The 56,735-nt window shown below is 67.4% G+C and carries 50 protein-coding genes and 2 tRNA genes (1 of these 52 cut by a window edge); 29 read left to right on the top strand and 23 right to left on the bottom strand.

Annotation, left to right across the window (positions count from 1 at the left end; translation table 11 throughout):
- Positions 1-222 carry the beginning of an SDR family NAD(P)-dependent oxidoreductase gene (locus EV666_RS02670; RefSeq protein ID WP_132002504.1) on the bottom strand. Its footprint begins 573 nt before the window's first position, so the window shows 222 of its 795 coding nt (coding positions 1-222); the start codon lies at positions 220-222; its stop codon lies beyond the left edge, outside the window.
- A 421-nt stretch (positions 223-643) separates the two neighbouring features.
- Between EV666_RS02670 and EV666_RS02665 the strand changes: the two genes are divergently transcribed.
- The 4 genes from EV666_RS02665 (at position 644) to EV666_RS02650 (ending at position 4,362) form a co-directional block, all read left to right on the top strand.
- Complete coding sequence (locus EV666_RS02665) at positions 644-1,609, top strand: ABC transporter substrate-binding protein (protein ID WP_132002870.1); 966 nt, start codon at positions 644-646, stop codon at positions 1,607-1,609.
- Positions 1,610-1,723: 114 nt separating this feature from the next.
- Positions 1,724-2,476, top strand: coding sequence for an ABC transporter permease (locus EV666_RS02660; protein WP_245514164.1), 753 nt, complete (start codon positions 1,724-1,726; stop codon positions 2,474-2,476).
- Positions 2,464-3,216, top strand: a complete 753-nt coding sequence (locus EV666_RS02655; protein WP_132002501.1) for an ABC transporter ATP-binding protein — start codon at positions 2,464-2,466, stop codon at positions 3,214-3,216. The genes EV666_RS02660 and EV666_RS02655 overlap by 13 nt, the downstream gene beginning before the upstream one ends.
- 81 nt (positions 3,217-3,297) lie before the next feature.
- Entirely contained in the window at positions 3,298-4,362 is a 1,065-nt protein-coding gene (locus EV666_RS02650) for an ABC transporter substrate-binding protein (RefSeq protein WP_132002498.1), read from the top strand.
- 157 nt (positions 4,363-4,519) lie between these two features.
- Here the strand turns inward: EV666_RS02650 and EV666_RS02645 are convergent, their stop codons facing one another.
- Positions 4,520-4,708, bottom strand: a complete 189-nt coding sequence (locus EV666_RS02645) for a hypothetical protein (RefSeq protein WP_132002495.1) — start codon at positions 4,706-4,708, stop codon at positions 4,520-4,522.
- Between the two features lie 852 nt (positions 4,709-5,560).
- Positions 5,561-5,770 (bottom strand): hypothetical protein, encoded by a 210-nt coding sequence (locus EV666_RS02640; RefSeq protein WP_132002492.1) that lies wholly within the window; start codon positions 5,768-5,770, stop codon positions 5,561-5,563.
- A 618-nt stretch (positions 5,771-6,388) separates the two neighbouring features.
- Between EV666_RS02640 and EV666_RS02635 the strand changes: the two genes are divergently transcribed.
- Together EV666_RS02635 and EV666_RS02630 are read left to right on the top strand one after the other, a co-directional pair.
- Positions 6,389-7,540 carry an acyl-CoA dehydrogenase family protein gene (locus EV666_RS02635; protein ID WP_132002489.1) on the top strand — a complete coding sequence of 384 codons (1,152 nt, stop codon included), beginning with the start codon at positions 6,389-6,391 and terminating at the stop codon, positions 7,538-7,540.
- A 202-nt stretch (positions 7,541-7,742) separates the two neighbouring features.
- Positions 7,743-8,993, top strand: a complete 1,251-nt coding sequence (locus tag EV666_RS02630) for an ABC transporter substrate-binding protein (RefSeq protein ID WP_132002486.1) — start codon at positions 7,743-7,745, stop codon at positions 8,991-8,993.
- A 45-nt stretch (positions 8,994-9,038) separates the two neighbouring features.
- Here EV666_RS02630 and EV666_RS02625 read toward each other — a convergent pair whose 3' ends face one another.
- From EV666_RS02625 to epmA, 4 genes are all read right to left on the bottom strand, one after another.
- Entirely contained in the window at positions 9,039-9,944 is a 906-nt protein-coding gene (locus EV666_RS02625; RefSeq protein ID WP_132002483.1) for a prephenate dehydrogenase, read from the bottom strand.
- 278 nt (positions 9,945-10,222) lie between these two features.
- A complete protein-coding gene (locus EV666_RS02620; protein WP_132002480.1) occupies positions 10,223-10,777 on the bottom strand; it encodes a carboxymuconolactone decarboxylase family protein in 555 nt (184 codons plus the stop codon).
- A gap of 113 nt (positions 10,778-10,890) precedes the next feature.
- On the bottom strand, positions 10,891-11,955 hold the full coding sequence (locus EV666_RS02615) for a lysine-2,3-aminomutase-like protein (RefSeq protein WP_132002477.1): 1,065 nt from the start codon (positions 11,953-11,955) through the stop codon (positions 10,891-10,893).
- A gap of 2 nt (positions 11,956-11,957) precedes the next feature.
- A complete protein-coding gene (gene epmA / locus EV666_RS02610) occupies positions 11,958-13,037 on the bottom strand; it encodes an EF-P lysine aminoacylase EpmA (protein ID WP_132002474.1) in 1,080 nt (359 codons plus the stop codon).
- 336 nt (positions 13,038-13,373) lie between these two features.
- Between epmA and efp the strand changes: the two genes are divergently transcribed.
- Positions 13,374-13,940, top strand: coding sequence for an elongation factor P (gene efp / locus EV666_RS02605; protein ID WP_132002471.1), 567 nt, complete (start codon positions 13,374-13,376; stop codon positions 13,938-13,940).
- A gap of 824 nt (positions 13,941-14,764) precedes the next feature.
- Here the strand turns inward: efp and EV666_RS02600 are convergent.
- Entirely contained in the window at positions 14,765-16,237 is a 1,473-nt protein-coding gene (locus EV666_RS02600; protein ID WP_132002468.1) for a glycoside hydrolase family 15 protein, read from the bottom strand.
- The gene (locus EV666_RS02595; protein ID WP_132002465.1) at positions 16,218-18,425 is read right to left on the bottom strand and encodes a glycoside hydrolase family 3 N-terminal domain-containing protein; all 2,208 of its coding nucleotides are present in this window, start codon (positions 18,423-18,425) and stop codon (positions 16,218-16,220) included. Before EV666_RS02595 ends, EV666_RS02600 begins: the two co-directional genes overlap by 20 nt.
- Positions 18,426-18,846: 421 nt before the next feature.
- Between EV666_RS02595 and EV666_RS02590 the strand changes: the two genes are divergently transcribed.
- Both EV666_RS02590 and EV666_RS02585 read left to right on the top strand, forming a co-directional pair.
- The gene (locus EV666_RS02590) at positions 18,847-20,697 is read left to right on the top strand and encodes an ABC transporter ATP-binding protein/permease (protein ID WP_165909872.1); all 1,851 of its coding nucleotides are present in this window, start codon (positions 18,847-18,849) and stop codon (positions 20,695-20,697) included.
- Entirely contained in the window at positions 20,698-21,969 is a 1,272-nt protein-coding gene (locus EV666_RS02585) for a glucoamylase family protein (RefSeq protein WP_245514163.1), read from the top strand.
- Positions 21,970-22,100: 131 nt separating this feature from the next.
- On the opposite strand, the gene EV666_RS02580 is transcribed toward EV666_RS02585, so the two are convergent.
- From EV666_RS02580 to EV666_RS02570, 3 genes are all read right to left on the bottom strand, one after another.
- The gene (locus EV666_RS02580; protein ID WP_207906310.1) at positions 22,101-25,481 is read right to left on the bottom strand and encodes a cellobiose phosphorylase; all 3,381 of its coding nucleotides are present in this window, start codon (positions 25,479-25,481) and stop codon (positions 22,101-22,103) included.
- A gap of 238 nt (positions 25,482-25,719) precedes the next feature.
- Positions 25,720-28,443 carry a bifunctional acetate--CoA ligase family protein/GNAT family N-acetyltransferase gene (locus tag EV666_RS02575; protein WP_132002459.1) on the bottom strand — a complete coding sequence of 908 codons (2,724 nt, stop codon included), beginning with the start codon at positions 28,441-28,443 and terminating at the stop codon, positions 25,720-25,722.
- A gap of 389 nt (positions 28,444-28,832) precedes the next feature.
- Positions 28,833-29,327, bottom strand: coding sequence for a YaiI/YqxD family protein (locus tag EV666_RS02570; protein WP_132002861.1), 495 nt, complete (start codon positions 29,325-29,327; stop codon positions 28,833-28,835).
- A 150-nt stretch (positions 29,328-29,477) separates the two neighbouring features.
- Here EV666_RS02570 and EV666_RS02565 point away from each other — a divergent pair, with 150 nt between their 5' ends.
- On the top strand, positions 29,478-30,629 hold the full coding sequence (locus tag EV666_RS02565) for an alkene reductase (protein ID WP_245514162.1): 1,152 nt from the start codon (positions 29,478-29,480) through the stop codon (positions 30,627-30,629).
- 271 nt (positions 30,630-30,900) lie between these two features.
- On the top strand, positions 30,901-31,275 hold the full coding sequence (locus tag EV666_RS02560; protein ID WP_132002456.1) for a hypothetical protein: 375 nt from the start codon (positions 30,901-30,903) through the stop codon (positions 31,273-31,275).
- 114 nt (positions 31,276-31,389) lie between these two features.
- On the opposite strand, the gene EV666_RS02555 is transcribed toward EV666_RS02560, so the two are convergent.
- Positions 31,390-32,427: a phosphotransferase family protein gene (locus EV666_RS02555; RefSeq protein WP_132002453.1), complete on the bottom strand. Its 1,038-nt coding sequence runs from the start codon at positions 32,425-32,427 to the stop codon at positions 31,390-31,392.
- Between the two features lie 498 nt (positions 32,428-32,925).
- Entirely contained in the window at positions 32,926-33,321 is a 396-nt protein-coding gene (locus EV666_RS02550) for a YgiW/YdeI family stress tolerance OB fold protein (RefSeq protein WP_207906309.1), read from the bottom strand.
- Between EV666_RS02550 and EV666_RS02545 the strand changes: the two genes are divergently transcribed.
- Positions 33,320-33,688: a hypothetical protein gene (locus EV666_RS02545; protein WP_132002450.1), complete on the top strand. Its 369-nt coding sequence runs from the start codon at positions 33,320-33,322 to the stop codon at positions 33,686-33,688. The two genes, EV666_RS02550 and EV666_RS02545, sit on opposite strands and share 2 nt — an antisense overlap.
- Complete coding sequence (locus EV666_RS02540; protein ID WP_132002447.1) at positions 33,685-33,891, top strand: hypothetical protein; 207 nt, start codon at positions 33,685-33,687, stop codon at positions 33,889-33,891. The genes EV666_RS02545 and EV666_RS02540 overlap by 4 nt, the downstream gene beginning before the upstream one ends.
- Before the next feature lie 287 nt (positions 33,892-34,178).
- Here EV666_RS02540 and EV666_RS02535 read toward each other — a convergent pair whose 3' ends face one another.
- Entirely contained in the window at positions 34,179-34,481 is a 303-nt protein-coding gene (locus EV666_RS02535; protein ID WP_132002444.1) for a c-type cytochrome, read from the bottom strand.
- Between the two features lie 386 nt (positions 34,482-34,867).
- On the opposite strand from EV666_RS02535, the gene EV666_RS02530 reads away from it, so the two are divergent.
- Entirely contained in the window at positions 34,868-35,749 is an 882-nt protein-coding gene (locus tag EV666_RS02530; RefSeq protein ID WP_132002441.1) for a hypothetical protein, read from the top strand.
- Positions 35,750-36,009: 260 nt separating this feature from the next.
- On the opposite strand, the gene EV666_RS02525 is transcribed toward EV666_RS02530, so the two are convergent.
- A tRNA-Gln gene (locus tag EV666_RS02525) sits at positions 36,010-36,084 on the bottom strand.
- Between the two features lie 192 nt (positions 36,085-36,276).
- A complete protein-coding gene (locus EV666_RS02520; RefSeq protein WP_132002438.1) occupies positions 36,277-36,501 on the bottom strand; it encodes a hypothetical protein in 225 nt (74 codons plus the stop codon).
- A gap of 494 nt (positions 36,502-36,995) precedes the next feature.
- On the opposite strand from EV666_RS02520, the gene EV666_RS02515 reads away from it, so the two are divergent.
- Positions 36,996-37,072 (top strand) — tRNA-Pro (locus tag EV666_RS02515).
- Positions 37,073-37,723: 651 nt separating this feature from the next.
- A complete protein-coding gene (locus EV666_RS02510; protein ID WP_132002435.1) occupies positions 37,724-37,951 on the top strand; it encodes a con-10 family general stress protein in 228 nt (75 codons plus the stop codon).
- Between the two features lie 343 nt (positions 37,952-38,294).
- On the opposite strand, the gene EV666_RS02505 is transcribed toward EV666_RS02510, so the two are convergent.
- Positions 38,295-39,257, bottom strand: coding sequence for an SDR family NAD(P)-dependent oxidoreductase (locus EV666_RS02505; protein ID WP_132002432.1), 963 nt, complete (start codon positions 39,255-39,257; stop codon positions 38,295-38,297).
- Between the two features lie 198 nt (positions 39,258-39,455).
- On the opposite strand from EV666_RS02505, the gene EV666_RS02500 reads away from it, so the two are divergent.
- The 6 genes from EV666_RS02500 to EV666_RS02475 all read left to right on the top strand — a co-directional run bounded on the left by EV666_RS02500 (position 39,456) and on the right by EV666_RS02475 (position 45,241).
- On the top strand, positions 39,456-40,856 hold the full coding sequence (locus EV666_RS02500; RefSeq protein WP_132002429.1) for an amidase: 1,401 nt from the start codon (positions 39,456-39,458) through the stop codon (positions 40,854-40,856).
- A 136-nt stretch (positions 40,857-40,992) separates the two neighbouring features.
- Positions 40,993-41,235 carry a hypothetical protein gene (locus EV666_RS02495; protein WP_132002426.1) on the top strand — a complete coding sequence of 81 codons (243 nt, stop codon included), beginning with the start codon at positions 40,993-40,995 and terminating at the stop codon, positions 41,233-41,235.
- Between the two features lie 224 nt (positions 41,236-41,459).
- Complete coding sequence (locus EV666_RS02490) at positions 41,460-41,918, top strand: MarR family winged helix-turn-helix transcriptional regulator (RefSeq protein WP_132002423.1); 459 nt, start codon at positions 41,460-41,462, stop codon at positions 41,916-41,918.
- Positions 41,908-44,064: an FUSC family protein gene (locus EV666_RS02485; protein ID WP_342635641.1), complete on the top strand. Its 2,157-nt coding sequence runs from the start codon at positions 41,908-41,910 to the stop codon at positions 44,062-44,064. Before EV666_RS02490 ends, EV666_RS02485 begins: the two co-directional genes overlap by 11 nt.
- Positions 44,061-44,270, top strand: coding sequence for a DUF1656 domain-containing protein (locus EV666_RS02480; RefSeq protein WP_132002420.1), 210 nt, complete (start codon positions 44,061-44,063; stop codon positions 44,268-44,270). The genes EV666_RS02485 and EV666_RS02480 overlap by 4 nt, the downstream gene beginning before the upstream one ends.
- Positions 44,267-45,241: an efflux RND transporter periplasmic adaptor subunit gene (locus EV666_RS02475; protein WP_132002417.1), complete on the top strand. Its 975-nt coding sequence runs from the start codon at positions 44,267-44,269 to the stop codon at positions 45,239-45,241. The genes EV666_RS02480 and EV666_RS02475 overlap by 4 nt, the downstream gene beginning before the upstream one ends.
- Before the next feature lie 132 nt (positions 45,242-45,373).
- Here EV666_RS02475 and EV666_RS02470 read toward each other — a convergent pair whose 3' ends face one another.
- Complete coding sequence (locus EV666_RS02470) at positions 45,374-45,580, bottom strand: CsbD family protein (RefSeq protein ID WP_132002414.1); 207 nt, start codon at positions 45,578-45,580, stop codon at positions 45,374-45,376.
- Positions 45,581-45,679: 99 nt separating this feature from the next.
- Positions 45,680-46,189 carry an MgtC/SapB family protein gene (locus EV666_RS02465; RefSeq protein WP_165909871.1) on the bottom strand — a complete coding sequence of 170 codons (510 nt, stop codon included), beginning with the start codon at positions 46,187-46,189 and terminating at the stop codon, positions 45,680-45,682.
- A 299-nt stretch (positions 46,190-46,488) separates the two neighbouring features.
- Here EV666_RS02465 and EV666_RS02460 point away from each other — a divergent pair, with 299 nt between their 5' ends.
- Positions 46,489-47,673 carry an ABC transporter substrate-binding protein gene (locus EV666_RS02460; RefSeq protein ID WP_165909870.1) on the top strand — a complete coding sequence of 395 codons (1,185 nt, stop codon included), beginning with the start codon at positions 46,489-46,491 and terminating at the stop codon, positions 47,671-47,673.
- A gap of 29 nt (positions 47,674-47,702) precedes the next feature.
- On the opposite strand, the gene EV666_RS02455 is transcribed toward EV666_RS02460, so the two are convergent.
- Complete coding sequence (locus EV666_RS02455; protein ID WP_132002405.1) at positions 47,703-48,581, bottom strand: LysR family transcriptional regulator; 879 nt, start codon at positions 48,579-48,581, stop codon at positions 47,703-47,705.
- Positions 48,582-48,816: 235 nt separating this feature from the next.
- Between EV666_RS02455 and EV666_RS02450 the strand changes: the two genes are divergently transcribed.
- The 4 genes from EV666_RS02450 to EV666_RS02435 all read left to right on the top strand — a co-directional run bounded on the left by EV666_RS02450 (position 48,817) and on the right by EV666_RS02435 (position 52,377).
- Positions 48,817-49,407, top strand: coding sequence for an ankyrin repeat domain-containing protein (locus tag EV666_RS02450; protein ID WP_245514185.1), 591 nt, complete (start codon positions 48,817-48,819; stop codon positions 49,405-49,407).
- 14 nt (positions 49,408-49,421) lie between these two features.
- Positions 49,422-49,925, top strand: a complete 504-nt coding sequence (locus EV666_RS02445; protein WP_132002399.1) for a nucleoside deaminase — start codon at positions 49,422-49,424, stop codon at positions 49,923-49,925.
- Entirely contained in the window at positions 49,922-51,202 is a 1,281-nt protein-coding gene (locus EV666_RS02440; RefSeq protein ID WP_245514161.1) for a cyanate transporter, read from the top strand. Before EV666_RS02445 ends, EV666_RS02440 begins: the two co-directional genes overlap by 4 nt.
- A 134-nt stretch (positions 51,203-51,336) precedes the next feature.
- Positions 51,337-52,377: an amidohydrolase family protein gene (locus EV666_RS02435; RefSeq protein WP_132002396.1), complete on the top strand. Its 1,041-nt coding sequence runs from the start codon at positions 51,337-51,339 to the stop codon at positions 52,375-52,377.
- 345 nt (positions 52,378-52,722) lie between these two features.
- Here EV666_RS02435 and EV666_RS02430 read toward each other — a convergent pair whose 3' ends face one another.
- The gene (locus tag EV666_RS02430) at positions 52,723-53,100 is read right to left on the bottom strand and encodes a DUF488 domain-containing protein (RefSeq protein ID WP_132002393.1); all 378 of its coding nucleotides are present in this window, start codon (positions 53,098-53,100) and stop codon (positions 52,723-52,725) included.
- A gap of 181 nt (positions 53,101-53,281) precedes the next feature.
- On the opposite strand from EV666_RS02430, the gene EV666_RS02425 reads away from it, so the two are divergent.
- On the top strand, positions 53,282-54,169 hold the full coding sequence (locus tag EV666_RS02425; protein WP_165909869.1) for a cation diffusion facilitator family transporter: 888 nt from the start codon (positions 53,282-53,284) through the stop codon (positions 54,167-54,169).
- Between the two features lie 141 nt (positions 54,170-54,310).
- On the opposite strand, the gene EV666_RS02420 is transcribed toward EV666_RS02425, so the two are convergent.
- Positions 54,311-55,084: an META domain-containing protein gene (locus tag EV666_RS02420; protein ID WP_165909868.1), complete on the bottom strand. Its 774-nt coding sequence runs from the start codon at positions 55,082-55,084 to the stop codon at positions 54,311-54,313.
- A 494-nt stretch (positions 55,085-55,578) separates the two neighbouring features.
- On the opposite strand from EV666_RS02420, the gene EV666_RS02415 reads away from it, so the two are divergent.
- Positions 55,579-56,595: an NAD-dependent epimerase gene (locus EV666_RS02415; protein ID WP_132002384.1), complete on the top strand. Its 1,017-nt coding sequence runs from the start codon at positions 55,579-55,581 to the stop codon at positions 56,593-56,595.
- Positions 56,596-56,735 lie beyond the last annotated feature (140 nt).

The raw sequence follows: 56,735 nt of genomic DNA, 5'->3' as shown, positions 1-56,735 counted from the left end.
GATGAAGTCGACAACCTCATTTTCGGAGCCGCCGTCGGCGGAAAGGGCAAGAATCTCGAAACCTTCCTTGCGGGCCAGCTCAGCCGTTTCGCTCACTCCGGCGGCGTTGCGGTCCACCGCCACCACCTGCGCGCCTTCACTGGCGAACAGGCGGGCGCTGGCCCGGCCGATGCCGCTGCCGGCGCCGGTGACAATGGCGCGTTTGCCCTCAAGACGTCCCATGAATGTTCTCCCTGTGCTTCTGCTGCTTTGCCGGCCGACCTTCTGGAACGCTCTTCCCCGCGACCGCCACGCCGCGCATGAAACATGCGCGGGCTGAAAATTGTTATTACATTTTGCAGCGGACGCACGCCCGACTTTCTGACCACGCGGGGAAACCGTACGTCCACGACGGCGGGACCGGTTGTCTCGCCAGCGGTGGCGTGAATAGCCACGCATTATTCACATCAACGATTGTGATTTATATATTTCCCCTTACACGGACGCTAAAATATGCTAGCCCGGTGCATCCCATGGAGGAACGGTCGCCATGCCACAGGCTTCGCAGCATTTTACTTCAATCGGTCACCGGCTGGCCGGCTTTTTCCGGGCCGGGGCTGCGGTCGGGCGCGGCGTGGCCATCGCTGCGGCGCTGACGCCGGTCATGCTCGCCTCCGCCCAGGCTGAGACGCCGGTGCGCATTGGCTATATCCCGATTATCGGCGCCGCGCCGGTCGTCGTCGCCGACAAGGAAGGCTGGCTGAAGGCCGATGGCGTCAAGCCGACCTTCACCGTGTTCGAGTCCGGCCCGAACATGATCCAGGCCCTCGCCTCCGGCACCATCGACGTCTATGTCGCCGGCATCGCGCCGCTGGCCGTCGCCCGGTCCAAGGGCATCGACGTCAAGGTTGTCGCCGCCACGGCCATTGAGGAAATGACGGTGATGGCCGGGCCGAAGCTGGCCCCGTATTTCGAGGGCGGCAAGCCTGCCGCGGAAGCCTTCAGGGCGTTCCGTGCAAAAGAAGGCAAGCCGGCCCGCCTCGCCACCCAGCCGCCGGGCTCGGTGCCGGACACCACCCTGCGCCACTGGCTTGACCGGGTGAACAAGGTGGACAAGGCCGATTACCAGATCGTGCCCATGGGCATCGACGCCACCCAGCAGGCGCTGCTGGCCGGCGCGGTCGACGGCGCCACCGTGCGCGAACCTGCCGACTCGATCATCGCCGCCCGCAATCCGGCCATCAAGATCGTCGCGCTCGGTGGCGACATGTTCCCCACCCAGCCCGGCACGGTCATCGCCGTTTCCGGCGCCTTCCTGAAGGCGCACCCGGAGGCGGTGCAGTCGCTGGTCAACGCCAGCGTGCGGGCGATCAAATTCATCAAGGACGAGCCGGCGAAGGCGTCGCCGCACATCGGCCAGGTGCTCGGCAAGGGTCTGATACCGGACGCGGTCGTGCAGAAAGCGCTGGCCTCCCCGGCCACGAAGCTGGAGGCCGATCCGAAGATCATCATCGAGCCGACGGCGAAGATGCAGGCCTACCAGGTGGAGCTGGGCACGGTGCCGGAAGCCGCAGCCCTGGACGGCCTGTTCGACCCCTCCTTCTATGAGAAGGCAAAAGCTGGCAAATAACATCGGCAGGCGCGGCCGCCGCGCCCCGAAAGCCCGGTCTCCTGCCCGGGCGTATCCCGCCAGCTGGTCCCGGCGCGGACGCCAGTCCGTTCCTGTGGACCTGGAGTGATATCGTTGAAAAATTCCAGGCCATACATCCTCGGTCTTGCCGGGCTGGTCGCCTTTCTGGGGCTGTGGGAGCTTGCGCCGCGCCTCGGCCTCGTCAATCCGATGCTGCTGCCGGCGCCCAGCGCCATTCCGGCGGCGTTGCGCGGCGAGATCGCCTCCGGCATGTGGCAGGAAGCCATGGCCAGTTCCATCGGCCATTACCTGATGGGTCTTGCCATCGGCTCCGCCTGCGGCGTGGCGCTCGGCGTCGCCACCGGCATGTTCCGCGTGGCCGAGGAGTCCGTGGCCTGGGTGGTGCGGCTGCTGCGGCCGATTCCAGGTCTCGCCTGGGTGCCGTTCGCCATCATCTGGTTTGGCGTCAACGCCCCGGCGGCGATCTTCATTATCGCCATGGGCGTGTTCTGGATCGTCTATTTCGCCACCTTCGGCGCCGTGCGCTCGGTGGATCGCGACCTGCTGGAAGTGGCCGACGCCTTCGGCTTCCGCTCCGCCTGGTCCCGCCTCGTCAAGATCATCCTGCCCGCCGCCATTCCCGGCATTTTCGTCGGCCTGCGCACCGCCCTCGGCCAGGCCTGGATGGCCGTGGTCGCGGCGGAAATTTTCGGCGTCTTCGGCCTCGGCCAGCGCATGATGCAGGCCTCCAGCCTGCTCGCCACCGATATCGTGGTGGTCTACATGCTGACCATGGCCGTGCTCTATGGCCTGATCGACACCGGCTTCATGCGTCTCCAGAACTGGCTGCTGCGATGGAAACCATAATCGACATCCGCGGCCTCGGCCTGACATTCGAGCAGAACGGCCGCAAGACGGAAGTGCTGCGCGGGCTCGACCTGCAGGTGCGCCGGGGCGAGTTTGTCGCCATCGTCGGCCCCTCCGGCGTCGGCAAATCGACCCTGCTGCGCGTCATGATCGGCCTCGCCAAGGCCAGCAGCGGTTCGGTGAAGCTCAACACGCGGCCAGGCCCCGTGCCGGCGGCGCTGGTGTTCCAGGACGCGCGGCTGCTGCCGTGGCGCAAGGTGGTCAGCAATGTCGCCTTCGGTCTGGAGCATCCCGGCGTCTCGCGGGCCGAGCGGCGCAAACGCGCCCATGAGGCGCTGGAATTCGTCGGCCTCGACAATCTGGCCGAACGCTGGCCGCACCAGCTGTCCGGCGGTCAGCGCCAGCGCGTCGCCCTCGCCCGCGCGCTGGCGGCCGGCTCGGACATCCTGCTGATGGATGAGCCATTCTCCGCCCTCGACGCCATCACCCGCGAGAATTTGCAGAACGAACTGCTGCGGGTGTGGCAGGCGACCGAGCGCACCATCCTGTTCGTCACCCACGACATGGACGAGGCGGTCTATCTGGCCGACCGGGTCATCGCCATTGTCGGCGCGCCCGGTGAGGTGCGCTCGTCGATCGAGGTGACGGCGCCGCGCCCGCGCCGCCGCAGCGATCCGGAATTGCAGGCGATCATCCGCCGGCTGCGCTCCGACCTGGCGGCGGATTCCGCCGCGTTGTGACCAGGGGCGCGCCGGCGACGGCGGCCGCGAATTGCCATGTGTCCCTTGCGGGCCATTTATCCCTGAGGGAAAGGAGACATCATGTCTGAAGGCGCCAGAATTTCCGCCCTCCGCTTTTCCCGCCGCCAGGCGCTTGGCGCCCTGGCCGGCGCCGCCGCCCTGCCGTTCGCGGCCCCGGCCCGCGCCGCCGCGCCTGTCCCGGTGCGGGTCGGCTATGTGCCGGTGATCGGCGCCTCCGCCTTTTATGTGCTCGACAGGGCCGGCTGGGCCAAAGACGCGGGGCTGGCCATCACCGCCACCAAATTCGATTCTGGTCCCGCCGCCATTTCAGCCCTCGCCTCCGGCACGCTCGACGTGCTGGCGATTGGCGTCGCGCCGGTGGCCGTCGCCTTCTCGCGCGGCATCGACGTGCGGATCATCGCCGCCGGCGGCATCGGCGGCTCCCTGTTCCTCGCCGGCGGCCCGCTGGCGAAGGCTTTCGCGGACGCCCAGGGCAATCCGGCTCAGGCTTTCGCGGCTTTCCGCAAGGCCAACGGCAAACCGGCCCGCATCGGCGCGCTGCCGCCCGGCGCCGTGCCAACCACCGCCTTCCGCTACTGGCTGAAGCAGAACCGGGTCGACCCGACCGATCTCGAGATCATCACCATGGGCATCGAGGCGACGCAGCAGGCGTTGCTGGCCAACGCCATTGACGGCGGCCAGGTGCTGGAGCCGGCGGCAACCATCGTGCAGCAGCGCATCCCCGCCGCCCGGGTCATCGCCACGGCGCCACAGATGCTGCCAAACGCGCCGGGTGTGGTCTACGCCGCCACCGGCGCCTTCATGCGCGCCCAGCCAGCAGCGGTCGATGCGCTCCTGAAGCTGGCGATCCGCGCCACGGAACTGGTGCGCAACCGGCCAGCCGAGGCGGCCCCTTATGTGCAACAGGTCCTTGGCTCTGGCCTGGTGAGCACCACCGTGCTGGAAAAAGCCCTTGCTTCCCCCGCCGTGTCCTTCGTCGTCGATCCCCACGACATCGTGCCGACCACGCGCGAGATGCTCGATTTTCAGGTCGAACTCGGCGACTTCAAAAGCGCGCCGAAAACCGATGGCCTGTTTGATTTCGGCCCGTGGGAGCGCGTGCAGGGCGGCGCCGGGAAAAAATAGCGCCCCCCCGAGCCGCCGCCTCGCCCAGCCGGACATGACGTGCAGCGGCGCCGCAGCCTTTGCGACGCCGCTGCGCCCCGCCGCCCGCACCCGCAGGGACGGACGACGACCAATCGCGCGGCCCCGCAACGCGCGGAGCCGCCTGGCATTCAGCGCGTCACTCCGCAGGCGCCGTTGCCCCAAGCGCGCATGCGGCCTGTTCCCAGAAATTACTCACATTATGGCAACGCACGGCGCATTGGGCCTGGTTGCCGCCAGTGAACGCGCAGGCCTGGGCGCCGGCCCAGGGCGAGAAGGCGAGGGTCATCGCAAGCGCGGCCACGCCTGCGCGGATCAGCTTGTTCATGTGTTTCTCCATCTGCGAGGGGACTACCTGCCTGACTTCAACGCCCGGATTTATGCGCAGCCGGCGGCCTGGCGCTGATGATGCAGGTCGTGTGCATCCAGCCGGGCTCGATATGACTGCACGCCGCCGCGCAATCGCCGGACATGCCAGAGACGGCGCAGGCCTGCGCAGGCGCTGTCGCGAAGACGAAGCTGGTCATCGCCAGAATTGCCGAAAGAATAGCGGGGAATTTCATCAAACCCTCCCATAATTAACTTTATGCGGAAATGCGTGTACCTCTTCGCACTTGTTTTAATTGCCCCAACAACTGAACTTTGACGATCGCTAAATGTGGACGCGGCCTGCGTCGTGACCTGCCGAACGCGCCAGGCGTCGTCTACGCCACCGGCGCCTTCATGCGCGCCCAGCCAGAAGCGGTCGATGCGTTCCTGAAGCTGGCGATCGCGACAGGAAACGGGTCCGCAACCGGCCCGCCCCGCCGGGACCGGCCTTTATGTGCAGCAGGTTCCTGGCTCCGGTGAGCGCCGCCGTGCTGGAAAAAGCCTTTTGCATCCCCAGCCGCATCCTTCGTCGTCGATCCCCACGACATCGCGCCGGCGACGCTTGAGACGCCCGATTTTCAGGTCGAACCGGGGAAACTTCAAAGGCGCGCCAAAAGCCGGCGGCCTGGCTGATTTCGGCCCATGGGAGCGCGCGGAAGGTGGAGAAAAAACAGAAAAATAACAGCGGCGACCTGCCGGCCGCCTGCCACCCGCGCCGGCCCGGCTGGTGTGGATGCGGAGCGGCGCACGGCTTGCGGCGTCGCTCCGCGGAGTAATATCAGATCAGCATCAACGGATATTGCGTCAGGAGTCAGCGCATTGCCTCCGGATCTGGCCGGGGAGCTGGCGCGGCCCCCAGCGAGCAAAGCATCTGCTCCCAGAAGTTCCTGACCTTATAGCAAGCTTCAATGCATTCGATGTTACTGCCGCCGCGGATCATGCAGGCCTGGGCGCTGGTCCAGGGAGCCGCGACGCACCCCATTGTCAGCACGACCATCGTCGCGCGCATCAGCTTCTTCATGTGTCTCTCCATAAAATATCGCCGGGGAGTCGTATCGCCAGCGCAAGGCGGCGCGCCACGTGGCCGCGCCTTCTGGACATCGGGGGGAACAGATCGCCGGCTTCAGCGCGCCGGCGCATCTGCGGCAGGCGGCGTGGCGCCAAGGATGCAGAGCGTATGCCGCCAGCCAGGCGCGATCGTGCTGCACGCCTCATCGCAATCGCCGGATACGGCGGAAAGCGCGCAGGCGCGCGCGGGCGCCGTGGCGGCGACAGCGCAGAAAGTCACAAGGAGCACCACAAAGGCATTCAAAATTCTCATCACAACCTCATGTAATTTTGAAAACAACCCATAAGAAAATATGAAATTTTCTTATGGACCCGCCTTTGGTCCCGAAACGAATTTATGCCTACCACCGGCTTCGAACTGCGCGCTTTCGTCCAGGTTCACCATATGGCAGGCCGCCGGCGGTGGCCGGACCGGCGCGCTCCGCCCGCGGGCGTTTGCGAAAGCCCCGGCCGTCAGAAAACCCGTTTGCCGATGCCCCGGAATGCGCTATCTGGACGGGATGCGAAAATGGCTTTCGCAACCTGTGCGAAGCCACCGACCAGATCCGCCGCGCGACGAAGAGGGGACATTATGGCGCTCGAACCGGAAACCTTCAGGCAACTGCTTGACACTGTTGAGCGTTTCGTCCGCGAGCGCCTGATCCCCAACGAAGAGCGCGTCGCCGAAACCGACGAGATTCCCGAAGACATCCTCGCCGAAATGCGTGAGCTTGGCCTCTATGGCCTGTCCGCGCCGGAAGAGTTCGGCGGGCTTGGCCTGACCATGGCCGAGGAAGCCGAGGTGGTTTACCTGCTTGGCCACGCCTCGCCGGCGTTCCGCTCGGCCATCGGCACCAATGTGGGCATTGGCTCGCAGGGCATCGTGCTCGACGGCACCGAGGAGCAGAAGAAAGAGTGGCTGCCCAGGATCGCCAGCGGCGAGGTCGTGGCCTCCTTCGCCCTCACCGAGCCAGAGGCCGGTTCGGACTCCGCCTCGGTGCGCACGCTCGCCCGCAAGGATGGCGATCATTACGTCGTCAACGGCTCCAAGCGCTTCATCACCAATGCGGCCCGCGCCGGCATGTTCACGCTGATGGCCCGCACCGGCGGCCCCGGCGCCGGCGGCATCTCGGCCTTCATCGTTCCGGCTGACCTGCCTGGCATCAAGATCGGCAAGTCCGAGAAGAAGATGGGCCAGCAGGGCGCCCACATCCATGATGTGATCTTCGAGGACTGCCGCGTGCCGGCCGCCAACATCATCGGCGGCAAGGAAGGCCAGGGTTTCAAGACCGCCATGAAAACCCTTGAGAAGGGCCGCCTGCACATCGCCGCCCTGTGCTGCGGCGTCGCCAGCCGCCTGATCGAGGAGAGCGTCCGCTACGCCTCCGAGCGCAAGCAGTTCGGCCAGGCCATCGGCGAATTCCAGCTGATCCAGGCCATGCTCGCCGACAGCAAGGCCGAAGCCTACGCCGCCCTGTGCATGGTGCGCGACGCAGCGAGGAAGCGCGACGCCGGCGAGCCGGTCGCCACCGAGGCTTCGTGCTGCAAGCTGTTCGCCTCGGAAATGGTCGGCCGCGTCGCCGATCGCGCCGTGCAGATCCATGGCGGCTCCGGCTACATCCGCGACTACGCGGTGGAGCGTTTCTATCGCGATGTCCGCATCTTCCGCCTCTATGAGGGCACCAGCCAGGTGCAGCAGCTCATCATTGCCCGCAACCTGCTGAAGGAAGCGGCGAACGCCTGATCCGCACGCTGGCCACCAGTAACCAGCCGGGCCGTCCACCAGGACGACCCGGCTTTTTCTTTGCCCGCGCGGCCTGCCCCGGCGCGGCCCTCAAATTTGTTATAACAAATTCATTGCCGCTGCTGGCCACCGCCACCTATCCTGCCTGTCGAGACGACGAATCCGGGCCCCGGATCAAAGAGCGTCCATCCAGGAGGAACAGATGAACAAGGACACGTTCGCCACACCGTCCCGCCGCGACATGCTGCGCCTTGGCGGGCTCACCGCCCTGGGCGGCGTCGCCGCCGCCGCGGGCATTGGCGGCCTGGCCGCCCCCGCCCTCGCCCAAAAGGGCCAGTATGATACGGGCGCCGATGACAGGGAGGTGCGGATCGGCCAGACCCTGCCCTTCAGCGGCCCCGCCTCCTACATCGGCGTCTCCGGCCGCGTCCAGCTTGCCTACTTCGAACGGCTCAACAAAAAGGGCGGCGTGAATGGCCGCCAGGTGCGGCTGATCGCCCTCGACGACGCCTACAGCCCGCCCAAGACGGTGGAGGCGACGCGGCGGCTGATCGAGAGCGAGCACGTGCTGGGCACTTTCGGCTCCATCGGCACCGCCTGCCAGGCCGCCGTGCAGCGCTACATGAACAGCCGCAAGATCCCGCAACTGATGATCGGCACTGGCGCCGCCCGCTTCAACAACCCCAGGGAATTCCCGTGGACGACGCCTGGCAGCGCCCTTTACTCCACGGAGGCGCGGGTGCTGGCGCGCCACCTGCTGGCCACCAAGCCCGACGCCAGGATCGCCATTCTCCACCAGGTAGACGAGCTGGGGCGGGATTACCTGACCGCCTTCAGGGAGGAGCTGGGCGACAGGGCGAAAACCATGATCGTGGCGGAAGCCAGCTATGAAGTCGCCGACCCCACCGCCGACTCCCAGGTGCTGAAGCTGGCGAGCACGAACGCCAGCGTATTTCTCAATCTCACCGTCGGGAAATTCGTCTCGCAGTCGCTGCGCAAGGTGCAGGAAACCGGCTGGCGGCCGGACCAGTACCTGCTCAGCGGCTCGGCAACGATCTCGCTGCTCAAGCCCGCCGGAAAGGGCGGCGAAGGCGCGCTGGCGCTGCGCTCGGTGCGCAGCATTTCCAGCCCACGCTGGAAGAACGACCCGGCGGTGATCGACTATTTCAGCCTGCTGGACGCCCATCTGCCCAATCTGGACCGGACCGACAACCTTGGCTTCGCCGGCTATTCCATGGCCAACGTGCTGCACCAGATGCTGGAGCGGTGCGGCGACAACCTCACCCGGGATAACCTGCTGAAGGTGGCCACCAACCTCACCGACATGACCGCGCCCATCAACCTGCCCGGCGTCAATTTCAGCACGACGCCAGAGGATTACGCGCCGCTCAGGAATTATGAGCTGTCACGCTATGAGAATGACGACTGGACCGGCATCAAGGTGCTGTCCTGATCGTCAGGGCTGGAGCGCCAGGGAAACCGGCGCTCCATTCCCGCCTCAGGACGCCGCCGCCACCCTCGCGCACGGCTGCGGCTCCACATCCGTCAACGCCGCGCGCCGCGCCGCCAGATCGTCGCGCAGCGCAACGGCGGCTTCAAAGAACTGTTCCTGCACGCCGGCGACAAAGGGATTGCGCAGGGCGATGGCGTCGAACACCGCCGGATTGTCGCGCCGCACCATGTCCACCGCCTGCATCAGCAGCGCGTAGCTGCGGGTGGCCATGCGCGTCGGGCGTTCATCGAGCGACGCCACCAGCCGCGCCACCATGTGGGTGACGCCCTGCACCATGGCCATCTCGCGGTCGTGCTCATCCGGGGTGGCGAATTGCGTCTCCAGGCCAAAACCGGCCTTCAGCAGCGCCGCCAGCCGGAACACCCGGCGCCCGCGCACCGGGCAAACCACCAGCCGCAGCCCGGCCAGCCCGTCGGCGGCGCTCTGCGGCCCGAACAGCGGGTGCAGCCCGGCGATCTCCACGTGCGCCGGCAGATTGGCCACCATGTCGGCCACCGGCTGCACCTTCACCGAGCCCACGTCGACAACGAGCGTCCCGGGGCGCAGCCAGGGGGCGATCTGCCGACAGATCGTGGCCGTCGCCGCCACCGGCGCGGCCAGCACCACCAGGGGGCATGAGGCAGCCTCCGCCAGGCTTACCCGGGACAGGCTGCAGGACGCCGGCGGATATGCGTCGGCCGCCTCCGGCGCCGCGTCATGGGCAAGCAGGCGCACGCCCGCTGGCGCATAACGCGCGATCAGGCGGCCGAAGGCGCCGAAGCCGATGAGCCCAATGCGGGAAAAATCCGCCGGCGACGCAACAGCAACGTCAGGCGCAGCAGACGTCGCATCGGCGCAGCCGGATGCGTCAGAACCAAAACTGAAATCGGAAACAGCCGAAGGCGCGAACATGACAAGGCCCTTGTGCGGGCTGCGCGCCGGTAAGCTGGAAAGAAATGGTTCAACCGCCGGCGTCGCAGCGGTTGAACATGAGAATGCAGGCCGCTGTTATGTGAACAGCGGATAATAGCGACCGAAGTTGACGGCGGAGCGCGGAAGGCCCCGTGCGATCGTGCATGACATGGCCGGCGGGATAAGCCGCCGGCCGGCAAAAGTCAAATGAGAACAGACCAGATGCGGGACGCTGGCTCAGGCGCACCCTGCGCGCGGCCCGCCATCCACGCGCGCCTTCAGCGCTTCTCCATCCCCGGCAGATCCAGCCCGGCGGGGCGGCCGTCGTCCTCGATATCGACGTCGAAATTCTCCAGGAAGCGGCTCACCATCATGTAGAAGCCAATGGAGAACACCAGGTGCTGGGTGTGCTTCGGCCCAAGCTTTTCCAGCACCGGATTGAAGGTGGCGTCGGAGGCGCGGACGTTGTGGACGATGTCGTCGGTCAGACGCATCACCTGCTTTTCCAGTTCATTGAACGCCGCCGCGTCCGGCCCTTCGTGGATGGCGCGAATTTTCTCTTCCGGCATGCCATAGCTGCGGCAGATGGCTTCGTGCTGGTAAACCTCGTAGGAGGCCCTGCTCAGCACGCCAACCCGCACGATGGCGATCTCGCGCAGCACCGGATCAAGATCGGAATGGATCAGCAACTGGTTGCCGAACTTGACGAACTGCCCCATCAGCCGGCCGGAATGGCCCATCATCCGGAACAGGTTCAGCGGCGGCAATTTGGCGTAAATCTTCTCGACTTCGGCATCGGCTTCGGCGCGGTCGAAATAGGGAATGCGGGCCATGTTTCCTCCTGAAGCGCGTTATCGCGTTTGATCTGGTCCAGATATGCCGGAGGGCGCGGCGCCGCGCCAGAGGCTGTCCCGCCGCCCTGCCATGTCCGGGAAGCCCGGGCGGCTCACGCCTCGCCGTCGCCGGCAGGCGGATAACGGTGGGTTCGCCCCGAAGGGTCGGTCACCAGCGCGCCGCCAGCATGGTCCGGGTCGTCGCAGATATAGTTCGGCCCGATTGGCGATTTGCCGAAACCGCCTGGAATATCCAGCACATAGGTTGGCTGGGCGACGCCGGAGAGGCGGCCGCGCAGATCGCGCATCAGCCCCTGGCCTTCGGCGATGGTCGTGCGCAAATGGCTGGAGCCTGGCGCCAGATCGCCCTGGTGCAGATAATACGGCTTCACCCGGTTCTCGACGCAGGCGCGCAGCAGGGCCTCCAGCGCCGCCGCGTTGTCGTTGACGCCGCGCAGCAGCACGCTCTGCGACAGCAGCGGCACGCCGCCATCCGCCAGCAACGCCAGCGCCGCCCGCCCCGCCGGCGTGAACTCCCGGGCGTGGTTGACGTGCAGCACCACCCACGCCGCCTTGCCGGCGCCGCGCAGGGTCTGGACCAGTTCGGGCGTGATCCGCTCCGGCGCCACCAGCGGCACCCGGGAATGAAAACGCACGACGCGCACGTGATCGATGGCCGCCAGCCGCCGCATCACCCCGGCCAGCCGTCGCGGGCTGAGGATCAGCGGATCGCCGCCGCTGATCACCACCTCCCAGATCTCCGGGCGGCTGGCGATACAGGCGAAGGCGGCGTCCAGTTCGTCTGGCGTCAGCATGGCCTCGCCGCCCTGCCCGACCATTTCGCGGCGGAAGCAGAACCGGCAGTAGACCGGGCAGACCGAGGCCAGCTTGAGCAGCGCCCGATCCCTGTAGCGGTGCACCAGACCAGGCGTCGGGCTGTGAACGTCGTCGCCGATGGGATCGGCGCGCTCCACGGCCAGGGTCGTCAGCTCTTCGGTCCGGGGGATGAATTGCAGCGCCATGGGGTCATCCGGCGCATGGGGTGGAATGAGGTCCGCCATGGCGGGCGTCACCGCCACCGCATAGCGCGCCGCCACCTGCTCCAGCTCCACGCGCGCGCCATCATCGGCCAGGCCGGCCGCGACCAGTTCATCGACGCGGGTCAGGCTCTTGCGCATGCTTATGGGTCCTGCGCCACCGGCGTCCAGATCACGTCATCGACGCGTTCGGCGCCCGTCGCCAGCATCACCAGCCGGTCAAGGCCCAGGGCGACGCCGCTGGCCACCGGCATATGCGGCAGCGCCGCCAGGAAGTCCTCATCGAGCGGATAACGCTCGCCATAGACGCGCGCCTTCTCGTCCATGTCCGCCGCAAAACGGCGGCGCTGCTCGTCGGCGTCGGTGAGTTCGCCGAAGCCGTTGGCCAGTTCCACGCCGCAGGCGTACAGCTCGAAGCGTTCGGCGAAACGCGGATCATCGGCCCGGCGCCGCGCCAGCGCCGCCTCGCTGGCCGGATAATCGCACAGCAGCGTCGCCCGGCCCTGGCCCAGATGCGGTTCGATACGCTCCGACAGCACGCGGGAGAACACATCCGACCAGCCGTCGTCCGCCACGGTGCGCACGCCAATGGCTTCAGCGGCGGCGCGGAAGCTGGTGGTCAGCGCGGCGTCCGCCGTCGCGCCGGCGGCAGGAAGGAACGCGACGAGATCAAGCCCGGCGTGGCGGCCAAACGCCTCCACCAGGGTCAGGCGCTCGGGCGGCAACGTCGGGTCGGCGCTGCGGCCGCGAAACCGCCAGACGCCATCCTGGCGCCCGCAACCGGCGGCGCGGGCCGTGGCGGCGGCGATGGCCAGCAACCGGGCGCAGTCGGTCATCAGCGCCGAAGGCGGCTCGCCGGCGCGATACCACTCCACCATGGTGAACTCGGGATGGTGCAGCGGGCTGACCTCGCGGGCCCGGAACACATGGGCGAAGGCGTAAATCTGCTCCTCCCCCGCCGACAGCAGCTTCTTCATGGCGAATTCGGGCGAAGTGTGCAGATACAGCGGCGGTTGCGGACCGCCGGCCCCGTCGCTGACCTGAAAGCCGTGCAGATGCGTTTCATTGCCGGGCGACACCTGCAAGGCGTTGGGGTCCACCTCAATGAAGCCCTGGTCATCGAAATACCGCCGCATGGCGGAAACGATCTGGCCGCGCGCCAGCAGGCGCGGGCGGCGGGCGGCGTGGCGGCCCGGCAGCCGCCAGAGGGCCTGGCTGCTCATCGCGCGCCGCTCCGGCGTCTCGCCATCCGGCGCAAAACAATGTACAGGCTTTTCATTCGCATCGATAACCCTGTGTTGCCCGTCATCCGGCGGCAGGTTTCGCCTGGTGTTTACATCACCGGCGCGCTTCTGTCCCGGCCGCCGTCAGGCCGTCATCAGGCCCGGGCCGCGTCGACACGGAGTTTTTCGCAACCAGGTCCGCGGGGCGCGCGCCCGGGCGGCGACGCCCGCCAGACGCTGTCCGGGTGACATCGCCAGACCTGGGCGTCCGCCGGTTTATCAGACGTCATGGCCGTCATCGCGGCTGCATGGCGACAATGTCATACGAGGTCACACGTGAGGGTCATCGCCAGTTCCGTCCGCAAGGGCAACGTCCTTGAGGTTGAGGGTCAGCTCTATACGGTCATTTCCGCCGAGAGTTTCTTCCCCGGCAAGGGCACGCCGACGACGCAGATCGACATGCGCCGCATTTCCGACGGCGTGAAGACCAGCCAGCGCTACAAGACCACCGAGCAGGTGGAGCGCGCCTTCGTTGAGGATCGCGATCACAGCTACCTGTACCAGGAAGGCGATCGCTACATTTTCATGAACCAGGAAAATTACGACCAGGTGGAAGTGCCGTCCGACGTGATCGGCGACCAGGCCATCTACCTGATCGAGGGCATGGTCGTGCAGCTGTCCATGTTCGAGGGCAACGCCGTCGCCATCACCCTGCCGCAGCGCGTGGTGCTGGAAGTGGTCGAGACCGAGCCCACCACCAAGGGCCAGACCGCCTCCTCGTCCTACAAGCCGGCCATCCTCTCCAACGGCGCCCGCACCACCGTGCCGCCGCACATCGAAACCGGCACGAAGATCGTCGTCATGACCGCCGACGGCTCCTATGTGGAGCGCGCCAAGGGCTGACGCGCCAGCGCCGGGATTTGCCGGCGCCACGACATGGCGGACACGATCCGCGCACGAGGGGCCCGCGGGCCCCTTTTTGCTGGGCGCATGTCAGGCGGCTTGCGCCAGTCATCCACCACTCACGCCGCCCGCCGCCACGCCCCCACCCGTCATGACCGGACATGCTCCCGATATCCACGCGGCCCGGCCAACACGGCGAGTAACCGCGGCAGCCGCATCGTCCGCGACAACAAACCCCTTACTCTTCAGACAAATAGCGGAACGTCTGGAATCATCCGCCCGGCCGTGCTGCGCCGGCGCCCGTTTCACCGCCCGCCCTGTCAGGGCAAGCCGGGACAGCCCAAAAAGCCGCGACGGCGCCACTGGCCATCACCCGGGCGACCAGACGGCAAATCGAGTCTGACGCCAGGAACTTGCCGGCAAAAGCGGAATCAGGACCTCAACCCGGAGCAGGCAACCCCCCTCCCGGCAAAATGATTTTGATAATAAAGACTTGCGCCACAAACCGGAATCATCCTGACAGCAAAAGCCACCCATGGCGGCGACCGGATAATCACCCGCCTGAATCAGTTCGCCAGATCACCGGCGCAACGCGCTGACATGACTCGCGCTTTTTCCCGCGCCTGAATCTTCACCAGAACTTCAGGACCGGCCCTGGCGACGCCGGATGCGCCTGGAGCGGAGCATCAACAATCCGGCGCATCGCCTGGAGGCGATTCCGTTTTCCCCGGGGCGCCAGACGGCCGGTCGACGCCACGGCCAAATCCGCTCATGCCCTGCCAGGAATCATGCCGTGAAAGTGTGAATCATCCGTTGCCGCCTTTTCAGTCGACGTCGCCGCCAGGGGCGTCACTGCCCATGGCGTCCAGCGCCTCGCCGCGCGCCGCCGCCGCTGTCAGGAAGGCGGCGTAGCTCCAGGTGAGATTGCGGGCGGAGCGGGGCGCGCCGGTCTCGCGGTCCGCCTGCTCGGCCATGGCTCCATCGGCCGGCGTCACCGCCCGCACCGACGCCAGCCCCATATCGCCGGCCCGCAGCAGCAGGCGCGCGACCGCGCCCGGCTCCTGCTCCGCCGCCTCGCCAAACCACAACGCCGGCGCGATCCGCTCCGGCGCCCGGCCCCGCGCGACAGCGGCGGCCAGCCGGTAGCGCAGCTCCGCCGCCGCCAGGGTAATCAGCGGCCAGGCCCCGCCGTCGAAATAGACATCAGCCGGATTGCGGCCGAGATGCGGGGCGCAGTGGGGCGAAAGCCGCCGGTTGAGCGCAAAGGCGGCGGCGTAGTGCGCCTCCAGCCGCAGCAGCGTTCCATGAACGAGCGGATCGCTGAGGCTGAACGGCCCATCCTCCAGGCCGGCGTGGATCACGCCAAGGATCACCGAAGCGTCGAGCAGTTTGCCCTCTGATACGGGCGCGCCGCCAGCCGCCGCGACGCGACTGATGATCCAGCCGCCCGCGCCTTCCGGCCTGCGCAGCCCGTCCAGGCGCCGCCACAGCTCCTCAGCGGCGGCTTCCCACAACCGCGCCCGGCCCATCAGCGACGCCTGGCGCCTTGCCGTCGCCGCCATGGGTGAAGACGTCCCCGCCACGGCCGCGCCGGCGCGCAGGGCGGCGTATTGCGTCAGCATGGTGTGGCAGTGAAAGCCTTCCTCCTCCTCCCACAGATCGACGCAGGGCCGGCCGGCGTTGCGCGCCACGCAATCCAGATCATCGGCGATCAGCTCCGCCCATTCCGGCGTCTGGCGGCGGTCGACGCAGCGCAGCAGCCCCAGCGCGCGCAGGGCCACCCCGTCATATTGCGGTCGCGACCAGCGGGTGATGTCGAGGGTTCCATCAGGGTTGAAGCGCACGTCGCCGCGCACGGCGTCGCCCCTGAGGCCCAGCACCTCGTCGGGGTCACGGACATACTGGAGAAACGCCGTGGCGACCCCATGCCACAGCGGCGTTTCCGCCAGCCGCGCCGCCCCGTCCAGCTCCGCCAGCCGCAGGCTGAAGTTCACGTATTGCTCCAGTTCCCATTCCGCCAGCTGGCCAAACTGCGGCGACGCCCGCAGCAGCCGCACCGCCTCCATGGCCAGCGCGCCGTCGCGCAACCAATGGAAGAAATAGTCCGGCTCCGGGTCCCAGTTGGCGTCGGCTGGCGAGGCCAGCACCGAGCCGGGGGCCGGCGTGATGACCTGGCCGAAGCCTGGACGCTGTTTGATGAGATGGGTGGCGGAAACAGCGCCGAACAGCCGTTCGGCCGCGCATTGCTGCTGGCGATCGAGCCAGTCGGTCAGGGGTTCAGCCGGCTGCCCGTCCATGTTCAGCTCCTTTCTGGGCCACCAGAACCCGCCGCAGGCAGCGCGCCGGGTCGACCTCTGGCTCCGCCGACGCCGCGACGATGATTTCCAGGAAGGATACAGCCGCCGGCGCCGGCGCCAGCCCCTCGCGGGTCAGCCAGTCACGGCTGACCTCGAACGAAACCCGCCGCGTCTCGCCCGGCCGCAGGGCGACCCTGGTGAAATCGCGCAGCAGCAGCAGCGGCCGCGTCCGCCCTGGAACCCGGACGCGGGCGAACAGAAACACCGTCTCGATCGCCGCTGTCCGCCCGTCCTGCGGCCAGCCGCCGGCGCCCGTCTCATGGCGCACCGCCAGGCTGATGGTCAGCGGCGACGTCGCTCCGGCCCGGTCCATGGCGCTGACCTGAAGATCGCTCCAGGAAAATGTCGCATAGCCAAGGCCGTGCCCGAAGGGGAATTGCGGCGCGATCGGCAGATCGGCGTAACCGTTGGAATAACGGGCGCCAGCTTCGTGCGGCCGGCCGGTGGGACGGCGGGCATAGAACACCGGAATCTGCCCGATGGCGCGCGGCCAGCTCACAGGCAGGCGGCCGGAAGGACTGGCGTCGCCGCTGAGCACGTCGGCGATGGCGCGCCCCGCCTCGCTGCCCAGCCCCCAGATCACCAGCACGGCGCAATCGGCCACGAACAGTTGCGGCGCCACCAGCGGCCGGCCGCAGGCCAGCAGCACGATCACCCGCGCGCCGGTGGCCAGCACCGCGTCCAGCAAGGCCTGCTGCCCATCCGGCAAAACCGGATTGGCCCGCGCCGCCGCCTCGCCGCTCATCGCCGCCGTTTCGCCAAGGCAGAGAATGGCGACGCCGGCGGCGCGGGCGGCGGCCGCCGCCTCCTGCGGGTCATCGCCGCAAACGGCGACGTCCGCTTGCGGCCAGGCGGCGCGCACGCCATCGGCAATGGTGACAATGGCCTCGACGTCGCCAGTTTCGGCCCAGGCGCCGCGCATGTCGGCGGCGGACGTGGCCAGCGCGCCGATCACCGCGAGGCGCGCCAGCTGGCGGGGCAGTGGCAGCGCGCCTTGCGGATCACGCAGCAACGTCAGCGATTCCCGCGCCGCCCGCCGCGCCGCCTCACGCCGGGAGGCAACCTGGACCGGCGTCGCCGGCGGGCAGACGCGCCAGGGATTTTCAAACAGCCCCAACGCCTGCTTCAGCCGCAGCACCCGCAGCGCCGCCGCGTCGATATCGGCCAGCGCCACCAGACCCAGCGCCGCCGCTTCGGCGAGATGGCGATGGTAGAGGCCGGAGACCATGTCCACGTCATTGCCGGCGTTGAAGGCAAGCGTCGCCGCCGCCAGGCCATCCTCCGCCGCGCCGTGGGCGATCAGCTCGGCCACGGCGTTATAATCGGTGATGGTGACGCCGCCGAAACCCCAGGTCTTGCGCAGCACATCCGTCAGCAGGGCGCGGTTGGCGGTCATCGGCGCGCCAGCGATATCCAGGAACGCCGGCATCAGCGCCGCCACGCCCGCCGCGACGGCGGCGCGGAACGGCGGCAGATAGTCAGCCGCCATGGCGTAGTCCGACACATCGGCGGAATCGTACTCGCGCCCGCCGACGCCGGCGCCATAGGCGGCGAAGTGCTTGACCGTGGCGGCGAGCCGGGCCTCATCGCGCAGGTCGTCGCCCTGAAAACCGGCGATTTTCGCCTGCGCCATGCGGGCGTTGACCAGCGGGTCCTCGCCGCCGCCCTCACAGATGCGCCCCCAGCGCGGGTCACGCGATACGTCGGCCATGGGCGCGAAGGTCAGCGCCACGCCGGCCTCCGCGGCTTCGCGCGCCGCGGCCGCCGCCGTCTCCCGCCAGATCCCGTCACTGAAGCTCGCCGCCTCGGCAAGCGGAATGGGAAACACCGTGCGAAACCCGTGCACCACATCGAGGCAAAACAGCAACGGCAGGCCGAGCCGGGTCTGCTCCACGGCCTTGCGTTGCAGGCCCGCCGCCGCGTCGCCCCAAACATTGAGCACCGACCCGATGCGCCCCTGATCGAGATCACGCAAACCACCCGGCGGGCCGGAGGGGCCGGTAATCACCGCGTCGGCGCTGACCATGTGCAACTGGCCGATTTTTTCGTCCAGCGTCATGCGCGTCAGAATGTCCTCCGGCGCGAGGCCAGCCAGAGGAGATGCTGAACGGCCCGGCTTGTGCGGCATGGCGGCTCCCGTATTGTGGCGGAACGCCCATCGGGAGGGCCGTTTCAGCCTGCGCCCGACAGCATGCCCGCACCCCGCCGGCCAGGCAATGGCGCCGCGGCGCCACCCGTCGCCTCCCGGGGCGGCGCAGGACGCCCGGTTGACGCCATAATGGGCGGGTTAACGGACGCGCGGTATCCTGTGTCCGAATCAATGGCGCGGCGCAGCTGGCGAACCAGAGTGGCCAGATCTGCATCTGGTAAAGTCCGCATCTGGTGAGGTCTGAATCTGGGAGCCCGGGCGCAAACACGCGAACGGCGATCTGGCGTGGAACCGGTTCTTGCCACGGGGCTTGATACGGTGGGCAGGCGCCCGCCCCTGATCTGGAGCCGCGCCTGATCGCGGACAAATGGAACCAGCCCTGGCGGCGTGGGAGCAATGGATGGCGAAGGCCAGCGAGAAAGCCGCCGACCCGAAAGCCCCGCATGCCGGTGGGGAAGCGGGGCGGCCGGAGGACAGCACGCGCGTTCTGATCGCGGACGTCATGCTGTTGCTGCGCTCGGCGCTGGTCTCGCCCGAGCGCAACCAGCTCGGCCTGCTGATCCTTGGCGTCGTCGTCGTGGTCAGCGGCGTCGCTTACATGCAGATCCGCCTCAACGCCTGGAACCAGCCGTTCTATGACGCGCTGTCGGCGCGCAATTTCAACGCCTTCCTGAACCAGCTCACCCAGTTCGCCTTCATCGCCGGCATTCTTTTGTGCCTCGTGGTGGCCCAGACCTGGCTTCAGGAAATGCTGAAGCTGGTGTTGCGCAAACAGGCGACGCGCGACCTGCTCGACCAGTGGCTGACGCCCGGCCGCGCCTACCGCATCAGCCGCGCCGGCGATATTGGGGTCAACCCGGACCAGCGCATGGCCGAGGACGTGCGCCATCTCACCGAGCTGTCGGCGCAGCTCGCCATTGGCCTGTTCCAGTCGACGCTGCTGCTGTTCAGTTTCGTCGGCGTGCTGTGGATGCTGTCGCGCTCGGTGGTGTTCACCTGGGATGGCCAGGAATTCTTCATTCCCGGCTACATGGTCTGGGCGGCGCTGTTCTATTCCGGCGCGGCCTCCTGGCTCAGCTGGATCTTCGGCCACAGGCTCATCGCCTACAACAGCGAGCGTTACGCCCGCGAGGCCGACCTGCGCGTCGCCATGGTGCGCACCAACCAGCATGTGGACGCCATGACCCTGGAGGGCGGCGAGGCGCACGAACGCAACACGCTGGAACAGCCGCTCAACAATGTGCTGGCCGCCATGCGCAATCTGGTGTCGGCGCTGACGCGCCTGACCTGGATCACCTCCGGCTATGGCTGGTTCGCCCTTGTCGCGCCCATCATCGTCGCCGCGCCGGCCTATTTCAGCGGCAAGCTCAGCTTCGGCGCGCTGATGATGGCGGTGGGCGCCTTCAACCAGGTGCAGCAGGCGCTGCGCTGGTTTGTCGACAATTTCGCCGTCATCGCCGACTGGCAGGCAACGCTGATCCGCGTCGTCTCCTTCCGTCAGGCGCTGATCGAGCTGGACAATCCGCCGGTGGACAGCCGGCCGCGCATCCATCGCGAAACCGGCGCGGCCGGGGAGCTGTCGCTGCGTCACGTGGAGCTGTACTGCAACAGCCACATCGCCAGGCTGGGCGAGGACGTGACTGTTCACCCTGGCGAACGGCTGCTGATCACCGGCGAGACAGGCGTCGGCAAAAGCACCATGTTCCGGGCGATCGCCGGCCTCTGGACGCGCGGCTCCGGCGACATCATCACGCCGCCGCGCGAGGAAATCGTCTTCCTGCCCCGTTCGCCCTTCCTGCCCGTCGGCCCCCTGCGCGATTCCATTCTCTACGCCTGCAGCGGCAAGGTGGCGGACGACGACATCATCACGGCGCTGGAGCGGGTCGGCCTCGACAAGCTGGAGAACCAGCTCGACCGCGCCGCCACCTGGGACCGCGAACTGCCGGTGGACCAGCAACAGCGCATCGCGCTCGTCCGCGCGATTCTGCAGCACCCCCGCTGGATCATCATGGATGAGGCCCTGCACCAGGTGGATCCGGCGTCCCGCCAGACCATACTGGACATTTTCCGCGAGGACCTGGCGGACGTCGGGCTGATCTACACGGGGCCGGAGGTGGAGAACCCGGCCATGTTCACCAGGATCGTCCGGCTGGAGCGCCAGGAGCGCGACGACCTTGCCGCCGCCGCCAACACCGCCGGCGACGCCCCCGAACAGCCAGAAGCCCGGAAAAAACAGCAGGAGAGCGCGTAAATGGCCAGTGGGCTTTTCCAAATGGCGCCTGTGCGGCGCGGTCTGGGCGACAACGCCCTGCTCGACGAAACGCAGCGCAACACCTTCCGTTACTTCTGGGATTTCGCCCACCCGGTCAGCGGCCTCGCCTATGAGCGCACCGATTTCTACCACAGCCGGCCCGACACGGCGGCGATCGGCGGCAGCGGCTTTGGCCTGATGGCCATTCTGGTCGGCGTCGAGCGCGGCTTCGTCACCCGGGCGGAGGCGGCTGGGCGGGTGCTGAAAATTGTCCGCTTCCTGATCAATGCGCCGACCTACCACGGCGCCTTCGCGCACTGGATCAACGGCGCCACCGGCGCCACCATTCCCTTCAGCCGCAAGGACGACGGCGCCGACATCGTCGAAACGTCCTACCTGATGATGGGCCTGCTGTGCGTGCGCCAGTATTTCCACCGCGACGACGCGGTGGAGGCGGAAATCCGCCACTGGGCCGACATTCTGTGGGGCGAAACCGAGTGGAGCTGGTTTACCCAGAACAACCAGGCCGTGCTGTTCTGGCACTGGAGCCCCAATCACGGCTGGGTGCTGGATCATGAGATTCGCGGCTGGAACGAATGTCTGATCACCTACGTTCTCGCCGCCTCGGCGCCGCGCTATCCCGCCCCGCCGCGCGTCTACCATCGCGGCTACGCCGAGGCGCGGGTGTTCGACAACCGCCGGAGCTACGAAGGGCTGGAGCTGCCGCTGGGACCGGACTGGGGCGGGCCGCTGTTCTTCGCCCATTACACCTTCATGGGCCTGGACCCACGCGGCCTCTCCGATCAATACGCCGATTACTGGACGCAGAACGTCCGTCACACCCAGATCAACCGGGCCTGGTGCATGCGCAACCCGCTCGGCTTCGCCGGCTATGGCCCCAACTGCTGGGGCCTCACCGCCACCGAAACCGACGCCGGCTACCGGGCGCTGTCGCCGACCGAAGACATGGGCGTCATCTCCCCCACCGCCGCCATCAGCTCCATGCCTTACACGCCCGACGAATCCCTGGCGGCGCTGCGCTGCTTCTACGAGGAGAAGGGCGACCGCATCTGGACCGATCTCGGCTTCGTCTCGTCATTCAGCGACGCGCGGGGCTGGGCCTCGCCCACCCACATAGCCATCGATCAGGGGCCGATCATCTGCATGATCGAAAATTATCGCAGCGGCCTGCTCTGGGAGCTGTTCATGAGCTGCCCCGAGATCAAAACCGGCCTCGCCCTGCTCGGCTTCACCCGCGCGCCGCGCGCCTGAAGGCTTTCGCAGCCCCCGCCTGATCAGGGGCGAAGCCGCAGAACCGGAACTTGCATGGGCGTCCGCTTGTTGCGGACACCCGCGCCCCGCCTTCCGGTCAACGACCAATCCCGGCCCTACGGCGGGAGCCTTCACGCCAGCACGGGCTCCCAGCCTTCCGGATCGCGCTCCAGGGTGGCGACCAGCGCCGGCGGGGCGGCGTTGCGGCCGCGCCAGGCGCCGAAATCCCGGCGCAGGCCCAGCAGATCGCGCACCACCAGGTTGGTGAACAGGCCAGGACCGCTGGAATAAATTCGCCAGCCGCCGTCAGCGGCGATGGTTCCGGCCCGCACCCGGCCCCATTCCGCGTCGGCCTCGGCCCGGTTGTCGAAGGCCGCGTCGCTACTGCTGAAATAGGCGTTGCGCTGGCGCGGGCTGGCGTTGCCCACCACCGCGCCCACATCCACCGGATTAACCAGCGCCAGCGCCGCCAGCAACGCTTCTTGCAAGGCGGCGCGGCTCTGGTCGTCGCGCGCCTGCTCCAGCCGGGCGGCCAGCGCCTGGGCGTATTGCAGGTGGCTGTGGGTGTACATCAGGCCGATCTCGCGGCCGAAACAGGCGGCGGACTCGGCCCGGCGGAAGATGGTCTCGACGCCGCCGCGATATGGCAGCGGCCGGTCCATCAGGCGCACGCCGTCCGGATCGGCCAGATGATCGCGGATAATGTCCAGATGCCGCGCCGCCTGCTCGGGCGTGAACAGGCCGCCGGCGATGGCCCGCACCATCGGCAACATGGAGTAGCGCACGCCGGTGCGGCTGTCGGATGGGTGCAGCAGCAGCTCCGGCAGGGCGCCGTCGCCCTCCTCAGGAAACAGGCCATAACCGGCGATGACGCCGTCGCGGATCAGCAGGGCGTTGACCTCCGCCTGCATCGCCGCCGCGTCGGCGCGCAGCGGCGCCGCCCGGCCGGCCTCGCCAATGCGCTCCAGAATGGCTGCGTAGCGGTTCAGCTGCTGGAACAGCAGCGCCACCGTCCAGGCGCTGACCATCCGCTCTTTCAGGCTGGCGTCCGCCGGTTGTAGCGAGTCGTTCCAGTCGCCCTCGCCCAGCCTGATCAGATGCGTGCCCGGCAGATACTGGCTTCGCACGGTGTGCAGCAGCGCGTCGATGTGGGCCGACAGGCTGTCCGTGCGCGTTGACGCCGTGGCGTCGTCATAGGTGCGCCAGGGGACCTGCGCGTCGAGGCAGGCGACGTCGCCAGTGGCCTCGATGTAATCGCAGACCATTTTCAGCGGCCAGATGATGACGTCGCCGTGGCTGGAGCGGTCGCGAATGAACGAATAGGGCGGCAGCATGAACCATTGCGACCAGTCGCCCCGCCCGGCGTACTGCTCGGCGAACACCGTCAGCATGATTTGCCGCGCCGCAGCGTCATGACCGAGCGCCAGCAGCATTTCGATCGGCCCCTGGCAGACATCGCGCGTGCCCCAGGCGCCGCCGGTGTACTGCTCCAGCCCGTGCGGAACGGAGACGTGAATGATGGCGTTCTGCACCAGCCACGGCAGCGCCAGGGAAAGTCCTTCGGCCCGCCCGCCGCCGGCGACGCCGAGCCCACGGGTCAGCCTGCTCCAGTGCGCGCGCGCCGCCTGGGCCTCGGCCATGGCGTCCCAGCCGGCGGCCTCATCGGCCAGCGTCAGGGCGGCTGCGGCGTCGCTGAGGCTGCCGGTGATGGCGAAGGCGAAGCTGTTCACCGGCTCCGTCCCGACGACCAGCCATGGCTCCAGCCCGGCGCCATCCTTGGCGGCCTCCCCATCGGCGAACAGCAGTTCGGACCCGCCAATGCGCCGCGTCAGTTCCGGCTGTTCCGCCTGCCAGACATAGACACTTTCCGGATAATGCTGGCCCCACAGGGAGGCAGGGTCGGGCCGCAACATGGCCCGGCCGGCCGGCGCGTCGACCACCACCGCGGCGCTCTGGCCAAGCTCGCGCTCGCCCATGACGCAGTGGCCGGCGATCAGCAGACGGGCGGGCGGCCCATCGATCTTCACCCGCCAGCGCAGCGCCGGCTCCCGCACGCTGGCGAAAGCCTGCACGACGATGCGCCCCGGCTTGCCGCCCGCCTCTGTCTCATAGATCCAGCGGCAATCATTGAGGCCGTTCTCGAACAGCGACGGCGTCGTCAGCAATCGCCAGCCCTCGCCCTGATCGACCAGAATCCGCAGGCCGCTGCCACGGGTGATGTTGAACGGATCGCGCGCGACGGAAAACAGCTTGTGGAACGAGGTGTTGCCGAGGGTGAGCTGGGCGCCGAACACGCCGTGCATCCAGCAGGTGGCGCAGAAAATGTCGTCCGCCGGCAACACGCCGGCCCCGCTGCGGATCAGCGCCCCATGCCGGCGCTGCATCGTCAGTTCCTTGTCGCGCAGCGCCACATGGCGGTTGTGCGCCCCTTCCGCCACGAAGAACGAAGCGACGTCGCCGTCGATCGCCTCCTCCGCCAGCCGTTGCGGATACAGGGTGTCGATAACGCTCGCGTCAGGCCGGCTTCCCATCAGCGCCGGAGCCGCCTGGAGGATGGATCGGCGCACGGGCGCCGGCTTCAGGTCGCCGGCCCCCGTCGCCTCCGGCGTCAGCTTCGCCAGCGCCGCATTGACGATGGCCAGATCATCGGGTCCCGAGGCCTGCGGATGGTCCGGCTGGAACAGGCCGAAAAACCCGACGCCCTGCGCCGCGCCCGGCGCCAGGTCAAGCCGGGCGGATTGCAGGCCGATGCAGGCGACCTCCCGCTGTAACCGGCGCGACGGCAGATCATGTCCGGCCAGCACGCCCGCGCCCCGGAACGCCGGTCCGAAGATATCAGCGGCGTCGGTGGCGAAGCCGGCGATGCGCTCAAGCCCCCCGTGGGCGACCCACGGCCGGCGCCCGCCCTGATCCAGCGCCTGCCGGCTCAGCGTCACCGGACCCCGCTCCGCGTCGTCGATCACCGTGTGGTCGATATATTGCGACGCATAAGCCTCGTTGTTCATCAGGAAGCCGCGATCGCCGAGCCCCAGGTCCTGGATGAGGATGACGTCAACCTCCTGCGCCCCACCGGCCGTGTTGCGCAGGTCAACCCGCCAGGTCCACAGGGCGTCGGCGTGCAGCTTCAGCGTGACCCGCCAGGCGAGGGCGCCGCCCCTGCCCCGGGCCTCGCCCTCCCAGACGGCGCTGTCGCCCTCCGCCGCGAACCTCCCGTCGAAGCCCGGCCCCAGCAGGTCCACCGGGGGGCCATCGCCGGCGCGCAGCACGATCCGGCCAATGCCCCAGGCGACGCCGGAGCCGGCGATCTGGTTGATCATCACCTCGCCCTGCGGGGCCGCGTGAACCAGGTCGTACAGCGCGCCGTTCGGCAGCAGGCCGGCGCTGAGCGGCCCCGCCGCGATGCGGCGCAGGCCGATGTCGGCTGCGGCGGGGAGCCGCCAGCCCATGGGAGAGCCATTCCCGGACGCCGCGGGGGACGTGTCGCCGGCTCCGGCCGCGGTGCGATCGGTCATGGGGTTCTCCTCCTGAAGTCGTCCCGGACCGGACGAAGTCCGGCCAGTTTGAAGACATCGCGGGCCAGGCGAAGCCCGGCCGCGCCGCCCGCCGCTTTCCGCCGCGCTTTCCACCGCACTTGCCGCCGCGTTTGCCTCCGGGGCGAACGCCGCCTCGCCGGAAGATGCCCCAGATCGAAAAGCTGGCGCAAATCACCGTTTCAGCATCAGCGGCGCCGACTCCGGCGGCTGGAGCCGCTCAGGCTTCCGCCGCCCGCTCCAGCGGCAGCGTGGCGATCATCACCGAGGGGTCCTCGCGATCGGCGCGGATCGAGAATCCGAGCTTGCGACAGACGCCAAGCATCGCCTGATTATCGCGCAGCACCTGACCTTCAACGACGCGGATGCCGTCGGCGCGCGCCCATTCGATGATCAGCCGCATCAGCTCCATGCCAAGGCCGGTGCCCTTGAGCTCGGAGCGGACCATGATGGCGTATTCACCTTTCTCGTGGTTGGAATCGGCATGCAGGCGCACCACCCCCATCATCTGGCCCGTCGCCGCCTCGATGGCCACGAAGGCGATGGCCCGGGCGTAGTCCACCTGCACCAGCCGGGCGACGAAGGCGTGGTTGAAATCGCGCACCGGCGCGAAGAAGCGCAGGCGCAGATCGTCCTCGGAAGCCTGGCTCATGAAGTCGACGAACATCTGTTCGTCCTCGGGGCGCACCGGACGCACGAAATAGACCTTGCCGCTGCGGCCGGTGATCGTGCGCTCCCAGGCCCGGGGATAGGGCCGCACCGACAGGCGCGGATGACCGGAGCCGTGGCGCTCGCCCACGGGCGCCGGCGCCACCCGCACCCGGGCGTTGAGCGCCGCCACGCCGAGGCTGTCGGAAAGCAGCGGGTTGATTTCCAGCTCGCGAACCTCCGGCAGGTCCACGGCGATCTGGGACAGCTTCACCAGGGTAAGGCGAATGGCGTGCTCGTCCGCCGGCTCGGTGTCGCGATAGCCCTTGAGACGCAGGGAAACGCGGGTGCGGGCGATCATCACCTCGGCCAGTTTCAGATCGAGCGGCGGCAGCGCCAGCGAGATGTCATTGATGACCGACACGGCCGACCCGCCGCGCCCGAACACCATCACCGGCCCAAACTGCGGGTCATCGGTGATGCCCGCGATCAGGGCGCGCGAATCCCGCTCGTCGACCATCGGCTGCACCACGAAGCCGCTGAGCTGGCGCTCCCTGGTGATCTCCAGCAGCTCATCGACCGCCGCCTGCACCGCGGCCTCGGAGCGCAGGTTCAGGCGCACGCCGCCGATGCGCGTGCGGTGCGGCACCTCCGGCGAAACGATTTTCACCACGACCTGGTCGCCCTGCGCCAGCAACGGCCGGGCGGCCGCCACGACCTCCCTGGCGTCGGCCACGAAGGTCGCCGGCACCACCGGTATCTCATAGGCGCGCAACAACTGCTGGATCTCGACCGGGTCGAGCCACTCGCGGCCATCGGCGATCGCTCCGGCGATCAGGGCGCGCGCCGTCGCCGCGTCCGGCGCGAAATCATGCGGCAGCGCGTCCGGCGTTTCCATCAGGAGATCGAGCGCCGCCCGGTAGCGCACCAGGTGCATGTAGCCCGCCAGCGCCTCGGCCTCGGTAGTGAAGTGCGGAATGCCGGCTTCGTCGAAAATCCGGCCCGCCTCGGCGTCCGACGACACCCACACCGCCAGCACCGGCTTGTGCAGGGCCCGCCCCTTGCGGTGCGTCTTCACCGCCTCCACCAGCGCGCGGGCGCCTTCGTTGGAGTCGGACAGCGCGCTGGGAATATTGATGACCAGCAGGGCGTCGGCCGTTTTGTCGAGCAGCAGCGTCCGCGCCAGCGCGTCGAGGGATTGCGGATCCGTGTAGCCGGTGGTGTCCACCGGATTGGCCACCGGCGCCCGCTCCGGCATCAGCGTGTCCAGCCTGGCGCGGGTTTCGGCCGACAGCTCCGCCAGTTCGCCCTGCAGATCGAGCAGCCGGTCGACCGCCACCGCGCCCACGCCCCGGTCGTTGACCATGATGGCGAGGCGGCGGCCGTAGAACGGGCGCTGACGGCCCAGGGTTTCGGCGGCGGAGAACATCTCGTCGAGATCGAACACCCGCAGCAGGCCGGCGCGGCGGAAGGCGGCGTCATACACCGCGTCCCGCGTCGCCAAAGCGGCGACGCTGGTCATGTCCGCGCTCGGCGGGCGCTTTTCATGCCGCCCCGGCCGCAGCACCACCACCGGCTTGGCCCGCGCCGCCGCCCGCGCCGCGGACATGAACTTGGGCGCGGCGGCGATATCCTCCACATAGACGAGAATGGCGCGGGTGCGGTCGTCGGCCGCGAAATAGTCAAGGCAGTCGGCCACGTCGACATCGACCTGCTCGCCGATCGAAATGACGCCGGAAAAGCCGATCTGATGCTGGCGGCCCCATTCGACCAGGCCGTTGGCGATGGCGCCGGACTGGGAGATCAGCGCCATGTCGCCGGAGCCGGGCATGCGCGCGCCGAGCGAGGCGTTCAGCCGGGCGCGGGGGGAGATCACCCCGACGCCGCCAGGCCCGATCAGCCGCAGGCCATGCTTGCGCGCTTCGGCCCGTACGGCGCTGAGAATTTCCGGCGGGCTGACGCCATGGGAGGGCGGCACGAGAATCGCCGCCGAACAGCCGATGCGCCCCGCCGCCGCGACGTTTTCAACAATGGTCAGGGAGGGGGAGACGATCACCACCAGGTCCGGCGGCGTCTCACGCAGGTCCTCGAGGCTCGCCGCGAACGTGACGCCAGGCAGGTCAATATGGTTGCTGGCGGAGGCAAACGCCGGATTGATGGCGTAAACCGTGCCCTCGAAACCGCCGGCCAGCAAATTGTTGAGCAGCACCCGGCCCAGTGAGCCCGCCCTGCGGCTGACGCCGACGACGCCGACGGAGGCGGGCCGGAACAATCTGTCGAGACGGTATGTGCTCACGCCCTGCCCCCATTCGTATCTGAAAAAGCCAGTTCGCCGACGATTCGCATCCAGTGTTCCGTGAGGCGGACGCGCTGACAATAGACCGGGCCAGCGCATTTTCGCCCGCGCGCTGAAAATGCGGCCGCCGGGATCGCCGCCGCCGAAAATGCCGCCGCCCGGAACAACGCCGTGGAAACCCGGCGCCGGCTCATCGCGACGTGACGCAGATGTGGTGATGGATCAGGGCGCCCATGTGACGGAAACCCGCGTGCAGCGCCTGACGTTCCGGTGATGTGGATAACCGGCGCGGGAAGGGAGGCCGGGATTGGACGATTGCGGCCGGCGGCGCGGGCGGAGGGCGCCCCCACCGTGGGACGCCGGCGCCAATCGCAGGCGAGCATTCCCGCCTATGGCGCGAAGCCGGACCGCTTCAGCCGCACGATGGCCAGGTCCAGCGCCGAGAGGAACGCGGAGCGGTCACGCGCCGAAAATGGCCTGGGCCCGCCTGTGACGGCGCCGGCTTCGCGCAGGTCCTGCATCAGGTTGCGCATGGCCAGCGCCATGCCGACGGAGTTTTCCGTGAAGCCGCGCCCGTCCGGCCCCAGCACCACGGCGCCGGCGGCGACGCAGCGGCTGGCCAGCGGCACGTCCGCCGTCACCACCACCGCGCCGGGGCCGGACCGGTCGGCGATCCAGTTGTCGGCGGCGTCGAAACCGTCGCCGACGCGGATGAACGTAACCTGCTGGTCGCGCGGCGTGCGGATGAAACTGTTGGCGACCACGAAACACGGCGCGCCATGGCGGGCGGCGACCCGGTAAATCTCATCCTTCACCGGGCAGGCGTCGGCGTCGACCAGTATGCGCAGCGCCGGGCCCGGGCCCGCGACCGCATCATCTCCCATCTCACCCATTGTTTGACATGGCCCTCTCCCTGGCCTTTTCAGGCAAGGCGGTTATGAATTTGCATCGCAAACGCGCGCCGGAACAACCAGGCGCAGCGCCGCCGCCCACCTGGCGGCGCGCCAGCGTGACTGATCAGGAGGAAATTGAACGTGTCGACGCAGACCATCCGGCAACCCGCTGAGGCCACGCGCAGGCCGCACCTGTTCTCCCCCCTGCGCGCCGGCGTCCTTGACCTGTCCCACCGCGTGGCCATGGCCCCGCTCACGCGCATGCGCGCCGGCCCGGGCGAAACCCCGCGCCCGCTCAACGCCACCTACTATGGCCAGCGCGCCAGCGCCGGCGGCCTGATCATCGCCGAGGCGTCCCAGGTGCATCCCACCGGTCGCGGCGCGCTCAATACGCCGGGCATCCATACGCCCGAACAGATCGCCGGCTGGAAAGCCATCACGGAAGCGGTGCATGCGCGGGGCGGGCAAATCTTCCTGCAATTGTGGCACATGGGCCGGGTGTCGCATCCGTCTTACCAGCCCGGCGGCGCCCTGCCCGTCGCCCCCTCGCCCATCGCCGCCGACATCAAGGTGATGACGGCCAGCGGAACGCCAGAGCCGATGCCAACGCCGCGCGCCCTCACCGACGCGGAAATTCACGAACTGATCGGCGTCTACCGTCAGGCTGGCCTCAACGCCCTTGAGGCTGGCTTCGATGGCGTCGAGATCCATGGCGCCAACGGCTATCTGCTTGAGCAGTTCCTGCAAAGCCGCAGCAACCAGCGCGACGATCACTGGGGCGGCTCCATCGAGAACCGCGCCCGCCTGCTGCTTGAGGTGACCAGGAGCCTGGTCGCCGCCTGCGGGGCGGAGCGCGTCGCCGTGCGGCTGTCGCCCTTCGGCGTGGCCAATGGCTCGGGCGAGGACGAGCCGATGCCGTTGTACAGCCATGTGGTGGGGCAGCTCGCCCCCATGGGCCTGGCTTATCTGCATCTGATCGAGCCGCGCGCCAGCGGCGCCGGCCAGCGCGAGGTCGATCACCAGGGCGTGCCGTCGGCGGCGGAGCTGTTCCGGCCGCTGTGGCCAGGCGTGCTGATTTCCGCCGGCAATTACACCGGCGACATGGCCGAGGAAACCATCGCCGCCGGCAACGCCGACGTCATCGCCTTCGGCCGTCATTTCACCTCGAACCCCGACCTGCCGGACCGCCTGCGGACCGGCGCGCCGCTGGCGCCCTACGATCGCCCCACCTTCTACGGCGGCGACATACGCGGGTACACCGACTTTCCGAGGGCTGACGGCGAGGCGGCCTGAACGGCGGACACGGCCGCCGCGAGCGCCGGCTCCACGCCGCCGCCTGGGCGCTCCCAGGCGGTACGGCCAGCGGCGCGGCCAGCCGGCGCGACCCCGGGGGGCTGACGCAAATCATGCACAAAATCTCCGGGCGCCTGTGAACGCGGATAAATGTCGTTCAGAAACATCAAAATACTTGCCGGAAAGCGGATGACTTCCGGCAAGCCCTGCGGAGCGACAGAAAAACTCCCCCGCTACAGCTACGATGTCTGCCCAGAAACGGGCTGGCGTCATGGATCAGAACCTTCCGACCCCACCGGAACCGTCACGCACGATCGAACTGGCGCTGGCGACGGAAAGCGCCCGGTGGCGGGCGCATCTTTACGTCACCTTGCGGTGCTGGCGGCGCAGACGCCTGAGGGCCCCGGGCGCTGACCGGGCGACCGACCAAGAGTTTCTGCCGGCGACCCGCCGACACCCGCCAGACGCCCCCGAACCCGCCCGACGCCTGCCCGATGGCCCCTGGGACGACGCCGGCCGCGCCCGGCGGCCCATGCGTTCCTGCCTGATCATGGCGACGCTGCTGCTGGCCGCCTGGCTCACCGCCGACGCGCTCGCCCGGCTGCTCGGCGGCGTTGCATTCGAGCGCCTGCTCGCGGGCGGATGACGCCAGAGCGGCGACGCCCACAACCTGGCGCGGACCGCGCCAGCGCCGCCGCAATCCTGCGACGCGGACCCGCCCTGAACCCGGCGCCCGAAGAATGGACGCCTGGGGCGCGCCTCAGCTGATGGCCTCGACGGCGCGCTCCGCCATCTCCCGGGCCAGCGGCTCCAGCCTGGCGGCGTCCTCACCGGCGGCGTTGCCGGCGCGCACCCGGTCATTGATGCCCATGAAAATCACCGAGAACCGGAACAGGGCGAACGCCACGTGGAACGGCTGCAGTTCCGCCGTCGGCACAGCGTGCTCATAGTAATGCGCCACGAATTCCGCCTCGGTCGGAATACCGAGGGCCGCGTGATCCAGCCCCAGAATGCCGCCGTACTGCGCCGGCGTCGTGCGCCACGGAATGCAGGCGAACGCCAGATCCGCCAGCGGATGGCCGAGGGTCGACAGTTCCCAGTCGAGAATGCCGATCACCCGTGGCTCCGTGGGATGATAGAGCATGTTGCCGAGGCGGAAATCGCCGTGGGCGATGGCCACGCGCCCGTCGTCCGCCGGCATGTTGGCCGGCAGCCATTCAACCAGCCTGTCGAGCGCCGGAACCCGCTCGCTCGGACTTTCGTTGTAGGCGCGCGTCCAGCGGGCGATCTGGCGCTGGAAATAGTTTCCAGGCTTGCCGAAATCGCCAAGACCGATCTTCTCCGGCTGCACCGCGTGCAGTTTCGCCATGGCTTCGGCCAGGCCAAGATAAATGGCGCGGCGCTCCTCCGGCGACAGGCCCGGCAGGGCGCAATCATGAAACACGCGCCCGTCCAGCCGCTCCATCATATAGAACGGCGTGCCGACCACGTCCCGCTCCCGGTAGTGCAGCACGGCGCGCGGGGTTGGCACATCAACGGGATTCAGCGCCTCAAGCGCGCGGAATTCACGATCGATGGCGTGGGCGCCAGGCAGCAACTCCCCGGTGGGCTGCTTGCGCAACACCATGCGGCGCTCGCCGAAATCAACGAAATAGGTAGGATTGGACTGGCCGCCGGAAATTTTCGCGACCTCGAAACGCTCCGGCTGCTCGCCGAAATATCCTTCGAGGAAATTGCGCAGGGCGTCACGCCCTGCTTCACCATCCAGCGCATCCGGTTCCCTGACCTGTCCGGCCATATCCCATCTCCCTCGTCCGGCGCGGAGCCGGTTCCCTCCGGGCGCATTCGGCCGCGAAACGTCATCCGCTCCGCCGGGGGAAAATGCGCCCATCCCAATGACTTTCGCGGCTTCCCGCCACACCGCGCGGCGGCGCGGGCGAAAACCTCCGCCACGCGCCGAGGCGCGCGTCACACGGGAAGTCACGTAAACGTATTGTCGGGAAAAGTGGAGTCGCCTGGCCAGACGGCGTTCGTTTTCATCTCAATGTTTTGTCACGCCCTGACGACAACCAGATCCGCCCATCGCCCGGAAACCAGGCAGAATAACGCCCGCCCGGAGGAAGCCTCCGGACGGGGCGACCGCAGCGCAGGCTCCAGCCTGCGCCAACAACCTGGAGCAAACCCGGCGGGAGAGGCATGCAGGTCGCGCCGCTGCGGACAACCTGTATTCCCCTGTTCTTGCAGAATTCCCCCGCCCTTGCAGCTTGTCTCCCCTGAGGGGCCGGCCAGTCAGGAATTACTTCAGAACAATGACCCGCTCGGCGTCAATATCCGGCTCCTTCATCAGATGGGTGTCGACCTCCCCCTCAATCCGGATCCGGGTGGTGGGGCCAACCGGCTCGTTCGGGAAATCCTCATCATCAATCTCGACGGAAATTTCGCCCGTCCCATCCGTGAACTGGTAGCGTTCCTTGCCCGTCTTGCGAACAATCGTACCTTCCAGCGTCACCTTCTGATCGTCCTTTGGCTGCGCTTTGATCGCGGAGACAGTCGTCTTGCCGTAAGCCGGCTGCGCAGCCTGTTTTGTGTCAGAAGGCCCGCTCCATTGCGCCATGGCTGACGAGCCCGGCAGCGCCATCACGCAGGGCGCGACGGTCACCACGGATGCAACAAGCAAAGTGCGGAAATTCATGGCCAGTATCCTCCTGTTCTCAGAAAACACTTTCAAAGTCGTAATGTTCCTGAACGCCACGAAACCGGGAGACTTGTCACGCCCTGCAAAGCAGGTTCTCAGGAGCAATGAGAAGCCCATCCATCTGCGGCAGCACGAGCCGGATACTCTTGCCAACGCCTGTTTACCGCGCGCCAGATGTGGCGTTCCCGAAAAGGAAGACGCGCCAGATCAAAAAATGGATAACGCTCCCCTTGGCGCGATGGCGTTTTGCTTTAGGATCAGAACTCTTCCGCCGGAAGCGTCTGGCTCTTGCGAGGCCACCCGCTTTGGCCTTGCGCTTGCCGATCGCCTCAGGTGCCGGCGGAACCAGGCGGAGCTGGAATGAAGACAGTCGCCCTGATGCTGGTTCTTAAGCTGTTGTCGCTGTCGGGTGGGCTGGTCCTGCTGACCGCGTTCATCGGTCTTTTCGCCTTCCGGGAGATTCTTGGTCCCCGCCTGCCGTTGCTTTTCATCGCCGGAGTTGTAGCGCTCGCCGTCGGCGAAGGCGGCTCCCGATGGCTGGCAAGGCAGCTTGAAACGCGCGACTGAGCGAATGCGCGACTGAACGCTGGACAGCCGCCGCCCGAATGGCAACGGCGCGCCAGCCCGTCAACATCCAGATATCCGCCCGCCCCCATGGGACAGCGATGCTCTTTCCCTGTGTCCGCCAGGGGCCTGGAAGCGACAGCGCACGCCCCAGCTTCGCGCCTCAAGGCCACGACCAGCCACGACAGGATTGAGACAGGACCACCTGACAATCGGCATATCCGCCGCGCGGATCCTGGCGGCGCCGCACCGGAACTTCACGGCGCCCCCGAAGACGTCCTGGCCGCCGTCTACCGCGGGTTACTGGTCTGGATGGAGTGAAGGTATGCCAGAAGCGCGTTGGTCTGCCCCACCGACAGCCTGAACTCCGGCATGTCGGCATGGCCCACGCTCAGGCCTTCAGCAAAGGCTTCCGCCAGATTGTCTATCGGATAACGCCTGGCCAACTCGCGGAAAGGCGGAGCTTCCTTGTGCGGACTGGCCCCGACGCTGCCCGTAGCATGACACCGGGCGCACTTCGCCTCGGCGATTGAGCGTCCCGCCTCCGCCAGTTCACTGGCGATGGCGATGTTGGCGAGCAACATCAGCGACATGCTTGCGCCGACGGCGCGTGGGACAATCAGGGCGCGCTTCATAGCCGTGGTTTAACAGGCAAAGGTTAACATATCCCGGCGCCCCTCCACCCGCATGGTGGAACCCGATCCTGCTCCCCGAGCCCTCACGGTAACCCCGACTAACCCTCAGAGGCTCATAGCGAGCCCCTGGGAGGCCGATCCAGTCCCACCAGCAGTCATCTTCAAGGGGCGCACTGGTGGGACTCAATGGGCCTCTATGCCCTTCTGTTCCATCAACCGAAAGGACCATGGCGAACAGCCCCGTCGATTAAGCTGATGTCGCTTGACGCCCGTCATCAAGATCAGAAAGCATGCCGATGTGGGATCGTTGATCGGTCCTGGCATGCGAATGGGCGGGGACACAATTGCCGAGTTTGAATAGCGTTGAGCCTCCAAAGGACGAGCGGTCATTTGGCGAAGTCACGTTCAACTACGCGAGCCATGATGGCCGGTTTGTCATAGGTGCAAGCCGGTGGGCGTTTGAGACACATTGGAGCGCCAACGCCTCAGGGTCGGCCCACCTCTATAACGATCCACCGGGCATTGATGGCGTGGCGATTGCGGAGGGGGCAGCAGCAATTAGCCAGGTAACGCCTGATGTGGTTTCTGCCGCCGACTTTACCACCAGGAACAGAACGCCCAAGGTCGGACAGGTTGCGCTTCTTCGGAACACAGTGGGCTTCTACGCGGCGCTCCAGCCCCTCGAAATCAAATATTCAAGTGCGCCATCGGGCAACACCATGCGCCTCCGCTTTGCGATCCAGACGGATCACACGACCGACTTCTCGCCGTTTGCGTCTACGTTTGACGATAGGCAGGCGCTGGTCGATCAACTTCTCACCGCCGCCGCAGACGCTGAACGCGCACTGGAGGCTGTGCCAACTGAACAGCGCTACCCCAGTGCTGGCGCTGGAGGGATCGGCCACAATCAACCACCTGCTGAGTTCGCCATCACGGAGGATGATCGGGCGGAGACGCTGGCTGCAATTGCGGTGGTCCGTCAGGAAGCAGTAAGCGCGTCTCCCTCTACCAGCAGACTGCGTTCTGCCGGGCACGCAATCGCGCGCGTGGCGGGCAAAGTCGCTAGGTGGATCGCAGGCAAGGCTGACACAGCTGCTGAAGAACTCGCGAAAATGGTTGGCAAGACTGCGGGCATTGCCGTTGTTGGGGTTGTTGCCAACACGTGGCTTCCCCTTCAAGCCAATCTCACCAAGCTTGTCGCTGCCCTAGGGAAGTTCTTGGGGTAGCGCTCGGCTCTGCCTTGCGCATGGCTGCCGGGGCCAGAGCTTCGACGCCTTGTGTTTGCCGCGCCGATTGTCGGGAAGAACTGACAGAAATTGCGCATCAGCGCTCCAGTCCCCCTTCCAAAAAATCGATCTGTCTTTTTTGCGGAAGGAAGAAGCGACTCTGTCAGTGCTACCAGCGGTGCTACTTCCAGTGCTACCAGAGCCAAAAGCGCCCCACCTAAGGTTCTGATTTAATTCACTAATATGTAATGAAAATTCACTGGCTGGGGCGCCAGGATTCGAACCTGGGAATGGCGGTACCAAAAACCGCTGCCTTACCACTTGGCTACGCCCCAACTGGCGCGAAACATAAGCCGGGGTTGTTATCCTGGCAATCTGGGACGGCGGGCAATTTAGGGCGGCTGTGTATAACGCCACGCGCCGGGCAGCCCAGCGATAAGTGGCCCCGGGCGGGAAGCGCGGTCTGCCCACGATGGCGCCATCGGCCGGCCGCCGCCGACGGCGCATCCGGCGTCAGGCCACAATGGTTACAGGCGCGCGCCGGGCGCCAGCCGCACCATCGCCAGTTGCGCTGGCTCGGCCAGCGACGCCAGGCGCACCTGATCGGCGCCCCAGATCAGGCCGCACATCACCGTCAAGGCGCACATGCTGGCGCGCGCCACGCGGGGAAAGGGAAGCAGGAAAATCAGCAGGGCGACAACGCCAATGCTCGCGGCCACAACCATGAAACTGCCCAAAACCGTTGCTGACACGGTTCAACCTCCACAACTTCCCGCCAACGGCTCGCCGCCCGGAAAGAGCGGCGGCGATGTGCGCAAGACAGGGGCGCAACGCCCCGGCCTGTCTCCTTGTTCCCACCAGCGCTGACATTCCTTCGACCCAAATGCCTAACGGTTTGTTAACAGCATCAGGGTGTTGCGCCGTCATTAAGGTGGCGCACCGACAATGCCGCCCGGTGGCCCTGCTGTTGGTGCGGCAGCGCACACGCCTGTTTTTGTCCACGCCAGCAGCGGGGGCGCCTCCAAGCGCCTCGCCAATCAAGCGGGCTGGACCACGCCGGCCGAAGCCACCGCAGCGACCGCAGATATCCCCAGCCGCCATGGGATGCTGCGCGGCGCAAATATCAATGTTTTTCGGGTGATGGCGGAACGCCGGCGCACGGCTGTCGAAAACCTGCCGCGCCCCGCTTGCAGGGACCCGCGGGCGTCGCTATAAGGCAGCCACGTTGGCGGCGACGCTGACAAGTCGGAGTGTAGCGCAGCCTGGTAGCGCACCTCGTTCGGGACGAGGGGGTCGGAGGTTCAAATCCTCTCACTCCGACCATTATATCAAGGGGTTAGCCAGAGCCCCGGAACGGAACGGCGCCGCATGCGGAGCCGAGGCTGGTTGATTACCGGCCAAACTCTCGCCCCTCTTGTAAACACCGTGCACGCTCCCGGATGATAGACCGGGTGGCGATGGCGACGTGTCGTTTTCAGACGCGTCAGGGGACCCGTGTCCTTTGATTGCCGGCCCCGCAAGCCGCGTTGCGGGCGGGCGTCGGAGATGACCCCGGTGGTCCAGGCGTTTCCGTCGGCCTGGGTTACAGCCCCGCCCTTCAACCTCGGCGGCGCGTTCCTTCCCTCGCGGTTGTCCGTAGCGCCAGAGTTCGCGCAGACCTTTGGCCGAGACTGCACACCCGCGAGAAACAAGCCGACGCCTGCCCGTTTGAAGTCGTGGAACCCCGTCCGGCGCGGCGGGCAAGTCCCGACGACTTGAAATAGTCCCCGAAATTGCCACCAGGTATTCAGCGTTGGCCATGGAAAATACGACGCCCCGCGCCGGTTCGTTCGCGGCTATAAAATTGCGTCAGCTGCGACCAGAAATAACAAGAATCTCCTGTTGTTTGTTGCACAATGACCCGATTTCACATGGGAACATCGGCCGCCGCGTCTTGTTCAGTCAGTTCACCTGCCAGTTTTAAAGGAGGATGACATGGCCAACCAACAGGGCGGTAAACAAGGCGGCGGCGAGGGCCGCGGCTTTGCCGGCATGGATGATCAGAAACAGCGCGAAATTTCCGCGAAGGGCGGAGCGAGCGTCCCGGCCGGGGAGCGGAGCTTCTCCAGGGACCGGGAGCTTGCCTCGCAGGCCGGCCGCAAGGGCGGCGAACATAGCCACGGGGGCGGCCGCGGCGCGCACGATCGCGGCGGGCAACGCTGACCGGCCGCGCGGGGGCGTACAGGCGCCCCCGCTTCTTTAAATCCCGGACAAAAAACTCCACGCAGATCGGCAGGACCTGAAATGGTCGGCCAGCCCAGGGAAGGCGTCTTCCAGTCCGACAGGAATTCGCGGCGCCGTTCAACAGGCGCGAAGCCCCTGCTTCAATCACGGGCGACCGCAAACGGTCTTCTTGGCGGGGCTGAACGTAATTGACCCCGGACGAGGCCGCCTATCTGCCTCGTCCGTCTGCTTTGGCGACCTGTACTGGCCAGAGCCCCGTGGCCAGCAGCTTCTGGCAACCGCAGCTACGGAGGGCGGCGCCGGGGGGCAACAGCCTTCTGTTTCAGAAACGCTCGCCTGTCATTTCTTCGCTTTTCGCCCACAGCTGCCTGGCGCTCTCGGCGTCAAGCGCCCAGGAGCGCACGCCGTCACGGCGGCGACTGTCATCGACAACTTCGGCCACCTGGCAATTTTCACAGTATCGTCCGCCAATCTGCCCGGCGTCCGCAACAACGGCCGCCCAGACCGAGGTCGCCGCTCCCTGCGGAACTGTCTTGTAGACCGGCGCTGGCCCGCCGGCTTCCGCCGCGGCGTTGGCGCGGACTTTCAGGGCTTCCCGATCTTCGGGGCGCATGTGCCGGCCCAGCTCCGTCTGGATCATGCCCGGCATTAACGAACAGGCGCGGACACCGCGATCTCGGTGGCGACGGTCAAACTCCACCGCGAACAGGGCGTTGGCGGTTTTTGAGCGGCCATAGGCGCCCCAGCGGTCGTATTCGGTGCGCTCAAAATTCGGATCATCCAGATCCACGTCCGACAGGCGGTGCGCCGACGACGACAGGCTGACGAAGCGTCCGCCATCGCGGATCAGCGGGGCCACGCGATTGACGAAAACAAAATGGCCCAGGTGATTGACGCCAAACTGGGTTTCGAAGCCATCCGCCGTATGGCCGAAAGGCGTGGTCATCACGCCGGCGTTGGCGATCACCACGTCGAACCGCCGACCGTCCGCCAGCAGCCGGTCGGCGCAGGCGCGGACGCTGGCCAGCGAAGCCAGATCCAGTTCGGCGAGTTCGAGACTGCCGCCGCTCTTTCCGGCGGCCGCGCGCACGTCCGCCGTGGCGCGCTCCGCCTTGTCCAGATCGCGCGCCGCGCCAACCACGTCGGCGCCGCGCGCCACGAGCGACCGGGCGGTTTCCACCCCCAGGCCCGCCGATACGCCGGTGATGAGAAAACGTTTGCCCGTCAGATCGATGCCCGCGAGCACGTCATCGGTCGTGGATTGCGCGCCAAATTGCCCTGTCATGAACGTTGCCCCGCCCGTTGGTTGTCCTTGTGAGGGGCGCATCTTCTTTCGCCCCATCGCTGCGGGCAAGGAAAATCCCGCCGCAGACCGCGCCTCCAGACCGCGCCTCCAGACCGCGTCTCTGTGAACATGGTGGGGTTTGTCCACGCCGTGACGGTGTGTCAGGCTCGGTCCCTGATAACTGGTTCGGGGGGAGACATGGCTGACAACGATCCACAATTTCTGGGACTGGTTGAGCTTGGCGAACAGATCCGCGCGCGGCGCCTTTCGCCGGTGGAGGTCACCAACGCGGCGCTCGATCGCATCAGCCGCCTGGACGGCGCGTTGAAAAGTTTCTCCACCGTCACGGCGGAGGCGGCGCTGGCCGCCGCGCGGATCGCCGGACAGGAAATTGCGGAAGGCAGGTGGCGCGGCCCGTTGCACGGCGTTCCGGTGGCCGTGAAAGATTTGTGCTGGATGAAAGATACGCCGACCGCCCACGGCATGCCCCTGCTGCGGGAGAACCGGCCGTCAGAAGATGGAACCGTAGTGGCGCGGCTGCGCGCGGCCGGGGCGGTGATCCTCGGCAAGCTGCAACAGACCGAAGGCGCGCTTGGCCTGCACCATCCTGACATCGATCCGCCGGTCAACCCGTGGAACCCCGACCTCTGGACCGGCGTTTCCTCCAGTGGCTCGGGCGTGGCGACGGCGGCTGGCCTCTGTTACGGCGCCATTGGCACCGATACGGGCGGTTCCATCCGTCTCCCTTCCTCGTGCAACGGCGTCACGGGTCTCAAGCCGACCTGGGGCCGGGTCAGCCGTTACGGCGCGTTTGAACTGGCGGCCACCCTTGATCACATCGGGCCGATGGCCCGCAGCGCCGTCGATTGCGGGGCCATGCTCGGCGCCATCGCCGGCGCCGATCCGAAGGATCCGACCGCCGCGCCCGAACCCGTGCCGGATTATCTCGCCGGTCTCCGCGACGATCTGCGCGGCATGACCATTGGCGTCGACCACCGCCTCGTCAGCCAGGGCGTCGATGAAGAAACCGGCGCGACCTTCGATGAGGCGCTGCGAACGCTGGCCCGGCTTGGGGCGGAAATCCGCGAGATCGGCTTTCCAGACCCCACGCCGGTGGTCGACGACTGGACGCCCCTTTGCGGTATTGAAACGGCGGTGGCCCATGAGAACCTGTATCCGACCCACAAGGCGGCTTACGGCCCTGGCCTCGCCGGCTTCATCGAGCTGGGGCTGAAGCTGTCGGCGGTCGATTACCAGAAGATCGTGCTGCGGCGGGAGGCTTTTCGCGGCCAGCTCCGCGCCCTGTTCGGAGATACCGACCTGATCGCCATGCCAACGCTCGCTTTCGCGGCGCCGACGCTGGCGAAAATGGCCAGCATTGTCAGCGATCCTTCGGTTCTCCAGGGGGTGCTGCGTTTCAACTGCCCGTTCGACATGACCGGCAGCCCGACCATCACCCTGCCCGCCGGCGCGGCGGCCAATGGCGGCTGCATCGGCTTCCAGCTGGTGGGCCGGCATTTCGATGAGGCCAGGCTTGTCGCCGCCGGCCATGCTTTCCAGAGCCATACGGACTGGCACAGGCGCCATCCCACGCTCTGACCTGTCAGGAAGCGATCTGCCGGGACAGCGGCCCGCCAGAGAACCGTCAGGTGGAGGCAGGCATGCCCCGCCTGAAGCATGCGCCGCCGTCGCGCATGTCCAGCCAGCAATGACGGCGGCGACAGGGAGGCAGACCATGATCGATGAAGAGGCGCTCAGGGCCGAGCTCAGGGATATTGACCAGGAGCTTCAGGAAACCCGGGACAAAATCCGGGAGAACAATCGCGCCATCCTGGTGCAGTTCAACAACGATCCAGGCGACGTCACCCGGGCCCTGCTCGACAACACGCCCCATTTCGAGCGCTACGCCGAATTGCGCGACCTGCGCGAGCGGCTGCTGGTGTCGCTGGCGAAAATCGCCCCCGGCGCGCCGGAATAGGCGGCCGGGCGGGCGGAAGCGCTGGCGGCCGCCCGCCTTCGCCGTCGCGCGCTCCGATGCCCGCCAGGCGCGGACATAGCTACCGTCCTAGCGGCCGGAACTGACATATCGAACGGCGCGCCGCGCCGCACGCATGGCGCGGCGGGATCAGCTGCCATTCACATGCGTTTTTCGCATGGCTGAATTGGTTTGCCTGCTGATAGTTTGGCTACTAACTGGTGGGCATGACCCGTGACGACGCCCTCCGACGCGCATTAACCTCGCAACTGCTCCAGAGCGGGCGGCAGTGGCGGCGCATCGCCGAGGCGGAGCTGAAGTCGCTGGGCCTGTCGGAAGCGCTGGCCACGCCGCTGATCTGGGTCAGCCGGCTTGGCGGCGGCGTCCGCCAGATCACCCTGGCCGCCCGCATTGGCATCGAAGGCGCCTCGCTGGTCCGTCTGCTCGACCAGCTTGCCGACGCCGGCCTTGTCGAGCGGCGTCCCCACCCGGAAGACCGCCGCGCCAACGCCATCTGGCTGACGGGCGATGGCGAGCAACTGGCCGGCAAGATCGAAGCGGCGCTGAACGGCGCCCGCGCCGCGACGCTGGCGGGCATGCCCGCCAGCGATCTGGAAGCGACCATGCGCGTGCTGAAGGCCATCGAAACCGCCGCGAGCCAGAACGGAGCCGCCCGTGACGGCTGACATGCCCACCCTCCGGGAGTGGCTTTTCTCCGGCAAGGCCTTTCTCGCCGCCATGCTGGCGCTTTACATCGCGCTGGCGTTCGACCTGTCGCGTCCCTACTGGGCCATGGCGGCGGTTTACATCGTCTCCAACCCCCTGTCGGGCGCCACCGCGGCCAAAGGCCTCTACCGGGCGCTCGGCACCCTGATCGGCGCCAGCGCCTCGGTGTTCTTCGTGCCATTGCTCGTCGACTCGCCGGAACTGCTGAGCCTGGTCGTCGCCCTGTGGACCGGCGCGCTGCTTTACATCTCGCTGATGATTCGCACGCCGCGCAGCTACATCTTCATGCTTGCCGGCTACAGCCTGCCGATCATCGCTTTGCCCGCCGTCAGCGCGCCGCAGACCATCTTTGACGTGGCCGTGGCCCGCAGCGAGGAGATCATTCTTGGCATCACCTGCGCCACGATGGTGGGAACCCTCGTCTTTCCCACCAGCATGCGCGGCGTGCTCTCCAGTTCCGTCAGCAGCTGGATCGACGACGCCGCCTCCTGGGCGACGGAGATCCTGCGGGGCGAGGGCGCGTTGCCGATGACGCCCCTGCGCCGGCAGAAGCTGGCCGCCGACATTGGCGGGCTCGACATGCTGATCACCCAGCTCGCCTTCGACGCCACGACCCGCGATCTCGCGCGTCCCGCGCGCGAGTTGCGCGGCCGGCTCATGATGCTGCTGCCCCTGCTCTCCTCCCTCGCGGACCGGCTGCATGCGCTGCGGACGGACGATGTGGCGACGCCGGAGACGATGGCGGAGGCCAGTCCGGCGGCGATGCCGGAAGACCAGGCGCCCGCCCTGCCCCCGGACCTGTCGGCGCTGCTGGCGCGGGCAACGGCCTGGTTCGCTGGCGGTCGCAATGGCGACCCCGACGCCGCGGACGCCATCCTCGCCGACATTCGCGCCCTGCGCCGCGACGTTCCGCAAACCTGGCGCGACCTCGTCCAGGGCAGCGCCCTGGACCGGCTGGGGGAGATTGTCGCTTTGTGGAGCGACTGCCTCGCCCTGATGCAGGATATCGGCGGGCAGGGCCCGTGGCGTCCGCGCTTCCGCCATCGCCAGGTGGTGCGCACGGTGCGCCACTACGACTACGGCATGATGCTGTTTTACGCCGTCACCTGTGTGGCGGCGACGCTGCTCGCCTCCGCCTTCTGGATCGCCACCGGCTGGTCCGCCGGCGGCGGCGCGGTGATGATGACGGCGGTGGCCTGCTGCTTTTTCGGCGCCCTGGACCAACCGGCGGCCCAGGCCCGCTTCATGACCATCTGGACCAGCGTGAGCGTGCTGGTGGCGGCGGTCTACCTGTTCGCGATCCTGCCGGCGATCCATGATTTTGAGATGCTGGCGCTGGTGTTCGCCCCGCCTTTCCTGGTGATCGGCCTGCTGATGTCGCGGCCGCAATACACCATGCTGGGGCTGATGCTGGCCACCAACACCGCGTCATTCGTCGCCATGGAGAACCGCTATGAGGCGGACTTCGCCAGTTTCATCAACCAGAGCGCCGCCGCCGTCGCTGGCCTGCTGTTCGCGTATCTCTGGTACGTCGCCACCCGCCCCTTCGGGGCGGAGATCGCCGCCTGGCGGCTGGTGCGCGCCGGCTGGCGCGATCTCGCCGACGCGGCCGCCGGCTACCGGCGGGATGATCCGCAGCGGCTCGCCGGCCGCATGCTGGACAGGCTCGGCCAGCTGGTGCCGCGTCTTGCGACGCTGGGCGACCGCGAACTGGCGAAAGTTGACGGCTATTCCGAGGTGCGCGTCGGCTTCAACATCATCGAACTGCAAAAGGCCCGCCGCCAGCAATCCCCGGCCAGGGTCGCCGCCTATGACGCCGTGCTCCAGGGCGTTGCGGCGCTCTACCGCGCCCGCGAGGCGAGGGACCGGCTGGTCCCGGCGCCCGACGCCCTGGTTCAGGCCATCGACCATGCCATGATGATGACCCGGGCCGATCGCGACGCCGCCGCGCGCCGCGCGCTGGACGCGCTGGTCGGCCTGCGCCGCATCGTGTGCCCGCAGGCGCCGCCGCCGCTGGCGGTGTTCGCGACGGATGCGGCGGGCGCCGCCGCGACCGGGGATTTGCGCCAGAAAACCGAACTGCCTCAGGAAGTGGGCGCCGTATGACCGGAGAAATCGACATTTACGGCGTCTATGTGCCGACGCTGCTGGTGCTGATGCTGGCGACGCTCGCCGTCAGCCTGCTGGTGCGCCGGGCGCTCGCCTGGGCGGGCTTCTACGCCCTGGTCTGGCATCGGGGCCTGTTCGACATCGCGCTTTACGTTGTCCTGCTTCTGGGTGTTTTCAATCTGTCACGGTGGTGGCTGTCATGAGCTTTTCGTTGCGCGGCCTGGCGCGCGTCCTTGTCACCCTCCTCATGTGCGTCGCGGCGTTTTTCGCCGGGCGCGCCCTGTGGAGCCATTACATGAGCGATCCCTGGACCCGCGACGCCAAGGTGCGCGCTGATATCGTCGGCGTGGCGCCCGATGTCTCCGGCCTGGTGAGCGAGGTGCTGGTGCAGGACAACCAGCCCGTGAAAGCCGGCGAGGTGCTGTTTCGCATCGATCCCGCCCGTTTCGCCATCGCCCTGCGCCAGTCGGAGGCCGCGCTGGCCGGCGGCCGGGCGACGCTGGAGCAGGCGGCGCGCGAGCTGAAGCGTTATGAAAAGCTGGGGGACGTGGTTTCGCAGCAGAAAACCGAGCAGGCGCAGCTGGCGCTGGACAGCGCCGCCGCGGCGGTGCAACAGGCGACCGCCGCCCGCGATCTGGCGAAGCTCAATCTGGAGCGTTCGGAAGTTCGCGCCCCGGTCACCGGCGTCATTACCAATTTCACCGTGCGCCCTGGCGACTATGTCGCCGCCGGCGCGGCGAAGGTCGCCCTGATCGACACCGATTCCCTGCGCGTGGAAGCCTATCTGGAAGAAACCAAGCTCAACCGCGTTCATGTGGGCGATAGCGCCACCATCTGGCTGATGGGCCAGCCGACGCCCCTTCATGGTCATGTGGAAAGCATCGCCGCCGGCATCGAGGATCGCGAACGCACCATCGGCTCCGGACTGCTGGCCAATATCAACCCTACCTTCAGCTGGGTGCGCCTTGCCCAGCGCATCCCCGTGCGCATCAGGCTTGACCCGGCGCCGGACGGCGTGAACCTCGTCGCGGGCATGACCGCCACCGTGTACATCAATCAGGGCAACAACAATCAGGCCGGCGACAGGCCGCAAGAAGCGAAGCAGGAAACGAAACAGGAGACGAAGCAGGACGGCGCGTCGCAGCAAAACCGCGCGCCAGCCAGCCCACGCTGACCCGTCCGGTCGCGAACAGCGACGGCGGGGGCCATGGGCGCCGGCGGGTCGCTGCCTTGAAGGCGCTTCACGCCCCTACGTCAAAGCCCGCCGGAAAGGCCGGCGGGCTTTGCGGGTCCAGGGCGTGCTGGATCACTGCCAGGTCTGGCGATCATACCAGCTGTTGATGTCAGCTTCAGCCTTGTCCTTCGCCAGACCATAGCGCTCCTGAATTTTTCCTTCGAGCTGGTCGCGCTTTCCGTTGATCACGTCCAGATCATCGTCCGTAAGCTTGCCCCACTGTTCCTTGACCTTGCCCTTGATTTGCTTCCAGTTTCCTTCAACGCGGTTCCAGTCCATCGCATTTCCTCCATTGTGAGGGCCTGTGTACTGAATAACGTTGCAAGGGCCGCTTTTGTTCAAACGCCGGCCTGATCCCGCCGGCGCTCCGGCGTCGCCTCAGGTTCCGCGCCGGCGCCCGGCAAGGCGCTCGATGGAGTGGTCGACCACCAGCAGCAGCAGCGCCAGGCCAGCGCCAATGATTGCGAGGTGATAATCGCCGAGCCCGGCGGCGCATCCCAAGGCGGCGGTGACCCAGACGGCCGCCGCCGTGGTGAGGCCCGATGGCCCCCTGGCGTGCATTTCCCGGTCTTCTTTCTGCGCTCCGCCGCGCTCCTCCGCTTTGATTTCAGCCGTCTTGCGGGCAATGGTGATCACCCCCGCGCCCAGGAAGCCGACGCCGGTGAGAATGCCCTGGACCACGCGGCTGGCCTCATCGCCTTCTGTGCCGGCGGAGAAAATGGCCGCCGCCGTCGCCGTGCCAAGGCCGACCAGCCCGAATGTGCGGATACCGGCGTAGCTCTGTTTGACGGTGCGCTCCCACCCCACCACGATGCCGGCCAGCGCGCCGCACAGCAGCCGCAGCACAATGTCGAGATCTGCGGTCAACGCCGCCAGCACGTCGCTCATGCAGGCTCCCAGGTTGTGCGTCCGGTTTCCGTCCGGGAGCCCGTCAGGGCGCATCCCGCCGACATTGCCGGAAAGCGCCGGGCAACGGGCTTTGTTCCCAAGATTCACGCAAACGTCAGCGCGCCGGCAAGGTCGCGGACGACGCCCGAACGTCGCCCACAGCCGCGACAAGCCCCCAAATTGACCTTCCGCCAGGCCTGCGCCTAACGTCCCCCCAAGCCGGCGCATCCATCACAACAGCAGCCAGCGCAAGGTGAGGAAACACGATGAGAATCACGCGCAGGTTTTGTGCGGGCGTCATGAGTCTGTCGGCGGCGTTCGGCGTTGTTGGCGGCGGCGCGGCCGTCGCCGCCAGCGTTCCAGGCGTTTCGGACACGGAAATCCGTTTGGGAACCCTGCAGCCCCTGAGCGGTCCGGCCTCGGCCTACGGCGTTCTCGGCTATGCCTTCGAGGCCTATTTCGCCAAAGTGAACGACGAAGGCGGCGTGAACGGCCGCAAGATCAGGGTGCTGCTGCGCGACGACGCCCTCAGCCCGCCCAAGGCCGTGGAACAGACCCGCAAGCTGGTGGAGCAGGACGACATCTTCGCCCTGTTCGGCCAGAGCGGCGCCCCAACCGGCATGGCCATCCAGAAATACCTGCACGTGAAGGGCATTCCGCAGCTGTTCGTCATGTCCGGCTCGCACGTCTTCCAGGAGCCGAAGAGCGCGCCGCTGAGCATGCCTGGCCTGCCCACCTATTACGGCGAGGCGAGGCTGTATGCGAAGGCGATCCTGCAGGCCAATCCGAACGCGAAAATCGGCGTGTTTTACCAGAACGACGACTTCGGCAAGGACTACCTGCGCGGCGTGCAGATCGGCCTTGGCGACAGGGCCGACAAGATGATCGTGGCGAAGGAAAGCTACGAACTGACCGACCCAACAGTGGATTCAAAAATTCTGGCGCTGAAGGCCTCCGGCGCCGACACGCTGATCATGGGCTCCTATTCCAAGCAGACCAGCCAGGCCTTGCAGAAAATGGGCGTCATGGGCTGGAAGCCCAAGATTTACCTGAGCTATATCGCCGCCTCGGTGAACCCCACCTTCAAGAACGCTGGCCTGGAAAACGCCAAAGGCGTGGTGACGGCGGCGGTGCTGAAGGACCCGACCGACGCGCGCTGGAAGGATGACCCGGAAACCCTGGCGTGGAAGGCCTGGATGGACAAATACTATCCGCGCGGCGACCAGACCAACGGCAGCAACGTCTTCGGCTACGTCATCGGCGACCTGATCCGCCACATCGTCGAGAAAACCGGCAAGGACATCACCCAGGAGCGCCTGATGGCCACCGCCAGACAGGTGCGCGACTACCGCCCGCCGATGATGCTGCCCGACGTCAGCCTGACCATCACACCTGACAATTACAGCATGTACGACAGGATGCAGTTGCAGGAGTTCGACGGGACCGTGTGGCGCGCCATCGGCAAGCCGATTTCCACGCACTGACCCATGGCGCCCCGCGCGGCGCCTGCCCTTCAGGTTGGCGGGCCGTCCTGCGGTCCGTCGCCGGCTCCGGCGTGCGCCCGCGCCGCCAGCACCGCGACCATGCCGTCCGCCAGTTCAGAAACCGGCCCGGCCGGCTCCCCAACGTAAATATTGGCGACCATGCCCGGCTCGCTGCCCAGGGCGTGGCGGCGCAACCGCCGCCCCCGCGTCGCGTTGACGGGCAGCAGCGAGACGCCAAGCCCCGCTTCCACCGCCACCAGCACGTTGTGCAGGCTGCTGCCAGAAAAGGCGACGTACCAGCCAAGCCCTTCCCGTCCGGCGCGCGCGAACATGGCGTCGCGATACAGGCCGCCGGCCGGAAACGTCACCAGAGGCAGCGGATCGGGCCAGTCTCCCGCGCAACCGGCGCCTTCGAACCAGGCCATGGGCTCGGGAAAACTGGCGCGGCAGCCGGGCCTTGCCTCCGCCTCCTTGATCGCCACGATATCGAACTCGCCGTCGCGATAGCGGCGCGCCAGATCACGGCTCAGCCCGGAGGCGACGTCGAGGCGCGCTTCGCGACGCCGGGCGGCGAAGCGTGCGAACAGCGCCATCATCGGCGCCGTGATGAGGTCCTCGGCCATGCCGATGCGGATCGCCATGACGCCTGCGGGGTCCGCCAGAAGCCGCCCGGCCTCCTCCTGCAAGGCCAGGATGCGCCGCGCATGTCCCAGCAGCCGCTCGCCGGCGGGGCTGGGCGTGACCGGCCTCCCGGAGCGATCAACCAGCGACTGGCCCACAGCCTCCTCCAGCCGGGCCAGCTGCTGGCTGATGGTGGACTGGGTGACATTGAGCCGGACGGCCGCCTGGGTGAAACCGCCAGCATCAACAACGGCGACGAACGCCCGCAGCAGGCGTGGATCGAACATGCGCCGCTCCATGGTTTTGTATTCGAATTTATAATAATAATGATAAAATCATTTAATTTCCAAATAGCGCCCGTGCACGGCAATATCCCTTGCGACGCGGCCATCGCCTGCGTCGTGGGAGGGTTCCATGCCGAAACTGCCCCTGACGGTCGCCTGCGCCGCTCTGGCGCTGGTTGCGATCACCGGCGCGACCACCCCCCGCGCCGCCCCGGCAACCACTCCAGGAGCAGCCAGGATGGTCAATAACCTGCACGACGCCGCGGCGAAGAACGATGTCGTCGCTGTCTGCGGGCTGCTCGCCGCCGGCGCGCCCGTTGATGGGCGCAACGCCGCCGGCGCAACGCCCCTGCTGGTCGCGACCCACGCCAACAGCATCGCCGCCGCAGCAGCGCTCATCGCGGCTGGCGCCGATGTGAACGCCAGGGACAACATCCAGGACAGCCCCTACCTCCATGCCGGCGCCCGGGGGCGGCTCGACATCCTGAAGCTGACCCTGGCGCACGGCGCGGACCTGAAGAGCGTCAACCGTTTCGGCGGCACGGCCCTGATTCCGGCGGCGGAGCGCGGCCATGTGGAGACGGTGCGCCAGCTGATAAAGGCCGGCGTCGCTGTCGACCACGTCAACCGGCTGGGCTGGACCGCCTTGCTGGAGGCCATCATCCTCAGCGACGGCGGGCCGGCGCATCAGCAGATCGTCCGCCTGCTGGTCGACGCGGGGGCCAGCGTTAATCTGGCCGACCACGACGGCGTCACGCCTCTCGCCCACGCCCGGCGGCGCGGCTATCACGCCATCGCGCAAATCCTCACGGCGGCCGGCGCCCGATAACCCGGGACAGAACCATGACCGATAATGACAGGGGGCAGGACCGCCATTTCCTGTGCGAAGCGATTGAACTGGCGCGCGCCAACGTCGCCCACGGCGGCCGGCCGTTCGGCGCCGTCATCGTGCGCGACGGCGCCGTCATCGCCAGCGGCGTCAACGAGATCATCCAGAGTCACGATCCCACCGCCCACGCGGAACTGCTCGCCGTGCGGGCGGCGAGCCAGAAACTGGGTTCGCCGGATCTGTCCGGTTGCGTGGTCTACGCCAGCGGCCAGCCCTGCCCCATGTGCATGGCGGCGATGCGCCTCGCCAACGTCAGCCAGATCGTCTACGCCTTTTCCAACGACGATGGGGCGCCGTTCGGCCTGTCGACCGCGGCGCTACAGGCGGAGCTTTTCCTGCCGCACGCCGAACAGTCCATGACCATCCGCCACCAGCCCATGCTGGCGCCGGGCGCGGAACCGGAGCCCTACGCGACCTGGAAAAAACGCCAGCCTCCCGTCGCCAGGTCGGACCCGTGAGCCCCCGCGCCATCGCCAGCGCGCCGCTGACCGACGCAGCCATCCAGGGCCACAATGGCGCCGGCGGCGATGCTGGGGCCGCGCGCCCGTCTCAGGCGAAATCCGGCCGCCGAACGTTGCTGGTCGCCGCCGTGGCGCTCATCGGGCTCAACCTCCGCCCATTCATCACTGGCGTTGGCCCGCTGGCGCCGGCCATTCAGGCTGACGCGGGCCTCAGCCTGCAAGGCATGTCCCTGCTCACCCTGGCGCCGATGCTGCTGATGGGCCTCATCGCCTTCGCGGGGCCCGGTTTGCAGGCAAGCGTCGGCGCCCGCCGCACTGTCATCGCCTCCCTCGTGGTCATTGGCGCCGGCTCGCTGCTGCGCCTGATCCCCGGGCCGGGCTGGCTGCTGGTCGCCACCGCCGCGCTGATCGGGCTTGGCGTCGCCGTCGTCCAGGCGGTGTTTCCCGGCGTCATCAAACAGCAGTTCCCGCATCGGGTCGGCGCCGTCACCGGGCTCTACGCCTCCATGCTGATGTGCGGCGGGGCGCTCGGCGCGCAACTTTCCCCGCTGGCGACGACACTGGCCGGAAGCTGGCGCGTCGGTCTGGCCGTCCTAGCCCTGCCGGCCCTGGCGGCCGTGGCCCTGGCGGCGGTGACCTTGCCGGCCAACGGCGCGGGCCCGTCCGCGCGCGCCAATCCGGCCTGGCGTCTCATCAAACGTCCGCGCATCTGGCTGCTGATGGCGTGCTTTGGCCTGGTCAACGGCGGCTATTCCTCGATCGTGGCGTGGCTGTCGCCATCCTGGCAGGAGCTGGGCTGGGGCAGCGCCGCCAGCGGCAGCCTGCTGGCGCTGATGGCCGCCAGCCAGGCGCTGGCCGCGCTGCTGCTCCCGGTTCTCGCCAGCGGCCAAGGCGACCGCCGCCCCTGGCTCTGGCTGACGCTGGCCTTGCAGGTCGTGGGGTTCACTGGCCTCGCCCTGTGGCCGACCGCCGCGCCGGCCGGATGGACGATCATTGTCGGCGCGGGGCTCGGCGGCTGGTTCGCGCTCGCCATGGTGACTGCGCTCGATCATGCGCCGGACCCGCTCCAGGCCGGGGCCCTGTCTGCGCTGATGCAGGGCGGCGGCTTCCTGCTGGCGGCGCTGCCGCCATGGATCATCGCCAACCTGCACGACCTGACCGGCGGTTACGCCGCCGGCTGGCTGATGCACGCGGCGAGCGCCGTCATCGTCGCGGCGCTCACCGTCCGCCTTGCCCCACGCCACTATGCCCGGGCGCTGGCCCTGGACGGCTGAGCCGGATCGCGCCGGCGCGCGGCGAAACATGCGCCAGAAGGTTTCCCGGTGAAGCCTGAAAACCCTATGCTGCGCGCCGGCGCCATAACGCCGGCAGCAGCCGGGTCGCGTCGCCGCACGGGAGAAACGCCAGAATGAACGAACCCATCCTTGAGCCCGACCTGCCAATCGTCGATCCCCATCATCACCTGTGGGACCGGCGCCAGCGGGTGGCGGACATGCGCCCGCCGCTGCATGCCTTCGAGAAAACCATCCAGCTCACGCCGCTGTACCTGCTCGACCAGTTGCTGGCCGACCTGAACACGGGCCACAACGTCATCGCCACGGTGCATGTCCAGTGCGGCGCCTTCTATCGCGCCGATGGGCCGGAAGAATTGCGCCCCGTGGGCGAAACCGAATTCATCAACGGCGTCGCCGCCATGTCGGCCAGTGGTCTTTACGGGCCGGTCCGCGCCTGCGCCGGCATGGTGGGGTTCGCCGACCTGCGCCTCGGGAACAACGTTGACGCGGTGCTTGAAGCGCATGAAGCCGCCGGTGGCGGCCGCTTTCGCGGCGTCCGCCACATGCTGGCGCACGATGACGATCCAGCCGTGCTCGGCCCCCTCGCCGCCATGCCCGCCGGCCTCGCCGGCGACAGCGCCGTGCGGAACGCCGTGCGCCGCCTTGGCGCCCGCAACCTGTCGTTCGACGCCTGGGCGCTGGAGCCGCAGCTGCCCGAGATCGCCGACCTGGCGCAGGCCTGCCCCGAAACGGCGATCGTGCTCAATCACGTCGGCACGCCCCTGGGCGTCGGCCGCTACGCCGGCAAGCGGGAAGAACGTTTTCCCATCTGGCGCGACAGCATCCGCCGCCTCGCCGCGTTGCCAAATGTTCATGTCAAGCTCGGCGGCCTCGCCATGCCCTTCCTGGGCTTCGCGACCATGGGACCGGATGAGCGGCCATCCTCGCAGCAGCTGGCGGCGCTCTGGCGACCGTGGATCGAAACCTGCATCGAAGCCTTTGGGCCACAGCGCAGCATGTTTGAAAGCAATTTCCCGGTCGACCGCTGGGGCGCCAGTTACGCCACCCTCTGGAACGCCTACAAGCGCATCACCGCTGGCGCATCGTCCACGGAAAAGCAGGCCCTTTACGCCGGCGCCGCCAGCGCTTTCTATCGCCTGAACATTCCTGCCTGAAGTATTTTGGGAAGAGCGGAGCCAGCATTACGTAAAGGGACGCGCGCGAAAGTGCGAAAATGCGTCTGGCCCAGGAAAGCGGACATATCCAGTGAACCGGTTCTCACCGGATATGCTCCCGCATCTCTCCCAGGCTCTTTCCAGCACGTCTTCAGCCGGACATTTCACGCGCGCCAGAGCGACGTCGTCACATGGTTGTGAAACGCTCGCATGCAGCAGCCGGCCAATCCGGACGACAGCCCCCATGCCGCCGCCGCGTCCACGGCAAGGCCGTTGGGCGTGAGGCAGCCGCGTGAAACATGCGTTAAAGAAACTGCGTGCATGTATATTTGGCGGAACAGCGCTTTAGCGTGCCCCGCGCCGCGACCCGCCCGCCGTGCGCAGGTAATCCGCCAGCACCACCGCATGATTGTGAACCGGATCATGCGCCGCGTAGAGCAGCGTCACCGGTCCATGCTTCAGATAATCATCAATGCGCGCCATCGCCGCATGGTTGGCGTCGAGTTCAGCCTGATAGCGGAAGGTGAATTCTTCGAACCGCGCCGGATCGTGGTCAAACCACTTGCGCAGTTCCGGGCTGGGGGCGATCTCCTTCATCCACACGGTGAGATGCGCGTCTTCCTTGCGCACCCCGCGCGGCCACAAACGGTCGATCAGGATGCGGGCGCCGTCCGCCTCATCGGCGGGTTCATAGATGCGTTTGACCCGGATATCCGGCGACATGGCCATCTCCCTCAACAGCGGGACAACCTGGAAAACACCAGCATACCCCGGCTTCCGGCGGTTTCCAGCGCTCCTGTCCACATCCCGCAACTGCAAGCAATTTGCATTTAAATACCAGAGAGTTGCCGCCGGCCAGCCGATCGCCTAAACCCCGGAGCTCCAGCAATCCCTCAGGATGAACATGAACAGAACCCTGCAGATCGCGATCGGCAGCCTGATGCTCGGCCTCGTGGTTCTGGCCCTGAAGCTGCTCGCCTGGCGCATGACCGGCTCCGTGGCGCTGTATTCCGACGCGATGGAAAGCATCGTCAACGTGGCGACGGCGCTGGCGGCCCTCGTCGCCGTGCGCATCGCTTTGCGGCCAGCGGACGCCAACCACCCTTACGGGCACCACAAGGCGGAATATTTCAGCGCCGTGATGGAGGGGGTGATGATTGTCGTCGCCGCCCTGCTCATCCTGCACAAGGCCTGGCAGGGCTTCCTCGCGCCCCAGCCGCTCGACGCTCCCGTGGAAGGTCTGGCGATCAACGCCGCCGCCAGCGTGCTCAACGCCCTCTGGTGCTGGGTGCTGATCCGCCAGGGCCGCAAGCTGCGCTCACCGGCGCTGGAGGCCGATGGCCGCCACCTGTTCACCGACGTGGTTTCATCCCTTGGCGTGATCGTGGGCGTGGCGCTGGCGGTGGTCACCGGCTGGCTGGTGCTCGATCCACTGCTCGCCGCCCTGGTGGCGCTCAACATCCTGTGGTCGGGGTGGAAGGTGACGAAGGAATCCATGAGTGGCCTCATGGATGAAGCCGCGCCCGACCACATGCTGGCCACCATTCGCGGCGTGATCTCCCGCGAGGCGATCGGCGCGCTGGAAGCCCACGACGTGCGCACCCGGGTCGCCGGGCGCGTCACCTTCATCGATTTTCATCTGGTGGTGCCAGGCGACTCAACCGTGGAAGCCGCCCACTGCATCTGCGACCGGATCGAAGCCGCGCTGAAAGACGAAGTGCCCGGAGCGCAGATCACCATCCACATCGAACCCGAGCACAAGGCCAAGCACTGCGGCGTCGTGGTCGTCTGAGAACCCATCCCGCATCAGGGCGCGAAGCTTCCGACGGACACGCGTCCTGACATGCCCGGGCCCAGGTCATCCCCTGCCGGGGGCGCCTGCGCCCACTCTACCAGACCTGCCACGATGCCTGCGGCGCATCGCGCATGGACCTTAACCCGCCGCCAGCCGCATCACCACGCGGTTGGAGCCATCGAGCAGCAGCAGCTTTCTGGGCTCTTCTTCAACGCGGAAACCGCGGACCAGACGAAGCGCCTCGTGGAAACGGCGCTCCTGGTTCATCTGTGGCGACGGACAGGCCATCATGGTCGACGCCATGCGGCCAAACACAATGCGTTTGCCCTTCACCCGCACCGCGCCGCTCATGCCGTTGCAGCCCCCATGCCCGGAAACGTGACCGTCCGGCCTGATGTCCAGCACGGATTGCACGCGCTCCGCCACGCCGCCGCCAAGAATATCCTCCGCGACCCAACGGCCCCAGGGCTCCGCCGGCGCGCGCGGCTTGCCTGTCCCGGGCTTGCCCGTCCCTCCTGCGCGCACGACCTGGATGGTGAAAGGCCCCGCGTCGCCAGATTTCCAGGCGTGAACCGTATCGTTGATGAACATCAGCTTGCCCCGATTGTCGCTGATGCGCGCCTGCAGGGCGTAACGCCGCCCGCGCCGCAGCTTGCGGCTGTCGATGCGCAGGGTGAAAGGTATCGGGCTGCCGGTGAACTTGCCGACCTGGGCCGTGGCCAGAACGCGCGCCGGCGCATCGGCCAGCGACATGTCCACCAGCTGCACCTCCACACGGGCGCCGCGCGGCAACGCCATGCGCTCGCGATAAACCACCTCGCCGCGCAGGGTGAGCGGGGCGGCCGACGCCGCTCCAGTCCACAGCGCCACCCCGGCGGCAAGCGCCCCCAGGGACACCTCCCGACGGCTCAACAGGTTTCCCGCAGATTTTGACAACATGGCCTCCGTAACCGTCCTTCGCCGAGCCGGACCACAAGCAAGGGCTGACCCGTCGCCCGCCCGCCATGACGCCGGATTTCATGACGCCGGATTCTCATGCCGCTGGATTTCCGGGAAGAAAGCCAGATTCGCGAGCCGTCGCATCGCCTGCGCGCCACATATTTTCCGCCGCGAGAACCCGACGATGCCGGCGCATCCGCGTCTCGAAAACCCGGCGCAGCCGGAACCTGACTGACAGGCGACAGCTTCGCGCATCGCGTATTGATCAGGCCGGTTTCCGACGCCCATGCTCCAAAACCACAGGTTGAATGTCGCCGGGGGTCGCGCCGGCGTCAACCAGCCCGCAACGGGCAGCCCCCGCGCCACCGCCGCGCTGGCGCGCCCGGGGGCTGGCCAACCCGCGCCGGCGATGGCATCACAACAGCGCGCGGCATGGGGCGCGCGCATCCGCAATGGAGCGCTGGAACATGGACAGCCAGGAAACGGTTCTGGTCACCGGAGCCGCCGGCTTTATCGGCTTTCACCTGTGCCGGCGCCTGCTGGCGGAAGGCCGGCGCGTGGTCGGACTGGATACGCTCAATGATTACTATGACCCGGCGCTGAAGCGGGCCCGGCTGGAGCAACTGACGTCCGGCAATTTCAGCTTCAGCCAGACCGATATCGCCGACGCGGCGGCGCTTGCCGATGTGTTCCGCCTGGGAAAACCGGCCATCGTCGTCAATCTGGCGGCGCAACCGGGCGTGCGCTACTCGCTGGTCAATCCCGACGCCTACACCAGATCTAACCTCGTGGGCTTCCAGAATCTCCTGGAGTGCTGCCGGCATGGCGGCGTGCGCCATCTGGTTTACGCCTCGTCCAGCTCGGTTTACGGCGCCAACCGCACAATGCCGTTCTCGGTCAGCCAGAACGTCGATCATCCGCTCAGCCTGTACGCGGCCACCAAGAAGGCCAACGAGCTTTCCGCCCACGCCTACAGTCACCTGTTCGGGCTGCCGACCACGGGGCTGCGGTTTTTTACCGTTTACGGGCCGTGGGGCCGCCCGGACATGGCGACCTGGCTGTTCGCCGAGGCCATCGCCGCCGGCCAGCCGCTGCGCCTGTTCAACAATGGCGATCTCAGCCGCGACTTCACCTATGTCGACGACATCGTTGAAGGCGTCGTGCGCCTGCTCGACCGGCCCGCCCGGCCTGATCCGCAGTGGAGCGGCGCGGCGCCCACGCCTGGCAGTTCCTCCGCCCCCTGGCGCGTCTACAATATTGGCGCCAACAGCCCGACGCCGGTGCCGCGTCTGATCGCGCTGCTGGAAGAGGGCCTGGGCCGCAAGGCCCGGATCGTGCTGGAGCCGATGCAGCCAGGCGACGTGCCCGCCACCTGGGCCGACACCGACGCCCTGCAGGCGGCGATCGGCTACGTGCCGGCGACGCCGCTGGAAACGGGCGTCGCCCGTTTCGTGAACTGGTTTCGCCGCTGGCGCGGCGTATGAGCCGCCGCGGCCAGCCGTCCCGCCCGGCTCAACCGCCCTGGTATGGCCGCGAAATCCGTCTCTCTCCACGGCCAGCTGCATGATTTGACGTGCGCCGTGTCCCATCGCCGGTTTCGTGCGCGCGCATCATGTTCTATGTC

Origin of the sequence: Camelimonas lactis (assembly GCF_004342915.1) — a bacterium.
Lineage (GTDB): Bacteria > Pseudomonadota > Alphaproteobacteria > Rhizobiales > Beijerinckiaceae > Camelimonas > Camelimonas lactis.
The sequence above is the reverse complement of the archived record's forward strand: the minus strand, read 5'-3'. Positions and strand labels throughout refer to the sequence as shown.

Excerpts from the sequence above, each read along its gene's own strand:
- EV666_RS02665 (WP_132002870.1), top strand. The coding sequence starts at position 644 with ATGCTCGCCTCCGCCCAGGCTGAGACGCCGGTGCGCATTGGCTATATC.
- EV666_RS02655 (WP_132002501.1), top strand. The coding sequence starts at position 2,464 with ATGGAAACCATAATCGACATCCGCGGCCTCGGCCTGACATTCGAGCAG.
- EV666_RS02650 (WP_132002498.1), top strand. The coding sequence starts at position 3,298 with ATGTCTGAAGGCGCCAGAATTTCCGCCCTCCGCTTTTCCCGCCGCCAG.
- EV666_RS02645 (WP_132002495.1), bottom strand. The coding sequence starts at position 4,708 with ATGAACAAGCTGATCCGCGCAGGCGTGGCCGCGCTTGCGATGACCCTC.
- EV666_RS02640 (WP_132002492.1), bottom strand. The coding sequence starts at position 5,770 with ATGAAGAAGCTGATGCGCGCGACGATGGTCGTGCTGACAATGGGGTGC.
- EV666_RS02635 (WP_132002489.1), top strand. The coding sequence starts at position 6,389 with ATGGCGCTCGAACCGGAAACCTTCAGGCAACTGCTTGACACTGTTGAG.
- EV666_RS02630 (WP_132002486.1), top strand. The coding sequence starts at position 7,743 with ATGAACAAGGACACGTTCGCCACACCGTCCCGCCGCGACATGCTGCGC.
- EV666_RS02625 (WP_132002483.1), bottom strand. The coding sequence starts at position 9,944 with ATGTTCGCGCCTTCGGCTGTTTCCGATTTCAGTTTTGGTTCTGACGCA.
- EV666_RS02620 (WP_132002480.1), bottom strand. The coding sequence starts at position 10,777 with ATGGCCCGCATTCCCTATTTCGACCGCGCCGAAGCCGATGCCGAAGTC.
- EV666_RS02615 (WP_132002477.1), bottom strand. The coding sequence starts at position 11,955 with ATGCGCAAGAGCCTGACCCGCGTCGATGAACTGGTCGCGGCCGGCCTG.
- epmA (WP_132002474.1), bottom strand. The coding sequence starts at position 13,037 with ATGAGCAGCCAGGCCCTCTGGCGGCTGCCGGGCCGCCACGCCGCCCGC.
- EV666_RS02600 (WP_132002468.1), bottom strand. The coding sequence starts at position 16,237 with ATGGACGGGCAGCCGGCTGAACCCCTGACCGACTGGCTCGATCGCCAG.
- EV666_RS02595 (WP_132002465.1), bottom strand. The coding sequence starts at position 18,425 with ATGCCGCACAAGCCGGGCCGTTCAGCATCTCCTCTGGCTGGCCTCGCG.
- EV666_RS02590 (WP_165909872.1), top strand. The coding sequence starts at position 18,847 with ATGGCGAAGGCCAGCGAGAAAGCCGCCGACCCGAAAGCCCCGCATGCC.
- EV666_RS02585 (WP_245514163.1), top strand. The coding sequence starts at position 20,698 with ATGGCCAGTGGGCTTTTCCAAATGGCGCCTGTGCGGCGCGGTCTGGGC.
- EV666_RS02580 (WP_207906310.1), bottom strand. The coding sequence starts at position 25,481 with ATGACCGATCGCACCGCGGCCGGAGCCGGCGACACGTCCCCCGCGGCG.
- EV666_RS02570 (WP_132002861.1), bottom strand. The coding sequence starts at position 29,327 with ATGGGAGATGATGCGGTCGCGGGCCCGGGCCCGGCGCTGCGCATACTG.
- EV666_RS02560 (WP_132002456.1), top strand. The coding sequence starts at position 30,901 with ATGGATCAGAACCTTCCGACCCCACCGGAACCGTCACGCACGATCGAA.
- EV666_RS02555 (WP_132002453.1), bottom strand. The coding sequence starts at position 32,427 with ATGGCCGGACAGGTCAGGGAACCGGATGCGCTGGATGGTGAAGCAGGG.
- EV666_RS02545 (WP_132002450.1), top strand. The coding sequence starts at position 33,320 with ATGGCCAGTATCCTCCTGTTCTCAGAAAACACTTTCAAAGTCGTAATG.
- EV666_RS02550 (WP_207906309.1), bottom strand. The coding sequence starts at position 33,321 with ATGAATTTCCGCACTTTGCTTGTTGCATCCGTGGTGACCGTCGCGCCC.
- EV666_RS02540 (WP_132002447.1), top strand. The coding sequence starts at position 33,685 with ATGAAGACAGTCGCCCTGATGCTGGTTCTTAAGCTGTTGTCGCTGTCG.
- EV666_RS02535 (WP_132002444.1), bottom strand. The coding sequence starts at position 34,481 with ATGTCGCTGATGTTGCTCGCCAACATCGCCATCGCCAGTGAACTGGCG.
- EV666_RS02510 (WP_132002435.1), top strand. The coding sequence starts at position 37,724 with ATGGCCAACCAACAGGGCGGTAAACAAGGCGGCGGCGAGGGCCGCGGC.
- EV666_RS02505 (WP_132002432.1), bottom strand. The coding sequence starts at position 39,257 with ATGACAGGGCAATTTGGCGCGCAATCCACGACCGATGACGTGCTCGCG.
- EV666_RS02500 (WP_132002429.1), top strand. The coding sequence starts at position 39,456 with ATGGCTGACAACGATCCACAATTTCTGGGACTGGTTGAGCTTGGCGAA.
- EV666_RS02495 (WP_132002426.1), top strand. The coding sequence starts at position 40,993 with ATGATCGATGAAGAGGCGCTCAGGGCCGAGCTCAGGGATATTGACCAG.
- EV666_RS02490 (WP_132002423.1), top strand. The coding sequence starts at position 41,460 with ATGACCCGTGACGACGCCCTCCGACGCGCATTAACCTCGCAACTGCTC.
- EV666_RS02480 (WP_132002420.1), top strand. The coding sequence starts at position 44,061 with ATGACCGGAGAAATCGACATTTACGGCGTCTATGTGCCGACGCTGCTG.
- EV666_RS02475 (WP_132002417.1), top strand. The coding sequence starts at position 44,267 with ATGAGCTTTTCGTTGCGCGGCCTGGCGCGCGTCCTTGTCACCCTCCTC.
- EV666_RS02470 (WP_132002414.1), bottom strand. The coding sequence starts at position 45,580 with ATGGACTGGAACCGCGTTGAAGGAAACTGGAAGCAAATCAAGGGCAAG.
- EV666_RS02465 (WP_165909871.1), bottom strand. The coding sequence starts at position 46,189 with ATGAGCGACGTGCTGGCGGCGTTGACCGCAGATCTCGACATTGTGCTG.
- EV666_RS02460 (WP_165909870.1), top strand. The coding sequence starts at position 46,489 with ATGAGTCTGTCGGCGGCGTTCGGCGTTGTTGGCGGCGGCGCGGCCGTC.
- EV666_RS02455 (WP_132002405.1), bottom strand. The coding sequence starts at position 48,581 with ATGTTCGATCCACGCCTGCTGCGGGCGTTCGTCGCCGTTGTTGATGCT.
- EV666_RS02450 (WP_245514185.1), top strand. The coding sequence starts at position 48,817 with ATGGTCAATAACCTGCACGACGCCGCGGCGAAGAACGATGTCGTCGCT.
- EV666_RS02445 (WP_132002399.1), top strand. The coding sequence starts at position 49,422 with ATGACCGATAATGACAGGGGGCAGGACCGCCATTTCCTGTGCGAAGCG.
- EV666_RS02435 (WP_132002396.1), top strand. The coding sequence starts at position 51,337 with ATGAACGAACCCATCCTTGAGCCCGACCTGCCAATCGTCGATCCCCAT.
- EV666_RS02430 (WP_132002393.1), bottom strand. The coding sequence starts at position 53,100 with ATGTCGCCGGATATCCGGGTCAAACGCATCTATGAACCCGCCGATGAG.
- EV666_RS02425 (WP_165909869.1), top strand. The coding sequence starts at position 53,282 with ATGAACAGAACCCTGCAGATCGCGATCGGCAGCCTGATGCTCGGCCTC.
- EV666_RS02415 (WP_132002384.1), top strand. The coding sequence starts at position 55,579 with ATGGACAGCCAGGAAACGGTTCTGGTCACCGGAGCCGCCGGCTTTATC.